This window comes from Paenibacillus mobilis, from assembly GCF_058267595.1.
Genome location: NZ_JBZCMS010000001.1, coordinates 1 through 57,025 on the forward strand (window position 1 = coordinate 1; position 57,025 = coordinate 57,025).

Sequence of the window (57,025 nt, forward strand, 5' to 3'; positions counted from 1 at the left end):
AATAAAAGCGGACATGGTAGCCTCCGATCCTGACAACCGCCTAGGATTTAATAATTATCTTTTTAAAGCGCCTGAATAATCGGAGCGCTATTTTTATGCGTATTTGGATGAAACTGCGCAACAACAGCAGCGCCAAATAAGGCGTTTTTATTTTGCCCTCGGATCCGATCCGGGGGCTTTCATTTTAAAGTAAACGGGGGAGCAAATGAACCAGATTAGAGAATTTGTTTACCATATCGCTGCTGCATCGGTTGGAAACAGCGGAAAGGACGTTGCGTTTCGCAGCTTGGTTGCAACCAGTGGGATTATTGCTTCAGATTGGCTTGGCGGGTGGGACGGGGCGCTGAAATTCCTTTTAATCGCGATGGTAATTGATTACGTAACGGGTTTGCTGGGTGCTATCAAGTCCAAAAACTTAGATTCAGATATTATGTTTTGGGGAGGCGTCAGAAAGGCGACCGTCCTTTTTGTGATTGGCTTATGCGATATGTTGGACGATTGGCTACAGCCTGGAGCGCCTATCTTCCGGACAGCAGCGGTTTACTTTTACGCCGGTCGTGAAGGTCTCTCGGTAGCTGAGAATTTGGGCAAGCTGAATGTTCCTTTGCCCGAGAAGCTCAAAAGCTTCCTGAAGCAGCTTAACGAAAAAGGGAATGGAAATGAAAGGGGAGAATAAGCTTGGACGTATCAAATGATATTTTGACGCTGGCAGCCTTAGTTGCAGCATATGTCGGGGTAACAAGGGGATTTGGATTAAAAGATAAATGGATTAACGTTGCAGCCGTACTCATCGCGGCTGCTTTTGTTTTGGTTCCAGATTGGATTCAGACGAAGCTAATTTTAATATCGGTGATTGGGCTGTCAGCTACTGGGGCTTACCAGTTCGCCAAAAAGAAGGAGGAATAATCATTGAGCCGTAAACTTTCTCAAGCTGGAATTGATCTTATCAAGTCTTTTGAAGGATGCAGTCTTACGGCGTACAAGCCCGTGAAAACCGAAAAATATTACACGATTGGCTATGGGCATTACGGGCCAGACGTTAAAGCAGGCATGAAGATTACGCAGAAGCAGGCGGAGACCATACTTGCCGAAGACATGGGGAAATATGAGAGTTACGTAAACAACCCTGTTTATGTGCCTGTCACTGAACAACTGACGCAAAATCAGTTTGACGCCCTGGTGAGCTTTTGCTATAACTGCGGACCTGGGAATCTCCAGAGCCTATGTAAAGGTCGGACAATCGGACAAATTGCGGAACACATCACAGCCTATAATAAGTCCAGTGGAACGGTGTTGGCTGGGCTTGTAAGGCGTCGTAAAGCCGAATTTGATCTTTTCAACAAAAAGGAGGACGAAGCTATGACAGCAACCGAAAAGGCAGCATTCGATAAACTGCTTAACCGTGTGGAAAAATTAGAAAAGGCAGCCGAAAAGGTCCCTGCCCCTAAGTGGTTCGTTTTGGAATTTGGATCAGCAGACCTGGGTGGTAAAATCAGTGATCCAACATTTACTTTAGAGGGCTGGCGTACTCTTGCGATTGGTTTACGTGTCAGAAAATAGAGGCATTCATTTTTCCAAGCGCTTGTTAAAATCGAAAAGCCTGCTTGACCTTAATTGGTCAGCAGGCTTCTTTATCTTATTCTAAATGATCAATTGCGTACTGAGCTTCTTCCTTGGTGAATTTCTCTCCATATTCAGAAGTCAACTGATCGTAAATAGCCGAATCTGACATATTCATGGTTTCGGCATATAATTGTGCCTGTTTTAATGCATTTTCCTTCCAATCAAACTTAATGTTATCTATGGCATATTTAGCAGCTTCTTTAGGGAAATTCTCTCCATATTCAGAAGTCAGCTGATCGTAAATGCCTGCCTTTGACATGTGCATAGTTTCTGCATATTGTTCCGCTGTTTCTAAAGCGGCTTTATATTCCCTAGGGATACTTGCCTCTTTTGCTTTTGCCTCGGCTTCGGCTTTTGCTTTTGCATCAGCCTCAGCTTTAGCCTTTGCCGCAGCGTCAGCTTCGGCCTTAGCCTTTGCTTGTTTTTCGGCCTCATCCTTCGCAATTTCTTCAGGCGATTTTGTAGGGGCAACGGATGGGGCGATTGATTCTGCCGGTTCAGTTGATGCCTGGGTGTCAGAGACCGATTCAGAGACGGATGCGGAAACTGAAGTATTATCCGTCGTACTGGAACCACCACTAGCTCCTGCGATTCCAATAATGAGAGCGATAGCTGACCACGCAATACCTAACCCCTTTAAGACCCCGTTAAGCTTTTTCCATTGGACGAAAATCATGACGTACGGAACAAATATCCAACCCAAAATTTTTAATGCTTTCAAACCATTTCCCCCTAAACTGATAATTTATAACAAAAATAGTCTATCAGAAGCAGGAAAAATTTACTACATAAATTGTATTAATTACCTATGAAGAAAGAACATGTGTTTGTGGTATAATTTGTCCATATTTGCCTGCACATGCGTCATTCTTTGCCGTATAATTGATTTATAACAGGTGAAGGGTTGAGGATTAATGGTTAGTGCTGGCATCTTTATAGGCCTTGGAGTAATTGATTCTTTAGCAGCAGTCTCGCTGATTCTGAAATTGTACATGCTGCCTATGTGGGAGTATAGATACAGAATTGGACTGCTCACCATTTTTATAGCTTTATTTTCATATTTGATGAGAATGGTATTTAACGTACCGGAATTCGATTTGCCGTTTCAATATATTTTTTACATTTTGTTTTTTAGATACGCTTTGCGGATCAGGAGTCATTTGGCAGCCTTTATTAGCGGAGCTGGCTTGGAATTTTACTTCGCAATCCAACTCATCATCTATTATTTATATACTTGGATGGATATGGCCAATTCCAGTGTCATAACCAAAAACAGCGGCCTGGAACTATACATATTACAAATTTCTTTCGTTGTAATAGCTTTGGTAATTGCTGCGGCATTAAAGTTTTTAAACTTGGGCTTCACGTTTATCGTTGTGCCTCCCCATGATTTTTTAAGCAAAGAAGATTACAAAGAAAACAAAAATCGTGTCGTCCTTCTCAGTGTTATCGTCTCTTCAATCACAATTATCTTAAATTTAATTTTCTTGTTTGAACAGATACCTTTTGGGCTGCTATTGGCTGCCTTATTATCATTTGGAATTTCAATTTATTTTTCATCATGGAGGGACAAAGATGATATTAGAAAGGCTGTCGCGGCATATCGCAATCGAAATAAAGAAAGCTGATCCGGACGGCCCAGGGAGCGTTGAAACGCTGGAATATGGAATAGGGTTAAAGTTAAATTGGTATGCCGGTGTATTGTGTACTTTTATATTTGGTCTTATTTTACATACCTTATTAGATGCTTTTGTTTGCCTGTTTTACTTTATGTTGATTAGGAAATATTCGGGTGGACGGCATTTGCCAATAACATTATGTTCCATTGTAAGCGGTATTGGTGCTGCTCTAATTCCTCTTATAACCCTTAACGATATTATGGGATATATTTTTAATAGTTTTACTTTATTAATTATGCTGCTACTATCCCCTGTTTTTTATGATGAGGTAAATTTCCATCGTGACCGTAAAACATTTAAAACAATATCCTTGCTACTTGCCATTGCAGCCACGCTGTTTAATATTGACGTCATTACCTTGGCTTTCTTAGCCCAAGCTTTATTAATTATTCCATTGAAGGGAGGTGGGCGTATTGAATAAAAAAACAGCTAGATTCATTTCGAAGAAGATCGAAAAGGAAAACACAAAGAAGGTAGCCAAAACTCTGATTGGTTCCCTGCCATTGCCAAAAGAATTAAAAAAGAAGTGATCAATTTGAATGAAATAATCGGAATTGAAGTTGAAGAAAAGGAGTATCCACGACGGTACTCCTTTTTTCAAAGGGACATTCTGAGTATCAGTGTTTGGAAGCCTAAGAGTAATTACAAAGTTCCACTCTATAACACATTGAATGGGTCTTTCACAGTAATAACCACTCTCGAAGAGTGCATTTCCTCTCTGGCAACCTTCAGGATTTTGGACAATTATAATTTGGTTAATGTTAAGCAGATAGATGGTATAGAGATTGGTCAGTATGGAGGAAGAGCATATTTTAAAGGCAGTACAGAATTTACGGGGATGAATTTCAAAGGAATATCTAAATGGGAAAATTTCGTCTCAGAACTGAACGATGTAGAAGAAGACAAGAGATTGGTTCTGGTGCAGAAAATTCATTCCGGCGGGGGCGAGCTAGGTCGAGGGGAACTAATAAATATTGCCGACGTACTAAGAATTGAGATGTGGGAACCAAAGAAGAATTATTATGTACCTAGAATAATTACAAATGAAAATCAGTACACAATAGGGCTAACTATTCAGGCTTGTATAGAAGCAATGCCTGCACTTTATCCGGCACACAACGGAGTGCTTGTCAACGTGTCTCAAGTCCAAGGGATAAAAGAAAGTTTTTACGGTGCGACAGTTTTCTTTAAGAATTCCGAACATGTTGCAGATATCGCCAAATCAAAAGTGAAGACTCTTAGAACATTGTTGGGCGATATGTAGCATTGAAGTATTATAATGTCAAGAAAAATCGAGACTAGGAAGACAGCTGTCGAATGGCGACAATAAACGACAATACACTACATTAGTCCTATGATATGATAAATATGGAAAAAATAATAAAGATTAGATGATTTAAAGCATTTGGTGATTATGTATAGAAAGGAGAATAGGCGAAGAGGAAGAATTCAAGTACCGAGACAATAATTATGTATAGCATATACTATACGACGCCCAAGGAGAGCCGACAGGCTCAGGTATATATTATCTCGTAAAGATCATCCAATCGACAATCTAAAATAGAGGCGATGTTCAAACCGATATCCCAGGGGATCGGCTCCCTATCATTTACCCAGTTGGAAACTTGGGCTCTTGAGCAACCCAATCGCCTGGCTAATTCAGCTTGAGACATATTTTTCCGAGACAGTAAGTACCTTAGTCGGCATCTCCCACGGGCGAGTTTAACCATTAGTTAAGACTCCTTTTAGGCATGGGGTGATGCTGATGGTCATTATACCACGCATAAAATTGAATGGGTAATATTGTAGTTAATAATTGGGGGAAGGTTCATGACATTCAACTTAGACAGTATGGATGAAGCGATCGAAGAAATACTATTTAAATACGAAACCGAAAATAAGGAATTCAATATTCTGTTTAGGGAGATATTAAAAGCTTTAAATGAAAGATGTACTGAAAATATTAGAGGCATGCTTTTTAGGCTAGAAGAAATCCATAATAAAGAGAAGGCTAGTTTAATTGCTGAGACACTAAAATTGATGGCCAATTAAATAGTTAAAAAGCAGCTTCGTTCAGAGCTGCTTTTTTTATTACAGTGTTATACAAATTTGAGTTATAGAAGCGATGAATTATGTTTTTGCCACCTTTTTTGCCACCCGAAATAAAAAAAGGACAAAAACCCTCGTATAAAACCTTGATACAAGGGCTTTTGTCCGGGTGCCCATTCTCAGGACACCCATCATGGGAGAGGAGAAACCGGATGAAGATCTTATGGGGAAACGTAAGTCTTCTCCGCGGTTGTCTACGACATTTGGTGATGTCGATATCTTCATTATGTCCGGCGGATGCCGGAATATACATGGCCCGCCAAAAAAAGGCTGTGGCGGGGCGGATGTATTTTTCAAGCGGCCGTGGTTTGTGGTAAGATATCGACATAAATTGAGGACACGGCATGGCATGTGGCGACAGACAAGGAGAGAATAATGTGCGTGTAATTTCGGGAAGCGCCCGCGGCAGGGCGCTAAAAGCCGTTCCCGGCATGGGGACGAGGCCTACGACCGACAAGGTCAAGGAAGCGATTTTCAGTATGGTCGGGCCTTATTTCGACGGAGGAAACGTGCTGGATTTGTTTGCCGGAACCGGAGGGCTTGGCATCGAGGCGCTCAGCCGGGGAATGGACAAGGGTGTTTTTATCGATATGGATTTCAAGGCGGTAGAAACGGTGAAAGCCAACCTGAAGCAGGCGGGTTTTGAGGGACAGGCCGAGGTTTATAAAAATGACGCCGAACGGGCGCTGAAGGCTCTGGCCAAACGGGAATTGCGTTTTAACCTGATTTTCCTGGACCCGCCTTACCGGCTGAAACACGGGGCCGAGCTGATGCTCCGCATGGAGGAGCTTGGGCTTGCGGCTGATGATGCGGTTGTCATGCTGGAATATGAATCTGCCTTTGAATATCCCGATACGGTGGGCGGATTCCATTTGACTAGGAAAGCCGTCTACGGCGAAACAGCCGTTTCGATCTACAGGCGGGAAACCGGGGAAATGGAGCAAACCGGGGAATCGGACGGCAGCGTAAGGGAACTTTTATAGATAATAAAACTCCGTCCGGAACAAACGGGCGCTTGAGGGGAGATTTTATGAACACCGAGGCAAATAGCAGCGTATCCGGCTCAGAAAGACCTTTAAGGGTTGCCGTTTATCCCGGGAGCTTTGATCCCGTAACGATGGGGCATATCGACATTATCCAGCGGGCGGCAAGACAGTTTGATCTTTTAATCGTGGCGGTTTTGAATAACTTGAGCAAAAAACCTTTATTCACCGTCGAGGAACGCAAGGAGCTGCTGAGGCAGTCCACCCGGCATCTTTCCAATGTCGAAGTGGACAGCTTCCGGGACTTGCTGGTGAACTATATGCGCAATAAAAACGCAGGCGTGATCGTCAGAGGCATTCGCTCCGTAACGGACTTTGAATACGAGCTGCAGATGGCTTCGACGAACCACAAGCTGGCGAGCGAGGTCGAGACCATTTTTATGATGACCAACCCGAAATACTCTTACCTCAGCTCAAGTGTCGTAAAGGAAGTTGCGATGTTTGAGGGGGATGTATCCACGTTGGTTCCGCCTGAGGTAGAGGCAGCTTTAAAGGTAAAAATGGCTGAACGGCGCTGAAACTGATTTTCTGCTCGTTTTTTGATATCCGCAGAACTATTAACCTAGCCTTAAAGCTGCCGGGTTTTACGTCTCCAAATGAAAGCAAATAAGATAAGACCGCCAAGCATCAGGGCAAACAAGGCGGATTGCCAGAACAGCATTTCGGCGGTTTGCGGCCAGCCGGGCAACGAGAGGCCGTTTTGGGTTGCGAAAGTTACATCGTTATCCCGGTAGGCGGGCACCGTATGGGGGAACAGGGAAGTCACGGGGTTCCAGACCAGCAAGGTAAACAGGTAAGCGTAGGCGCCATGCAGCAGTCTGGCGAGAAGGAATCCTCTGCTGTGGATTCCCGCGGGTTTAAGAACCGCCCTGACCTGAAAATAGCTGCATAATCCTCCCCAGCCCAGTCCGGCTCCAATCAAAGCCGCCTGAAGCGCGGGGGAAGATAGCCCCGATTCGGCCAGCCTGAAGCTGCCGAGATGAACCTCCAGCAGCGCCGGGATTACATAATCCGGGAACCCTTTTGGCAATATTCGCGAAACCACCTGGATGACCAAAGCAAAAATCAGCATGTAACCGCCCACGCTAAGCAGGGTTTGGACTGAGGTGGAGACGGTGTCGCCAAGGAGCCGGCCGAAACTTCGCCCGTCAAGCCGGTGTGCGTTTTCGATGCTGCGGACCGTCTGCCTGAGCAGGGATGCTTGAGGTCCGGCAGGGGCCCTGGAAACGCCCTGAGGAGGAATCTTGCCCGAAGGGCGGCTCAACCAGCCGGACGTCAGTCCGGCTGCCAGTCCAGCCGCAATATGGATAACGGCCAAGAGCACGCCAAGCGCAGGAGTATGCATAAACCCCGTGCCGATCACCACGACTATCAGCATAGGGTTGCAGAAATGAGCCGCAGCTGAAAGCCTTGAGGCCTCGTTTGCCGTCAATTTGCCCTGGCCATGCAGCCTGGCTGCCGAATCGGCAGCCGCAGGGAACCCGGCTATAAGACCAAGCGGAAGCAAAAAACCGCTTTCCCCCGGAACGCGGAACAGCCGTCTGGTCAAAGGATTAAACAAAACGCCTAATCCGTGTACCAGTCCGTAGGCCGTCATCATTTCCGCCAGCACAAGAAATGGGAGCAGGGCGGGAAAAACGATATGCCACCAGACGGTAAGTCCCTGAAGGGTGGCGTCAAACGCTTTTCCGGGATCATAAATGACGCAGGCCACAAGGATAACGGCGCATAACCCGAGCCAGAAGGTCGTCCATAACGAACCTTTGCCGCCGGGAGATGTTTCGGAAAAGTTGTTCATGGGTTCAGCACCTCTTGAATAAGAATGGTCTTTGACAACGGTTGGGGAAAAAAGGGACAGTGGAACACCCGCAGGTCAGCGGCGTCCTAAATTATGGTTATGCGGTTTGTCCAATGAACAGACCAAGCAGACAACAGGAGGAGTGAGAAGCGGCATGAACGGAAAAAGCTGGAGAATTCTGCGCCCCGCCTTGGCCGGGGTTGTTTTTATCTTATTATTGTATGTGCTGGTATTTATGCCGCTGCCCTACATCATTTATCAGCCGGGGACGGCTGAACAGGTGAAGCCGATGGTGTCGATCACGGAGGGAGATCAGGAGGAGAAAGGCACGTTTATGCTGACCACCGTCTCTTCCAGGTATGCCAATGTGATTTATTATTTAGCGGCCAAGCTTGACAAAAACGCGGAGGTAGACCCGAAGCCGAAACGGAACGAAGCCGAATACAGCGCGCTGCAGGTTTCCTATATGACGGGCTCTCAGTCCAGCGCGATCGAAGCGGCTTATAAAAAAGCCGGCGTCAAATACGCCAATGAACCGCAGTACGTATCCGTGCTTGGACATGCGGAGGGCGTCACCTCCAAAGGAGATTTCCAGGCGAATGACATCATTTCCAGCGTGGACGGGAAACCGATCAAAGCGTTCGAAACCTTGTCGGCCATTTTGTCGGCAAAGAAACCCGGCGATCACGTCCAGGTAAAAGTGATGAGAAACGGCAAGGAAATCAGCCAGGATGTAGAGCTCGTGGAGCTGAAAGATTCCACCACCGGCGAAATTCGCGCAGGACTTGGATTGTCGATCGGTCAGAGGGTGGATATTGTCAGCAGCGATGCCGGGAAAAAGGTGAACTTTGCCAAAACGGATATCGGCGGTCCTTCCGCCGGGCTGATGTTTACGCTGGAGATTTATAACCAGCTTACGCCGGGTGACCTGAGCAAAGGCCACCGGATTGCCGGGACCGGGACGATCGACGCAAACGGCAATGTCGGGGAAATCGGCGGCGTCCAGTTCAAGATCGTGGCGGCCAACCGTGAGAAAGCGGAGGTTTTCTTTGTGCCGGAAGGAAACTACGCGGATGCCAAGAAAAAAGCCCAAAGCATCGGCACTTCGATGAAAATTATCCCGGTCAAAACGCTTGACGATGCTCTGAATTACCTAAAGCAAATGAAGGCTGTCGGCGAATAAACGAAGCAGACCGGATCGGAAGTAGATGAATCCATCGTTAAAAAAAATCAAGCCGCCGCTTGGGAGCTTAAGTTACTCGCTCCTGAGCGGCGGCTGTTTGTAATCCCGGAACCAATCGGAGGTTCCGGCTCCGGCCGCGGAAAGGGCGTTTTCATAGAGCGCGGCAGCCTGGATGTCCAGTCGCAGTCCCGGATAGGGCTGACCTGGCGTCCGGGTGATGACGGGCAGCTTAGCCGTCTTTTTCATAACGGCCAGCAGCTGCCGGCCGGTCCGGCTGAAGCCGAGTACCCGGAGGTAATCCGGACCTTGCCCAAGCGCAGACGGGGACAGCATTTCCTTGGTATGTCCCAGCAGCAGGTGGGCCAGCATGCGCTGAAGTTTCGTGCGCGTGTACCGGCGTGTTTTGAGCGCTTCCAGCAGGGATTCTACAGAGGGGAACTCCAGGGTTTGGAGCGCTCTCTGCAGGCGGTACTCCAGCCCCTCAGTCACCTCTTGATGCCGTGCCAGCTCCTGCGGGCCCTGGAGCAGGAGCTGATGGAACAGGGGAGCGCGGAAATGCTCCCACGTGACCGGGCCGCGCCCGGCCGCAAATTCGCGGCCGAGCAGCTCCGCGGTCCAGGCGGGGAGGTAAGGCCGGGCGGCGTCCAGCCCGCCCGGGCCGGCAAGCAGCCGGCGGACAGCGGTCGCGCTTGCGATCGCGCCTTCGCCGGGCTGTTCGTCGTGATACCCGGCGCCCGTGCGCGGGATCGACGACGGCCTGATCGCGCTGCCGAGCCGGCGCAGCGCGATCAGGTAATGCAGCCCCAAGCTGTTGTTGGGCTGCATCAGGGTTTCGCGCGCCGCCGCCTGGCCCGGCGCGCCAAACTCGCGCGCGGCGAGCCGTGCCGCCGCAGCCGCGAAAGCGGCGGGGTAGCTGGCCCCGCCGGCCAGCTCCACGGCGAGCGCGGCTTTCAGCTCGCCGCTTTCGCCCGCCAGCAGCTCCGCCAGCGGCAGGAGCTGGGCCAAATCGCCCGCCTCGGTACCGAAGCACAGGTCGGTGACGACGCCGGTGCCGTCCAGCAGCTTGACGGCGCCGTAGGCGAACCACTCGGCGGGCTGTACCGCATAAGACACGGGCAGCTCCAGCACCAGGTCTACGCCCATGCGGAGCGCCATTTCCGCCCGTGTCCATTTGTCCACGGCGGCGGGTTCTCCCCGCTGCAGGAAGCAGCCGCTCATTACGGCCACCGACGCCTCGGCGCCGGTGAGGCGTTTCGCTTCCCGGAAATGGTGGACGTGCCCGTTATGCAGCGGGTTATATTCAACGATTAAACCGACGGTTCTCAAGGTCAAAATCTCCTTTTTCATAAAGCCGATTGCGATTTGCCGCCGTTTGCCGGCAGTTTGTCTTGCCCTGACGAAGTATTTGTACTATAACATGATTAACCGGCGGTTTTAAATACGTCTAAAACAGCCGGCTTTGCGGTATGCTAGCCCAAGAACATATCAAGAGAAATTCTTGACAAATCTTTGATATGATCGGTATAATTATTTTTGTTTGTTTGGAGTGATGATCATGCACTTTCAATTTCGCAAAGCAGCATCCGCCGAAGGGCCGACAAAGTTTCACGAGTCTTTGGATGTATCGGAACTGATCAGAAACCGTAAGGATGTTTCCTCGATTTCTCCGCTCGTATCCGACCTGCAGCTTTATTCTGCCGGCGAAGATATGGTGGAGGTGAGAGGGACGCTGAAGACAGAGCTTCATGTAGCCTGCTCCAGATGCCTTACGCCAGTCGACCGCGTTATTGATATCGACTTTAAGGAACGGTTTATACATGGACAAGAGCCTGAGGAGGAAGCGGACATGGATGACGAAGCCATCTATGTTGCAGACGAGAGTGTGGATCTCGTCCCTTACTTGGAGGAAAGTTTAATGCTGAATCTTCCGTTTGCGGTGGTCTGCAGGGACGATTGCAAGGGACTTTGCCCGGCATGCGGAACCAATCTCAACGAGCACGAATGCGGCTGCGATACAACTGCCGTTGATCCGCGCCTTGCGGCACTCAAAGATTTTTTTAAATGATAATTGTTGAAACACGCCTATAGGGTTGACTTAAATAAGGAGGTGGGAATCATGGCAGTACCTCAACGGAGAACGTCCAAAACGCGCCGCGACAAACGCCGCACGCATTTCAAATTGGCTGTACCGGGTATGGTAAAATGTGAACAATGTGGAGAATTGAAACTTGCTCACCACGTTTGCAAAGTTTGCGGAACATACAAATCGAGAGAAGTTATCAAAGCGTAGTTTTCTTAAGCTGACGTTTCTGGTAAATCTGACTTGAACCTTCCGCCATAGGGATCGGCATCATGCAGATTCCGGTTTGGGAGGATAATGGGAATAGCACTTCACCTGACGGTGGGGTGCTATTTTTTTGTGCGGGAAGGGGTTGATCAGGATTTTGCCGGGTGTTCCCTTTCTTTTTGGAGAAGGATGTTTTATACTGGGTTTAGTACCTGGTTCTAACCAACCGGGCCTTTGAATCGGCAAGCCGATGAACAGGCGGCCATCGTCAGGGTGGCGGCCTGTCCGATTGGCGATACGGACTTTTTATCCGTTATACTAATAATTACGAGGCTTACAGCATGCCGGTGGAAAGGCGCTTACGCCTTTGCCAAGAAGGAGGCGGCACCCATAGAAAGATTGCCAAAGAAAGCACGGCAGCAGAAGCTCGCTTTGATTATAGAAGAAAACCCCTTTGTCACCGACCAGGAATTGACCCGCCAGCTCAAGGTCAGCATTCAGACGATCCGGCTTGACCGGCTTGAGCTTGGCATCCCGGAGCTTCGGGAGAGACTGAAACTGATGGCCGAACGTTCTTACGATACGGTTCGCTCGCTCCCGCTGGACGAGGTTATCGGGGAAGTAGTGGACCTGCAGCTCGACAAAAGCGGGATTTCGATTTTTGAAATCCGCGATGAGCATGTATTTTCCCGGACGGGCATTGCCCGCGGGCATCATGTTTTTGCCCAAGCCAATTCGCTGGCCGTCGCCGTAATCAATGACGAAATCGCGCTGACGTCCTCGGCGGATATCCGATTCGTGCGTTCGGTTCATTTGGGCGAAAAATGCATTGCGAAAGCTTATGTCCGGTCGAATCAGACGAACAAGGCGAAAGCCAAGGTAGAGGTTTTTACGTATGTAGGAGAAGAAATGGTGTTCCACGGGAACTTTATCATTTACCGTTCGGCTGCGACGGAACGAAATGAAAGGGGGGCCTTGCATGCGGATAGCCATTGATGCGATGGGCGGGGATTTTGCCCCCGCGAGCACGGTGGAAGGCGCGCTTGCCGCGGCCAATCAATGGAAAGACATCGAAATTATTCTTGTTGGCGACCAGGCCGTCATTGAGCCCATGCTCAAAGAGCGGCCTTCCAACCTGATTATCCACCATGCCGGCGAGGTTATTGAAAGCGAAGATGAGCCGGTTAAGGCTGTCCGCCGGAAGAAAGACGCCTCCATGGTTGTGGCCGGCCGCCTTGTTCGGGAGGGAGCCGCAGCGGCGATGATCTCCGCCGGGAATACCGGAGCGCTTATGACCACCGGATTGCTTGTGGTAGGCCGGATGGACGGGATAGAGCGGCCGGGTCTCGCGCCGATGCTTCCAACGATGGATGATACGGGCGTTCTGGCGCTGGATTTGGGAGCGAATATGGATGCCAAACCCGAACATCTGGTACAATACGCACTGATGGGCAGCATCTACCGTCAGAAAGTGCATGGTTTGCAATCGCCCCGGGTCGGGCTGTTGAATGTCGGCACGGAAGAGATGAAAGGCAATGAATTGACCAAAGCCGCTTTTCCGCTGCTCAAAGAGCTGCCGATCCGGTTTGTGGGCAATGTGGAATCGCGGGATGTGCTCACGGGAGCTTGTGACGTCCTGGTGTGCGACGGATTTGCGGGAAATATTTTATTAAAGGCGCTGGAGGGGACGGCGGGAGCGCTGTTTTCGGTCATGAAGCAGGAGTTCAGCAAAAACCTGAAGTCCAAGCTCGCCGCAGCGATGCTTATGCCTTCGCTTCGCGGCCTTAGAAACAAAATGGATTACCAGCAGCACGGCGGAGCGCCGCTGCTGGGATTAAGCGGGCTGGTCATTAAAGGACACGGCTCCTCGGATGCCAGCGCAATCACAAACGCGGTGCGCCAGGCGCGCACGGCCTTGCAAAGCCAACTGATTGAAAGTATAACTAAGGAAATCACCGGGAGAGTGACGCACGAATGAATTTACGGCCGGTAGGGATTATTGGAACAGGCATGTATGTGCCGGAGAAAGTATTGACAAATGCCGATCTGGAAAAGATGGTGGAAACCAACGACGAATGGATCGTTTCCCGTACTGGGATTCGCGAACGGCATATCGCCGCTCCCGAGCAAGCGACATCGGATTTGGCTTACGAAGCCGCACGCCGAGCCTTGGACAAGGCCGGACTGAAAGCTGAAGAACTTGATTTGATAATTGTGGCTACCATTACGCCGGATATGGCGTTTCCTTCCACAGCTTGCATTTTGCAGGAGAAGCTTGGCGCAAAGAAAGCCGCCGCTTTCGACCTGTCTGCAGCCTGCTCGGGTTTTGTCTACAGCTTGGCTACGGCCGTTAACTTCATCGGCAGCGGTATGTACGGCAATGCGCTGGTCATCGGTGCGGACACCTTGTCCCGTATTACGGATTATACGGACCGCAACACCTGCGTGCTGTTCGGCGACGGAGCGGGAGCTGTCGTGCTTGCGCCGGTTCCTGAAGGCCGCGGTTTCAAATCGTTTGATTTGGGTGCGGAAGGCACAGGGGGGCCGCTGCTCAATCTGGAAGCAGGGGGCTCAAGAAATCCTGCCTCGGAAGAAACCGTCAAAAACGGCAAACATTATATTTACATGAACGGCCGGGAAGTTTTCAAATTCGCGGTGCGCGTCATGGGGACGGCTACCGACGAAGTGCTCCGCAAAGCGGGCTTTGCCAAAGAAGACATCGATCTGTTTGTTCCGCATCAGGCCAACATCCGGATCATTCAATCCGCCATGCAGCGTCTTGACCTGCCGGAAGAAAAATGCGTCATTAACGTGGATAAATACGCCAACACCTCGGCGGCTTCGATTCCGCTTGCCCTTGTCGAAGCGGCTGAAGGCGGACGGATCAAGGAAGGCGACAAAGTGCTGCTGGTCGGTTTCGGCGGCGGTTTGACCTGGGGAGCGGCCACGCTCGTCTGGTAAGAGGTTTATTGGCAAAGGGACTCATTTGCTTAGGTCATTATAAGGAAGACGGTTCATCTCATTCCTGCTGTTAGGAAATTTCCGGCCCCGCAAAGTATCCGAGCAGGCCCGCACAAGGCCTCACTTTGTGGGGTATTTTGTCTGGAGAAATCTGCAGATCCCGGCGTTTTTCGGGCGTGTTTGCAGGAAGGAATCAGGCTTGAATTTGTCGAACGTTTTTTTTGAAAATACTTGGCGGGAGCATTTAAGGAGTGATTGACATGGGGAAAATCGCATTTGTTTTTCCGGGACAGGGTTCCCAAACGGTTGGAATGGGCAAAGATATGTATGAAGCTTCTTCCTCCTCGCGCGAGTGGTTTGAAAAAGCCGATGCCGTGCTGGGATTTGGCCTTTCCGGTTTAATTTTTGAAGGACCCGAGCAGGACCTGAAGAAAACGGCCAACACGCAGCCGGCACTCTTGACAACCAGCTATGTGTTGTTGCAAGCTTTATTGGCGGAAGGCGTAAAAGCGGATTATGCCGCAGGACACAGTCTTGGCGAATATACGGCGCTGACGGCAGCCGGCGTCTTCTCCTTTGAGGATGCGGTGGCGCTCGTGCGGGCAAGAGGCGAGTTCATGGAGCAGGCGGTTCCGGGCGGACAAGGCGCGATGGCCGCTGTTTTGGGAGCCGAACGCGAAGCTCTTGCCGGGCTGTGCAGCGAAATCAGCGGCAATGGAGCGCTGGTTGAACTGGCCAACGTGAACTGTCCGGGACAAATCGTCGTTTCCGGCAGCAAGGAAGGCGTGGCGGCGGTTGTGGAGCGCGTGAAAGAGATCGGCGCCAAACGTGCGATACCGCTTGAGGTAAGCGGTCCGTTCCACTCCTCTTTGATGAAAGAGGCGTCGGAGAAGTTGGCGGACAAGCTTTCCTCGGTATCTCTGCAGGAGGCGCAGCTTCCCGTTGTATTTAACGTAACGGCAGCACCGCTGGCTGAAGGGCAGAACATCGCTTCGCTTCTGGTAGAACAGGTATATTCACCGGTTTTATGGGAGGACAGCGTCCGTTATCTCATCGGCCAAGGTGTCGATACCTTTGTGGAAATCGGACCCGGAAGCGTGCTGGGCGGCCTGGTCAAAAAGATCGACAAATCGGTCCGCACCGTAAACGTCAACTCTCTGGAGACCGTGAAGCAGGCTGCTGAACTGCTGAAAGCCTGACTTTCAGTTGTACCTGAAAATATAAACAAGTATTCCTTGCGTAAGCCGTGAAGCATCCTGCCGGCGGGAGGGGCATTTAGCCCGCCGGGCTTCGGCTGCAGCGGCACCTTGGCCTTCCGCTTCAGGAGGCCGAAGGAGCAGGCCGCTTTCCTTTTTGGGCAGGGCGGTGCTAAAGGCGATTATATTTAAGTTCACGAAAGGAGACCCTATTGATGACGAAGTCTCTTGAAGGCAAGTCGGCGATTGTGACCGGGGCTTCCCGCGGCATCGGCCGCAGTATCGCTCTTGCGCTTGCGAATGCGGGTGCCAATGTCGTGGTCAACTATGCCGGCAATGAAGCGGCCGCTGCCAGCGTGGTCAGCGAAATTGAGGCCATGGGCGTCAAAGCTTTTGCGGTTCAGTGCCACGTCGGGGATGCCAAGCAGTTTGAAGACATGGTTAACCGGACGATTGAAACGTTTGGAAGCATTGACATCCTGGTTAACAACGCAGGCATTACCCGTGACAACCTGATCATGAGAATGAAGGAAGAAGATTTTGACCAGGTCATCGAAACGAATCTGAAAGGCGTGTTTAACGGGATCAAAGCCGTTACCCGTCAGATGATGAAGCAGCGCCATGGACGGATCCTCAATATTTCCTCCGTTTCCGGCGTAGCAGGCAACCCTGGACAGGCCAACTACGCGGCTGCCAAAGCAGCGGTTATCGGACTGACCAAAACGGCGGCTCAGGAACTGGCTTCCCGGAGCATCACGGTGAACTGCGTGGCTCCCGGCTTTATCGATACAGATATGAGCGAGGAAGTTCCGGAGGAGATCAAGGCCAAAATGAGGGCTAAGATCCCGCTTTCGCGGTTTGGAAAACCTGAGGAAGTGGCCAAGGCGGTCCTTTTCCTAGTTTCTGATGATGCTAGCTATATCACGGGACAAACGCTACTTGTTGACGGCGGAATGTACATGTAATTTCGCTTCGTCACATGAGTTTCACAGACTATGGCATTTTAACTTCAATTCTCGTATAATACCATGGAGGAGGTGAACCGGATGTCCGATGTATTTGAACGCGTAAAACGCATCGTTGTGGACCGTTTGGGTGCCGACGAGGCTGAAGTTACGCTTGAAGCGTCTTTTAAAGACGATTTGGGTGCTGATTCTCTCGACGTAGTTGAATTGGTTATGGAACTCGAAGACGAATTCGATCTGGAAATTTCAGATGAAGATGCAGAGAAGATTACGACCGTAGGTGAAGTTGTAAATTACATACAATCTCATACCTAAGTCATCTAAAAGTCCCGTACCTCCTTTTTAGCAGGCGGGACTTCTCCTCATTTTTATCAACTTTTATCAAAAGAAATTAAGCAATAACACTAATAATGACGACAATATTGCACATGACGTCTATACGAGGTGAGTGTGTTTGAAACATAGAGTAGTAGTAACCGGTATGGGGGTTGTAACCTCCCTGGGGGAGACCCTCGATACATTTTGGGACAGCCTGATGGCGGGCAAATCCGGCGTTAGCCAGATTGAAGCCTTTGACGTCAGCGAATACCCGACGCGTATTGCGGCTTCGGCCAAAGCGTTTAACCCTGAAAATTATATGGACCGCAAGGAAGCCCGCAAGATGGACCGTTTCGTTCAGTTTGCGGTTTCAGCCGGCTCCATGGCCCTTAAGGACAGTGGTCTGGATATTGGCAATAATGTCGAGGCGGAACGGATCGGGGTTTCGATCGGCTCCGGGATCGGCGGTCTGGGCACCTGGGAAGACCAGCATAATATTTTGCTTGAAAAAGGCCCTAAACGGGTCAGCCCGTTCTTTATTCCGATGATGATCGCCAACATGGCTTCCGGCCAAATGTCGATCATGTTCGGAGCTAAAGGACCGAACACCACGCAGGTGACCGCATGTGCAACCGGCAGCCACGCTATCGGCGATTCGATGCGGCTGATTCAGCGCGGGGACGCAGATGTGATGATCTGCGGCGGCGCAGAAGCCACGATCCGCCCGACGGGCCTGGCCGGCTTCTGCTCCATGCGCGCCATGTCGACTCGCAACGATGAGCCGGAGAAGGCAAGCCGTCCGTTTGACGTGGATCGCGATGGTTTTGTTATGGGAGAAGGATCAGGCGTTCTGGTTCTGGAATCGCTTGAGCATGCCCAGGCGCGCGGCGCCAAAATTTATGCCGAATTGATCGGCTACGGCCTGAGCGGCGATGCGCATCATATGACAGAACCGGATCCGGACGGCGCAGCGCGCTGCATGAAGATGGCGATCCGGGATGCCGGCATCGACCCGAGCGAAATTGATTACATTAATGCCCATGGCACTTCGACGCCTGTAGGCGACCGTTCCGAAACCAAAGCCGTTAAAATGGCGCTGGGCGATCATGCTTATAAAGTGGCTGTCAGCTCGACGAAATCGATGACCGGCCATTTGCTCGGCGCAGCCGGCGGCGTTGAGGCCGTCATTTGCGGCCTTGCTTTAAATCATGGCGTAATTCCGCCAACGATCAACCTGGACAACCAGGATCCGGAATGTGATCTGGATTATGTTCCTAACACCCCAAGACAGGCTGATCTAAACGTGGTTATGTCAAACTCCTTCGGATTTGGGGGCCACAACGCCACTATTATTCTGAAGAAATATGAAGCATAAGGGAGTTTAGTCTGTTGAATGGAGATCTGAAGCAGTTACAGCATAAACTTCATATTCAATTCCATGACCGGCAGCTGCTGAAACAGGCTTTTACCCATGCATCCTACGTTAATGAGCATCGTTTCGCCCAGCATGCCGATAATGAACGGCTTGAATTTCTGGGAGATGCTGTGCTTGAGCTGACCGTTTCGGAATATTTGTACCGTCTCTTTCCGGACCGTCCCGAAGGGGAGCTTACCAAACTGCGGGCTGCGATCGTCTGCGAGCCGTCACTGGTGAAGCTGGCGGAAAACCTGGAGTTCGGGCAATATGTGCTGCTTGGCAAAGGCGAAGAGCTGACGGGCGGGCGGACAAGACCTGCGCTGCTGGCGGACGTTTTCGAATCCTTTGTCGGCGCCCTCTATCTGGATCAGGGGCTGGACAAGGTCAAAGGGTTTCTGGACCAGCATGTATTTCCGAAACTGGATCTCGGCGGGGGCAAAATGCAGATCACGGACTATAAAACGGAATTGCAGGAGCTTACCCAGCATCATAACCTGGGCGCTCTTGAATACCGGATAGTCGAGGAGCGCGGACCGGCTCATGAACGGGAATTCGTATCTGAAGTGTATATGGAAGGGCGGAGCCTCGGCCGGGGAACCGGACGCTCCAAGAAGGAAGCGGAGCAGCAGGCTGCCGCAGTCGCGCTGAAAGAGCTAAGCTCGATCGAACAATAATGGAAGGCGCCTTCTCTCAGGAGAAGGCGCCTTTTATCGTTTTAAAGAGGCAGGATGTCCGAAGGCGTGGCGGATAGTTCCGGATTCTCGGCCTTATCCGGCGAAGATCGGAGGCCTTCTGCGATTTTATTGCAGCGGATGTCCAAAAGTGGTGGAAACCTGTGGTACAATAGGCTTTAGAGGTGATCTGGAACGTATGTTTTTGAAAAGGATTGAATTGGCCGGTTTTAAATCGTTCGCCGATAAAACGGAAATGGAATTTGTACGCGGCATAACGGCCGTAGTCGGACCTAACGGAAGCGGGAAAAGCAACATCTCCGACGGCATCCGCTGGGTGCTCGGCGAGCAAAGCGCGAAGTCGCTGCGCGGGGGCAAGATGGAGGATATTATTTTTGCCGGCAGCGATGCCCGCAAGGCGGTCAATTACGGGGAGGTCTCCCTGACGCTGGATAACAGCGACCAGGCGCTGCCGCTCGATTTTAACGAGGTGACGGTAACCCGCCGTGTACACCGCAGCGGTGATAGCGAATATTTGATCAACAAACAGCCGTGCCGTCTGAAGGACATTACGGAGCTGTTCATGGATACCGGGATCGGCAAAGAAGCTTATTCGATTATCGGACAAGGCCGGATCGAAGAAATTTTAAGCACCCGCTCGGAGGACCGGCGCGGCATCTTCGAAGAGGCTTCCGGGATCGTCAAATACAAGTCCCGCAAGCGGGAAGCGCGCAAGAAGCTGGATGACACCGAGCAGAACCTGCTGCGGATCCACGACCTGGTCAGCGAGCTGGAGGATCAGATCGGCCCGCTTAAGGAGCAGTCGGAGAAAGCGCTGCATTACAAAGAGCTGCGCAGCCAGCTTAAGGATAAGGAAATTTCGCTTTATATCTACCAGATCGAGCAAATCCACAAATCTTGGAGTGAAGCGAACGGCAAACTGGAGACGCTGCGCGAGGAGCAAGCCGGGTTGGCCGCCATCGTTTCGGCTCATGACGCCAAGCTGGAGACGGAGCGTTCCGCCCTGCGCAAGGTCGAGGAGGAGCTTGAAGAGCTGCAGCGCAATTTGCTGCAATACAGCGAAAGTTTCGAGAAAAGCGAAGGTTACCGTGAAGTTCTTAAAGAACGCCACAAAAACCTGACGCAAAACCGCCAGCAGCTTTCCGAAACGATCGGCGCAAGCGAAGAAATCTTTAAACGCAGACAAGAAGAGTTTGAATACGTAAAGCAGAAATATGAAGCCGCCAAAGCCAATCTGGATGAAGTCCGGGCCGTGCTTGCGGCTGAAGAGGCCAAGCTGGTCGGCGTAACCGGAGGGATCAGCAGCGCCCAGGAGGAAGAGCTGAAGGGAGAGCTCCTGCGGATCATGAACGATATGGCCCAGGCCCGCAACGACATCCGCACCGGGGAGCAGCAGAAGGAAGCCGTACAGCGCCGCATGTCGCGGGCCCAGGAAGACGGCACGAAGTGGCGGGAGGAGCAGTCAAGGCTGACAGCAGCCAAGCAGGAACTGGAGAAAGTGCTGCAGCGTCATGCCAAGGAAATTTCCGATCTTCGGAGCGGCTACATAGCGGGGAGCGAAAAGGTGCATTCCCTGCAGAAGCTTATGGAGGAGAGCCGGGAGAATCTCCGGCGATGGGAGCAGAAGCGGGAAGCGCTTGTGTCCCGCCGGGATACGATGAAGGAAATGCAGGACGATTACGACGGATTTGCCCATGGGGTTAAAGAGGTGCTGAAGGCCGCGCGAAAATCCGTTCTTCACGGCGTGCACGGCGCGGTGGCGGAGCTGATGAACGTGCCCGAGAAAATCGAAATCGCGGTAGAGACGGCTCTCGGAGCTGCCATGCAGCATATCGTCATGGAAAATGAGCAGGTATCCCGCCAGGCCATTACGTTCCTGAAGCAGCGTCAGCTTGGCCGGGCCACGTTCCTGCCTTTGGATGTTATCAGACCCCGCCATATTTCCGAAAGCGATAAACGCAGCGTGGAGCAGATGGAAGGGTTTGTGGGCGTAGGCGCCGATCTGGTAGGGTTTGAGCCGAAATATGCGTCCATTATCGGAAGTTTGCTGGGCAGCGTCGTGATTGCCGAAACGCTGGAGAACGCCAACAAAATGGCGGCCCGTCTTCAGTACCGGTTCCGCGTCGTTACTCTGGAAGGCGACGTCGTTAACGCCGGCGGTTCGATGACCGGGGGCAGCCAGCACCGTAAAAACAGCAATCTACTCGGCAGAAACCGCCAGCTTGAGCAGCTGGATGCCGATATCAAGCAGGGTGAATCGATGATCGCCCAGCTCCGGCAAAGCTTAACCGATTTGCGGAGCCAGATTCAGGACGCCGAAACCGAGCTGGAACGGCTCCGCGAAGCCGGGGACCGCAAACGCGGCGAGGAACAGGCAGCAGCGAGCGATTTGAAGCAGCTTGATCACGAATTTCGTCATGTGACCGAACAGTTTGAGCTGTATGGCCGGGAGCAGGGCGACTACGTGAAAGAGGCGGAGGAGCTGGATGCGGCTGTCAAAGCTGCGGCTGAGCGACTTACTCAGCTTGAAGCGGAAGAGCGCAAGGTGCAGCAGTCGATCGAAGCCGCGGAGTTTGCCCGCAAGGCGAGCGAATCGGCGAAAGAGGAGCTGCAAACCCAACTGACGGATCTGAAGATCCGGGAAGGCAAGCTGGAGCAGGAGACTCTGGCGCTGCAGGACCGGTTTACGCGGCTGGAAGAGGAAGTGACCTCCCGGAAACGCGAGCTGGAGCAGAACCGCCGCATTTTGAAATCCATCGAGCAGGATCTGAAGCATAACGAAGAGGAAAGTGTGCGTCAGACCGAGCAGTTAAACGTAAATAAGCTGAAAAAGCAGAGCACCGGCGAAGAGCTGGAGCTGAAGCGCGCCTCGCGCGCCGCTTTGTCCCGCAAGCTGGAGGAAGGCGAAAGCGAAACGAAGGAGCAGCGGGCCGCGCTCAAAAGCGTCGACGAAAAGCTGCTGCAAACCGAAATTCAGGCCAACCGTCTCGACGTGGAGCTGGATAACATCCTCAAGAAACTGCTGGATGATTATGAGCTGACTTATGAACGAGCTAAACAGCTCTACGCCGTTCCTGAAGATGCGGATCAGACCCAGGCCGCCGTCAGAGACCTTAAACGGGCTATCGCAGCTTTGGGAGAGGTCAATCTCGGCGCGATTGAGGAATATGAACGCGTATCCGAGCGATATGAATTCCTGAATGTGCAGAAAAACGACCTCGTTGAAGCAAAATCTTCTTTATATCTTGTCATCAAGGAAATGGACGAAGAGATGGCTAAACGGTTCAAAACGACCTTTGACGCGATCCGCAAGGAATTTGTGATCGTTTTTGCGAAGCTGTTCGGCGGCGGCCGGGCCGATCTGGTGTTGATGGATCCGGACAACCTGCTGGAAACCGGAATCGACATCGTGGCCCAGCCTCCGGGGAAAAAGCTGCAGAACCTGCAGCTCCTGTCCGGCGGCGAACGCGCCTTGACGGCGATGGCGCTTCTGTTTGCCATTTTGCAGGTCAAGCCGGTGCCGTTCTGCGTGCTGGATGAGGTTGAAGCCGCTCTTGACGAGGCCAACGTCGTCCGTTTTGCCGAATATTTGCGCGAGTTCTCGGAGCAAACGCAGTTCATTGTGGTCACCCACCGCAAAGGAACGATGGAGGAAGCCGATGTCCTTTACGGCGTAACGATGGAGGAAGGCGGCGTTTCGAAGCTGGTATCCGTCAAGCTGGAGGACGAAGAAGCCGAAATTGCTTAAGGACGGGCGGAATGTCATAATATAGGCAGGAACCTATTTCCGGCCGGATGGATAAAATAATAAGGGACTCCGTTCACAGCCGTTATAACCGGAGGGAACGGAGATGTAGGGGGATATAAATGAGTTTCTTCAAGAAACTGAAAGAAAGCATTTCATCCAAGACGGAATCCGTAACCCGGCAATTTAAAGAAGGCCTGGAGAAAAGCCGGAAGGGATTTGTCGAGAAAGTGGCGGAGCTGGTCACCCGCCGCAAGAAGATTGACGAGGAATTTTTCGAAGAGCTGGAGGAAATCCTGATCGGCGCCGACGTTGGCGTGAACACGGTTATGGAGTTGATCGACGACCTGCGCAAGGAAGTCAAGCAGAGCAAAATTGAAGACGCTGCGGAGCTGCAGCCGGTATTGTCGGAGAAAATCCGCGAGCTGCTGCGCGGGGATGAAGATAACTCCATCCGCCTGAACCCGGACGGCATCACCGTTATTTTGTTCGTCGGTGTCAACGGCGTCGGCAAAACAACGACGATCGGCAAGCTGGCCCACCGCTTTAAGCAGCAGGGCAAAAAAGTGCTGATGGCCGCGGGAGATACCTTCCGGGCAGGCGCGATCGAGCAGCTTGAGGTTTGGGGACAACGCGTAGGCGTTGACGTTATCAAGCAGCAGGCGGGCTCCGATCCGGCTGCCGTCATGTTTGACGCGGTTCAGGCTGCCAAGCAGCGCGGTGCGGATATTTTGCTGTGCGATACGGCAGGACGATTGCAGAACAAAACCAACCTGATGGAAGAGCTGAACAAAATCTACCGCGTCATTCAGCGGGAAATTCCCGGCGCTCCGCATGAGGTGCTGATGGTGCTTGATGCTACGACCGGTCAAAACGCGCTCAGTCAGGCGAAGCTGTTCGGCGAAAAAAGCGGCGTTACCGGCCTGGTGCTTACCAAGCTTGACGGAACGGCCAAAGGCGGCATCGTGGTTGCGATTCGCCAGGAGCTGAGCCTGCCGGTCAAATTTGTCGGTTTGGGCGAAAAGATGGACGATTTGCAGGAATTCGATTCGGAACAATTTGTACACGGCCTGTTTGCCGGCCTGATTGCCGAAGAGGAAGAGGATGAAAGCAAAGAAAACGCTGCGAATTCAAACGTATAAGCCAGTTTGACCGTTCCGGTAAGGAAATTCCGGTAATCCCCAGGATTTCCGGATCCGTTTAAGGTCCTGGCGAAGCGGTTGTCGCGGTTACCGGAAGGAAGCGGTCAAATATGGCGAATACGCACACATTTTCAAGGCGGGAAGAAATGGCCAATGCGGTTACGCACGGCTTCGGCGCTTTGCTCAGCGCAGCCGCGCTGGTTCTGCTCATTGTTTTTGCAAGCATAAAAGGAAACGCCTGGCATGTCGTCAGCTTTACGGTTTACGGCGTCAGCATGCTGCTGCTGTACTCCTGTTCGACGCTTGTTCATGGACTTAGGGAGGGCAAAGCCAAGGATTTATTCGAAATCTTTGACCATTCCTCGATTTATTTGTTTATCGCCGGAACTTACACGCCGTTTCTACTCGTGGCTACCCGTGGTCCGCTTAGCTGGTCCCTGTTCGGCATCGTGTGGGGCATCGCCGTTATTGGCGTGGTGTTCAAGGCCTTTTTCGTCAAAAGGTTCCTGTTCATGTCTACGCTGTTCTACCTCGGCATGGGCTGGCTGATCGTGCTCATTTGGCCGGAGCTCACTGCTGCGGTCCCGGCACCGGGCATCACGCTGCTTGCAGCGGGAGGCGTGCTTTATACGCTGGGGACGTTGTTTTACGTATGGAGAGGGTTCCCTTTCCACCACGCCGTCTGGCATTTGTTTGTACTCGGAGGCAGTGTGCTTCATTTCTTTGCGGTATTGCTTTATCTTCTGCCGTGGCATTAAGGCCGGCCCGCCTTTTGGGCACGCGTCTGTGACCGTGACGGTTTCAGTTCCGGTTTTGCTTTCGGTTTCAGTTCCCGTAAACTTCATATCTGCAACAAAAAGAAGATGTTAAGGTTTTTCGCTTGACATCTTCTTTGCCGTTTTGTATGATAAGAAACGTTGATTGCCTATGTAAAGTGATTTTCCTTGACGGAGGGAGTGCCCGAAGTGAGTCAGGAGAATAGGCTGGAGAAGACAAACAGAGTAAATCTGTTATTTGACTTCTATGAACTTTTGCTGACAGAGAAGCAGCAGACGTTCCTTAAATATTATTTCCATGACGATTTCTCGCTGGGAGAAATCGCCGCTGAATTCGAGATTAGCCGCCAGGCGGTATATGAACATATCAAGCGGGCCGAACAGATGCTGGAAGCCTACGAGCAGAAGCTGGGACTGTTGGCGAAGCAGCAGAAAGCGGATGAGGACCTCATCCGGCTTGAGAAACTGCTTCAAGGCAGCACGTTATCGTCCGCCGATCAAGAACAGGCGCTTGCCATCGTCAAAGAGCTGAAGTCGCTTTAGCCATATCGATTACCGAATAACGGTTAACGGCGAAAATTGGCCTGTATTCAACCATTAAGTTACAATAAGATCATCAAGAGCGAACAAATAGCATGAGGAAAGTGAGGTGACCGGATAATGGCATTTGAAGGCTTAACAACCCGTCTGCAGAACGTATTCAGCAAGCTGAGAGGCAAAGGCAAGGTTTCGGAGGAAGACGTCAACGAAGCGATGCGCGAGGTGCGCTTGGCGCTGCTGGAAGCGGACGTTAACTTTAAAGTCGTTAAGGAATTCATATCCAAGGTTAAAGAGAAAGCTGTCGGCAGCGAAGTGATGGGCAGTTTTACTCCAGGCATGGTCATCATCGATATCGTCAACAAGGAATTGACGGAGCTGATGGGCGGCACGCAAGCGAAACTGGCCCGCAGCAACAAACCGCCGACCGTCATTATGATGGCGGGTTTGCAGGGGGCCGGTAAGACGACGACCTCCGCGAAGCTGGCCAAAATGCTGCTGAAAGGCAATCACCGTCCTTTGCTGGTGGCGGGCGATATTTATCGTCCGGCGGCAATCAAACAGCTTCAGGTGCTCGGCGAGCAGGTTAAAGTTCCCGTGTTTACCTTGGGCGACGGAGTCAGCCCGGTTGAAATCGCAAGACAAGCTTTGCAGCATGCCAAAGATAACGGCAATGATTATCTGATCATCGATACCGCCGGCCGTCTGCACGTGGACGAAGAGCTGATGGAAGAGCTCAAACAGATCCATGCGACGGTAACGCCGGACGAAGTGCTGCTGGTCGTTGATGCGATGACCGGTCAGGATGCGGTGAACGTGGCGGAAAGCTTCCATGCGCAGCTTGAACTGACAGGCGTCGTGCTGACCAAGCTGGACGGCGATACCCGCGGCGGTGCGGCGTTGTCCGTCAAAGCCGTTACGGGGTGTCCGATCAAGTTTGCGTCGCTTGGCGAAAAGATTGACGCGCTTGAGCCTTTCCATCCGGAGCGGATGGCTTCCCGTATTCTGGGCATGGGCGATATGCTTTCCCTGATTGAGAAAGCCCAGTCGAGCATTGATGCCGATAAAGCCAAGGAAATGGAACGCAAAATGCGCAACGCCGAATTTACGTTCGATGATTTCCTGGAGCAGATGGATCAGGTGAAGAAGCTGGGGCCGATTGACCAGATCATGGACATGATTCCGGGCATGGGCAAAGTGAAGCAAATGAAAGACGTCAAGGTTGACGAGAAACAAATGGGACGTGTCGAAGCCATCGTCCATTCGATGACGAAGGAAGAGAAGCAGAACCCGGATCTGATCAACCACAGCCGCCGCAAGCGGATTGCGGCAGGCAGCGGCTCCAATCTGGCCGACGTCAACCGCCTGATCAAGCAGTTTGACGAGATGCGCCGCATGATGAAGCAGCTCTCGGACATGATGGGCGGGCCTAAATCCGGCAAAGCAGCGAAGATGCTGCGCGGGATGCAGGGCAAAGCAGGCAAGGGCATGAGATTCCCTTTCCGTTAATCGGCAAAGGGATGAATGAGATACAGGTCAGAGGATAATGCTGACAGGTTGATTCTTGTAAGGAGGTGAATTTTCAATGGCAGTTCGTATTCGTTTGAAACGTATGGGTGCTCACAAAGCTCCTTTCTACCGCGTGGTGGTTTCGAATTCCCGTTCCCCGCGTGACGGTCGCTTTATCGAAGAAATCGGTTATTACAACCCGACTACAGTTCCGGCTGTAGTTAACATCGATGAAGAGAAAGCTCTGAAATGGTTGCAGGATGGCGCACAAGCTTCCGATACTGTTCGCAACTTGCTTAGCAAAGCGGGCGTTATGAAGAAGTTCCATGAGTCCAAATTGCAAAAATAATGGCTGATTTGGAGGGTCCTTTGTGGAGCAATTAGTCGGCGTTATTGCGAAGGCTTTAGTTGATCATCCGGAGGATGTCCGTGTAAGCGTCGTGGAGAAGGAGAATCTGGTTGTTTATGAACTGACCGTACATCCTGACGATGTGGGGAAAGTAATTGGCAAGCAGGGGCGAATCGCCAAGGCGCTTCGCACGGTTGTGACTTCAGCAGCTGTAAAGATGGACAAACGGGTTACCGTGGACATCATATCTTAAGATATACGAAAGAGGGTTAGGATGTATGTCCTAACCCTTTTTCGTACAAATATAAGAATGTGAGGTTGCTTATATTTGCCGCGAACACCGGCTTTTTGCGAAGGTTGGCTGGGGTGCTCCGGATTTTTGGATGATGGCAAAGTTTTTTGGAAACGTATTATTAGGAGGGCATTATGTCGGAATCGTTATTATCAGTAGGGAAAATTGTGAATACACACGGCATTCGCGGAGAGCTTAAAATATTGTCCAGCACGGATTTTCCGGACGTACGTTTTGCGGAGGGAAACAAGCTGCTGTTGGTTAATCCCGAAAACGGGCAGCAGGTGCAGGTAACCGTGCAGATGTCGCGGCCCAATAAAGGCACTTATATTCTTAGGCTCAAGGAATTCGGCAACATTAATGAAGTCGAGAAATATAAAGGCTGGGATCTTAAAGTAACCAAGGACCAAACCATAGAGCTCGAGCCTGACGAATATTATTTCCATGAAATCATTGGCTGCCAAGTCGTGACCGAAGAAGGAGAAGAGCTTGGGAGCATTACGGAGATTCTGCGGCCGGGCGCCAACGACGTCTGGGTGGTCAAAATGAAAAACGGCAAGCAGCTGCTGCTGCCGGTTATTGACGATGTGGTGCTCGACGTGGACGTACAAGCCAAACAGGTGAAAATCCATCTGATGGAAGGGTTGCTGTAAACGATGCGGGTAGATGTACTGACGCTTTTTCCGGAAATGTTCACCGGCGTATTTGGCTCGAGCATTTTGGGCAAAGCGCAGGAGAAAGGAATCGTGTCCTTAAATGCCGTCAACTTCAGGGCTTATTCCGAAAGCAAACATGGCACGGTAGACGATACGCCTTACGGTGGCGGCGGCGGTATGGTCTTGAAGCCGGATCCGATTTTTCGGGCGGTAGAAGCCTTGCTGGACGATGAGGCTGGAGGAGAAGGGATTCAAGGCGGGAAGAGCCCGAGCAGCCATGAAGGGGCAGAGAGCCGGGCTGAGTCGCACGGCCGGAAACCAAGAATTATTTTGCTTTGTCCGCAAGGGGAACCTTTTACGCAGGCTAAAGCGGAGGAGCTGTCGCGGGAAGACCATCTGATCATGATTTGCGGCCATTACGAAGGTTATGACGAGCGTATTCGCGAGCATCTGGTGACGGACGAAATCTCAGTAGGCGATTATGTATTGACCGGAGGCGAGCTGCCGGCGATGGTGATTACGGACAGCGTGGTTCGTCTGCTCCCGGGCGTACTGGGCAATGAAACCAGCGCGGTGACGGACTCGTTCAGCACGGGATTGCTGGAGTATCCGCATTATACCCGTCCTGTTGAATTCCGCGGCTGGAAGGTGCCTGATATTTTGCTCAGCGGACATCACAGCAATATCGAGGCCTGGAGGCGTAAAGAGGCCCTGAAACGCACCTGGGAGCGTCGTCCAGAGCTGCTGGACAGATTGGAACTGTCCAAGCAGGACAAGCTGTGGCTGGAGGAAATCAAAGCTGCTGAAGAACGGAAGCCCGAAGCTTAAGGGGCAAGCCGTCGGGCGGCAGACTTAGTGAGGCACGGCTTTCGTTTATCGTTTACGTCGGGGTGGTAAGGATGAACAGGAGGGATGTTGTATGAAGTCGTTTGATCTTAACAAAGCGGCCTATGACCCGAAGCAGGAGGAGACAGTACGGAAGAGCTTTTTTCGAAAATTGAGATCCGCCGCGGGTAAAATTCCGTTTGCTAAAGATGCGGTTGCTCTTTATTACTGCGCTCTTGATCCTAAAACCCCGCTTTATGCCAAAGGAGTGGCTTTAGCAGCCCTGGTGTACTTCATTTCGCCGATCGATGCCGTACCTGACGTTTTGGTCGGAGTAGGGTTTACCGACGATGCCGGGGCTATTCTGACGGCAATCAAGGTGCTGGGAAACCAGATTACGGACGAACACAGGGAGAAAGCGGCGTTATTTTTCAAAGGGAAAAACGATACGGCGTCTCCGGATCCCAACGAACCTCCCGACTAAACGTCTCCGCCTGTAAGCCGGAGCAGGTTTATCCTTGCTGCTTTAAGGGTAATAAGAACAGGGCCCGCTAAAAGGACCGGATCAATTCCCGACAGCTAGAGCAAGGAAGGATGAAATCGCAATGGCAGCACAACAGACGAATCATTTTAAGGCAGTACAGGATTCTTACCAGGCAAATAAACATTCCGGAGATGCCGGATTTTTCCGGACGGTGGATGACGTGTTGGCATATTATACGAAGGAGCAGCCTGAGCGCTCCGAAACGAACGAAGAGACTTCCCGCTAGGATTCTAATCCGGATTCAAAGAATAGCCTGATAGCCCGAGCAAAAAGAAATAGAACCCCGTTGTTCCTTAAAGGAGCAGCGGGGTTCCGTAATTATTAAATCGAAAATGAGGGTCACACCGTTTGGAACATCGTCGTTTCTCTGGCATAATAAGATTTCCGGCCGGTTTCTACATTGCGGATCCGTACGTAAGTTTCCGTATATTTCTCGACAACCCCGCGTCCAACTTCGCAATAAACGCCCGCAGGATCCTCCTGCCAAGCCGAAATGATTTTTTGAGAGATCGCAGCGGCAAAAAACTCTATATTGGCAATAATTGTATTGGGCATGTGAAACTCCTTTTACCATGTAGATGGATAAACGATAAAATCAATAACAGACAACATACGATCAAGCCGTTGTTTATTGTAACATTAAATCTTTATTCGGAAAACAGAAAAAATAGACCGGATTTATAGTTTTTCTTTAGCCATGATTCATTTACAATAAAGATAAAAGGATAAGGAGATCGCTAAGATGTGGAAGGAATTCAAGGCATTTGCATTTAAAGGAAACGTGCTGGATCTGGCTATCGGGGTAGTTATCGGAGCGGCCTTCGGCAAAATCGTCACTTCGATCGTCAACGACCTGATTACGCCGATTATCGGCATTATTATCGGGGGGCTGAATTTCTCGGGCTTGTCCCTTAAAGTGGGCGACTCCCCAATTACATACGGCAATTTCATTCAAACCGTAATTGATTTTCTGCTGACCGCTTTTTCCATCTTTCTTTTTATTAAGCTGCTTAGCAGATTCAAAAGAAAAGCCGAGGAAAAACCGGCCGAACCTCCCGTACCCAGCCGGGAAGAAATGCTGCTGACGGAAATCAGGGACTTGCTGAAGCAGCAGCGGCAGGAGTCTTAGAAATTTCGGGTAAACAAGTTTTATATCCGAATATCGAAAATCGGTTTGAGAAACGGGTCTTCAGCTTCTGAGGATCCGTTTTTCTTTTTCATCTTGATTTATTGCTGGCAATTTTGGGACAGGCCGCAATCAACCTGAACCAACCACATTATCTAATGCTGATGCTATCCAACATAGTAAGAAGTAATCTGCTCGTGAATTGCGTAATAAGCTTGCTATAAATTCTTCGAATGCTCGTAAGGGATTGGTTGATATATCCGATGAGGCAAGTTTTAATTTCGAGAAATTAATCAAAGATTCCAAAACTTCGTTTCCTGCCTTTTTGAATGAATTAACATCATATTATCAATTTGCGGTAGATAAGTTTAAAACCCTAGTTCAAGACTTAGAAGATCAGCTAAACATTAAAATCACCTATCCTGCTTCTAGTGAAGAAACCCTCATTCATGCGCTGCAAATCTCCAGTACAGAGCAGTTAGGTATTTACGATGCCTTTCATATCCCAGTTTCGCGTTTAAATAATTTTGATTATTTTGCAACCCTTGATGGTGATTTTGTAAGTGATTTTATAAGTGTGACAGATCAAACATAAATCATTAAAGTTGCATGATATTAAAACATGATATTAAATTTACTGCTGCTCCAACGGAGTAGCTTTTTTAATTGTCCATTTTCTCTCAAAAGGTAATCTGATATGCTCATTTCGATAAACTCCAAGAATAGATGGGTATTAGAATCAATTTTATATTGCTTTTACCTCTCCAGATGTGATAAAATTCTTTTGTTGTGAATTCGGTGGTCCTCTGCGGATAATGAGGGAGACATGGGAGTCTCCGGAAGAGGCAAGAACACCTGAGTGGAAGGAGGGAGTCCTAGATGAATATCGTTCAAGCGATTACGCAAGAACAACTTCGCAAGGATATTCCGAGCTTTCGTCCTGGTGACACTTTAAAAGTGCACGTTAAGGTTATCGAGGGATCTCGTGAACGTATCCAGTTGTTTGAAGGTGTTGTTATTAAGCGTCGCGGTGGTGGAATCAGCGAAACTTTTACAGTTCGTAAAATTTCCAATGGTGTAGGTGTGGAAAGAACTTTCCCGCTTCATTCCCCAAAACTCGATAAAATCGAAGTGGCTCGCCGTGGTAAAGTGCGTCGTGCGAAGCTGTACTATCTTCGTGAACTTCGCGGTAAAGCAGCGAGAATTAAAGAAGTGCGTCGTTAATTTATTGTTTACGACCAACAGGGGGCTTGTTCAACAAGCCCCCTTGCTTTATCTAAAAATAAGCTAATTATTGGCCGGATTCGGTCAATTTGTATTTTAATGGATAAAAGGGGGCGTGATTTTCATGGAGCAGTCATACCAAGAGCAGAAGCAATCTCACCAGGTTCCGGACCAAAAGAGAAACGAAGCTTCGGAATGGGCAAAAGCAATATTGATTGCCGTTGTGCTGGTTCTTCTGATCCGCTGGATTCTGTTTACGCCCTTTATCGTAGACGGTCCTTCCATGCAGCCAAACTTTCATACCGGTGAACGAATTATCGTCAATAAATTCATTTATGACGTGAAGAAACCAAAACAGGGTGAGGTCATCGTTTTTCACGTCCCGTCTGAAGGGCGCGATTTCATTAAACGGGTGATTGCCGTTCCGGGCGATACGGTAAAAGTGGATGGTGATACGGTAACGGTCAACGGCAAGGTAGTAAATGAACCTTATCTTAAAGATGCGATTGAAGCCGCGCATAAAGAGAATACCCTGTATAACGACGATACGCAGGACCAGCGCCGGCATTTTCCGAATGAGCAGTTCACAGACGGAACCGTACCGGCCGGACATTTATTTGTCATGGGCGATAATCGTTCCGACAGTGAAGACAGCAGGATGATTGGTTACATACCCTACAAGGATATCGTAGGGCGCGCTGATCTGATCTTCTGGCCGTTCAAGGAAATACATTTAATAAGACTTTAAGGGAAAAGTAAAAGGGAACTTGAGGTGATATTCATGGCAATCCAGTGGTTCCCCGGGCATATGACCAAAGCGCGGCGGCAGATTCAGGAGAAGCTGGGCTTGATCGATGTGGTCATCGAACTCGTCGACGCCCGTTTGCCGCTGTCCAGCCGCAACCCGATGATCGATGAAATATTAAGCGGCAAGCCAAGAATGATTGTGATGAACAAATCGGATTTGGCTGATCCGGAGATGACGAAGGAATGGCTTCAGTATTTTACGGCGGAAGGACATACCGCGCTGGAAGTTAACGCTTCAACCGGCCAGGGAACAAAAGAAATTCCGCAAAAAGCGCGCGAGCTGTTTAAAGAGAAAATCGAACGGCAAATTGCCAAAGGGATTAACCCTCGGCCCGTAAGGGCGTTGATCGTGGGTATTCCTAACGTAGGCAAATCCACCCTGATCAACAGGCTTGCCGGCAAAAATATTGCTATTACCGGCGATCGGCCTGGCGTGACCAAAGGCCAGCAGTGGATTAAGGTCGGCACGGAAATGGAACTGCTCGATACGCCGGGCATTTTGTGGCCGAAATTCGAAGATCAAAATGTGGGATACCGCTTGGCAGTGACCGGAGCGATTAAAGAGGAAATCCTTAATGTAGAGGATATCGCTTTTTTTGCGGTCAAATATTTGGCCCGTTATTACTGGCCGAAGCTTAAAGAACGTTATGATCTTGAGCAGCAGCCGCAGGATTTTGAAAATCCGGATGAGATTGTAGCGATCATGGAAGCGATCGGCCGGAAAAGAGGCTGCATCGTCAGCGGCGGCCGGGTCGATTTGGCGAAGGCTTCAGGAATTATTCTACGCGAGCTGCGCGCGGGTAAAACCGGACGTTATACGTTGGAGGAGTCGCCATTTTAAGGCGGCCTCCATCCATTTTGCACTTGTAAAAGAGCCGTCGGCTGTGCCGCCGGTTTTTTGGCATTTTTTAATAAGGGAACGGGGGTATCTTTACATAAAAGCTGTATGAACCCAAGGGAGATGCCGATATATTACTGAAGGCCAAAGGAGAACTGCGGAAAGGGCTTGGCCGGGGCTAGGCCCGGTCGCTTCCATGTGTTAATCTAGTAGGCAAGAGGGCCACTTTCTAATACGGGGGATTGGGAATCATCATGATCAGGAAGTCCGGGATTATTTCCGCTGTCATCATTTTGTTTGTTTTTTCGATTTTAGGCGGAGTTGCGGTCAGACAAAAAACCGTTTTAAAAAGCGAGGTTCGAAATTGGCTCACAAGAGCAAAAGTTATACCCGTTACTGGACAGAGCCAGGTGCTGCCGATCAAAAGAAAACCTTCTGCGGTTCCGTCGCCGAATGCGGTGTATTATCGGGACGGGGTTATTGTGCTGATGTATCATGAAGTAACGGATACGCAGATTGACCCTGAAACGCTGGTTTTAAGCAAGTTCAAAGAGCAGCTGAAGCTGATGAATGCGAACGGATTTCACTGGATTACGATGAAGCAGTATACGAATTTTGTTATACACCATGGAAAAATACCGGATAACGCGGTGCTGATGACTTTTGACGACGGTTATGAGTCTTTTTATCAGGATGCCTATCCGTTATTAAAGCAAAACCACATTCCGGCAACGAACTTTGTAATTGTGGGTACGGTCGACAATCCGAAACATCCCGGAATTGCTAAACTGACCTGGAAGCAGATTCGGGAAATGCATCGAAACGGCATTGATTTTTTTAATCATACTTACGATTCGCACAGCTATGCTTACGCGGACGCCAAACACCGGTATACCCGGGCGGTTCTGGCCGGCCCTATTGATTTTGGGAAAAAGGGCAAAGAAACGACGGCGCAGTTCAAAAGCCGCATTTATAAAGATTTGCTGAAAGCACAAATCAAGCTGCATGAGGAAGTAGGGAATACGGATGACGTATTGGCTTTTCCTTATGGGGCATTTTCGGAGGACACGATCAAGGTTTGCCGAAGTTTAGGCATAGAGGTTACGTTTACGGTCAAGCGGGGCATGGATCATGCCGGACAGCTGAACGGCTACCGGGTAAATGCCGGCGGCGCGGACGACAATCCTTCCGTTCTTGTGGAATACATGAAGGAAGGCGCTCCTGAGCCGAAGCAGACGCAAACCTTAAACCGGCCTTATGATCTGCTTCAACCGGATGAGCAACCTAAGTATGTTTCGGCCCGGCCGCCTAAAACGTTTGAAAACCGTTTGAAAGCAGCCGGATAACCGCAGTCTATGATTTGTTTTAAGAGGAGCTAACGATGGAAGATTTGCTTGTTTACGAGAGAGAATATTGGGGAAAAGCTTACCGGCATATCGCCGGAATAGATGAAGTGGGAAGAGGCTGCCTTTTTGGGGATGTGGTGGCGGCGGCCGTTATTTTGCCTGAAGGTTTGGTGCTGGAAGGCGTTAACGATTCCAAAAAGCTGAGCTCAAAAAAACGGGATCAGCTGTATGACGAAATTATGCAGGAGGCTTTGGCCGTAGGAGTCGGCTTTGTGGATGCCGCCACCATTGATAAAATCAACATCAAGCAGGCAGCCCGGCTAGCGATGAAGCAGGCGGTTGAACATATGGGGTTAACCCCTGATTTCCTGCTGGTAGACGCGGAAAGGGTAGATCTTCCGCTGCCGCAGATGGCCATCATTAAGGGGGATGCGAACAGCCAGTCGATCGCGGCGGCCTCCATTATCGCCAAAGTGACCCGGGACCGGCTTTGCCAAGGGGAATGGGAGGCCAAATACCCGGAATACGGCATTGCAGTACATAAAGGTTACGCGACGAAGCTGCACAGGGAGCAGCTTTTGCTGCTTGGGCCTACGCCGATGCATCGGAGAAGTTTTTTGACGAATTTGTTTGCTGAACAGCAGGAGCTGTTCTAGCCGCTGCATTTATATTTACAGGGTTAAGAAATATTGAAAGGGAGGGATTTGCATGAACATCGGTCCTATTCTTAGAGGAACGCTTGGCAGAAGCCAACCCTCCGAAGCGAAAACCTTGGAGCTTAGAACGGGACAGGTCGTCAAAGGAACCGTCCTCAGCGTATCCGATGATGGAACCGAAGCGGTGGTCGAAGTCCAGGGCGTCAAATTAAAGGCCGCTCTAGAGACTCCGCTCCAGCAGGGACAATCCATGATGATGCAGGTCCAGCCTCCCGGTCATGACGGTTTAACCGTTTTTAAACCTCTGCCGACAGGAACGTCGGCAGGAGGGACGAACATCAATTTCGAACAGCTTTTGAAAAGCGCCGGACTGGACGATACCGCGGATAATCGGGAGCTCGTGCGTCTGATGCAGCAGGCCGGCATGCCGGTTACCCGCGAACAAGCGGACGCCTTGATCAAAACCTTGGCGACGAAACCTGCGGCAGTGTCTTTGCCGGAATGGGTGAATGCGGCAGCCGTTGCTGTCCAGCGTGGTCTTCCGTTAAGCGGAGAGGTCGTCACAGGGCTGCAGCAGGCCATTTATGGTCCTCCTGTGCACCAGCTGCTGGCTTCGCTTGAGGAGCAGGTGGCCGCGCTGCTGGCTGGGGAGCCGCCTGCAACTGTTCCGCAACCTTCCGCAGCCGGAAACCAAACCGGAACGGCCGCTGGAGGGTTGGCTCCGTCTTCGGGAGTCGGAACGGCGGACGCGGCGGGGACGGGTGACGCCGCTGCTCCCGCCGAAGGCAGGGCGCCAGCAGGGGAGACGGCTGCTGGCGGCGCGGTAAAAGCGCCCGCGCCGGGCATGGACGCTCTGCTGCAGAGACTGCAGAGCGTATTGGGCGAGCTGCGAAGCGAGCTCGCTGCAGGCGGCGGGATCTCCCGCCAGCTCGCTGCGGGAGATCCCGGAGCAGCAGCCGGTGCAAGCACGGCTGCTGAGGGCGGCGCCGCGGCTGAGGCAGCGGCGCGCACGGAAGTGCAGCCCGCGCCGGGCGGGGCTGCGGCGCCGCCCGGGCCCACCCACGGCACGGAGTCGTGGGTGGCCCGGGTGCTGAAGCTGCTCGGTGCGGAGCACGAGCAGCAGGCGGGCCGGGCGCTGCTGCTGCAGGCAGCGCCAAAAGCGGCGGCGGCATCCGCGCCGCCGGGCGTTTCGCCGTCCTCGCCTAGCGCGGACGGCGGACAGGCAGCAGGAGGCGAAGCCGCGCCTGCTGCGCAAGCGGCGCCGCCAGCCGCTGGCGGCGGCGCACAGCCCCCCGGGGCGGCTTCGCCGGCCCCGGGCACGCCTATTCCTGCCCCGGCAACGGCCGGGCAGGGCTCTACCGCTCCTGCCCCAGCTCAAGCCGGGCAGGAGCCGCCCGCCGATCCGCAAACTGCTGCGGATCCTGCGGGCGATGACCGCCGCGGAGGCGAAAACACCCGCGGCGGAACACCCGCTCCGGGGGCGCTGCCTCCCTCCGCGGAGCAGGCTTCCGCATCCCGAATTCCGCAAGGCGCAGCGCATTTGGCGCACTTGGCGGACGAGGTTCATGCGGGGGCGCCTCAAACGGCCGCTGCCGGCGCTCAGCCCGCCGGCAGCCATCCGGCTGCGGGAGACACGGCGGATGATCCGGTCCTGGCGCTCAAAGACAATTTGAAAAGCGTTTTGCTTCAAATCCTGGATACGCCGGATGCGCCGCCGCAGCTGCAGGAGGCTGCCAAACAAATGGTGCAGCAGCTTACCGGTCAGCAGCTGCTGCTCAATACCGACCGGACGGCCCCGTTTGCCCAGGTTACGATGTTTTTGCCCTTTGAGGGACCGGACGGCGGGGAAACCGCGACGATCCAAATTCAGTCCCGCCGAGGAAAAAAAGGCGAATTGGATCCGGACAACTGCCGGTTATGGTTTGATCTTAATATGTCGGTGCTTGGCAAGCTGGTAGTAGACGTACAGGTTGCCGACAAGAAGGTGATCCTGCAGATCCACAGCGAAGGCGAAGCGGCGGGAGCTTTTTTGGAAGGGCGCCAGGAAGAAATCAGCACGGCCATTCGGGAGGCCGGTTACAGGCTTGTGGCAATGAGAACGGATTCCTATTTTGCAGAGGGGGAGAAGCAGGGGCAGCGTATCTCCCAGTCGGGAGCAACTTCCTATGTTCCCCCTGTCTACAGAGGAGTGGATTACCGGATATGAGCAGTCAGGACGCAAAGCAGGAGGAGCCTCTTTTTCGAAAAAAAGCGGTAGCCCTTAAATATGATCCAAGCGCCGGGGATGCGCCTGTAGTAGCCGCCAAAGGCCAGGGCTACATGGCCCAGAGGATCCTTGAAAAAGCGGAAGAGCACGGCATTGCGGTTCAAGAGGATGCGGCTTTGGTGGAGGTGTTGTCCAAACTTGATTTGGACCAGCAAATTCCACCGGAGCTTTATACGCTCGTCGCTGAAATCCTTAGTTTTGTCTACCGCTCCAATCGTGCGGCAAAAGAGGATTCCGGCTATGGCTTATAACGATGACCTTTCCCGTAAACCGGCAGCTTCCTTATCCCCAAAAAACCGCAAATCCACGGGCGCGGCAGGCGAACAGGCAGCAGCGGAGCTGCTGCTGTCGAAAGGCTACCGGATTCTGGAACGGAACTGGCGCTGCCGAAGCGGAGAGCTGGACATTATTGCATTTCATGATGAAACTGTAGTTATCGTCGAGGTCAGAAGCCGAAGTGCGGGAGCCATGAGGTTCGGCAGTCCGGCGGAGTCCGTCAATTCCCGCAAGATCCGGCAGGTCAGAGAAACCGCGGTCGTCTACCTTCATCAAACCGGACAATCGGGAGCCGCAGTGCGGTTTGATGTCGTTGCCGTCATTTTGGATAAAGAAGGAAAGCTGCTCCGTGCTGAACATTTAGCGGGAGTCTTTTAATCGGCTTGACTTTATCGCCGGCCGGTTATACAATTTATTTAAATTGAACTGATGCGGAAGAATAAGGAAGCACCTTTTCTTGCAGCCATGTGTGTAAACATGATGCGGAAGGGGTGTTTTTTGTTATGTATGGAAAACTTCACAGCGCTTGTCTGTACGGCATAGACGGCGTTTTGATCGAGGTGGAGACCGATTTGAGCAGCGGCCTTCCCATGGTGTCGATTATCGGCCTGCCCGACACGGCCGTTCGGGAAGCCGTCGAGCGGGTCAGGTCAGCGGTTAAAAACTGCGGTTATACGTTCCCGCTGCAGCGGATAACGATTAATTTGGCTCCCGCGGATCTGCGAAAGGAGGGTTCTGCGTTTGATTTGGCCATTGCGCTGGGGCTGCTTCAGGCAAGCGGGCAGATCGACCTTCCTAATCCCGGGAAACTTATGATTATTGGCGAATTGTCGCTGGATGGAGGGTTGCGCCCCGTTACCGGTGTCTTGCCCATGGTGGATTTGGCCAGGCGAAAGGGATTTGAATCGGTTCTTCTGCCGGCTGAAAATGCAGGCGAAGCTTTGCTGCTGGAAGGGATTCGCATTTACGGCATTCATCATCTGAGAGAGTTGGATTTTTTACAGGCGGTCAAAGGGGGACTCCCCCTCTCTTTTAGACCTCCGGTTCTATCCGAGTCTTCTATTCAACCCGTCCCAGCCGAATCGCCACAACTTTCATCCTCTTGGTCTAAGTGGGAATATACCCGGGAAAGTGCTGTTGTTATGGCCGGGGGCAGGGAAGAAAGCCAAGTATCAGCAGTTGAAAACTTCAGTGATGTACTGGGGCAGAGACAGGTGAAGCGGGCGCTTGTCATCGCTGCGGCAGGCATGCATAACCTGATATTAATTGGCCCGCCGGGCACGGGAAAAACGATGCTGATCCGTAGACTTCCCGGTATTTTGCCCGACTTGTCCGAAGAGGAGGCCTTGGAGGTAACGAAAATATACAGCGCAGCGGGAAAATTCAAGGAATTTTCTCACGGTCTGCTGCGCAGAAGAGCTTTCCGTGCTCCGCATCATACCATTTCGGCCGGGGGATTGATTGGGGGAGGAGGCATTCCCAAACCGGGAGAGGTCAGCCTCGCCCATAAAGGGGTATTGTTTCTGGATGAACTGCCCGAGTTTTCCCGCAATGTGCTTGAGGTGCTTCGCCAGCCCTTGGAAGAACGAACTGTGACGATCAGCCGTTCCAAAGCGGCGTTTACGTACCCGGCTCATTTTCTGCTTGCGGCTTCGATGAACCCGTGCCACTGCGGTTATTTTTCGAGCGAACCGCCACTTCCGGCCTGTACCTGCACGCCTTGGCGAATCCAGCAATACCGCTCGCGGATTTCGGGACCCCTGCTTGATCGGATCGACCTTCAGCTGGAGGTGCCGAGACCCAAGGGATGGCAGCCCGATGAACGTCCGATTTCCTCGGAGAGGATGAAGGATCAGGTGCTGTTCGCCCAGGAACGGCAAAATCACAGGCTGCGCGACACGGGAATGACCTGGAACAGCGAGTTGTCCGGAGCAAGGCTCAGACAGTCAGCCAATCTTCACAGGGATGCCGATCTGCTGATGAAGTCTTCGTTTGAACAGCTTGGACTAAGCATGCGGGCCTTTGACCGGATTATCAAGCTGGGCCGGACGATCGCGGATTTGGAGGACCGGGAGTGGGTGCTGGCGGAACATATTGCCGAAGCGATTCAATACCGGCAGCTGGACAAAAAGCTGGATTTTCTAGGCCGTGAATGAAGCGAGAATTTTGCAGGAAAATGACGAAACTCATGTCAGCAATATATGGCTTTATAAAAGAGATGTAATCGTTCTCAAAACGGAATGGGTTTCATATCAAAAAGATGTGTATAAATCATGAATTTTTTGAGGAAAGCGTTTTAAAAACGTGCTAAAATAAATTGGGTTTATATCGATTACCCTCATAACCGTCCGTTGATAGGAGGATTCAAACCAGATGAATATCCATGAATATCAAGGAAAACAAGTATTGAAACAGTACGGTGTAGCCGTTCCGGAAGGCCATGTGGCTTTTTCGGTCGAAGAAGCCGTCCAGGCGGCCGAAAAGCTGGGCACCCCGGTAGTGGTGGTTAAAGCCCAGATCCATGCAGGCGGCCGCGGCAAAGCGGGCGGAGTTAAAGTAGCCAAAGGGATCGACGAGGTAAGAAGTTTCGCGCAGGAGCTGCTGGGCAAAGTGCTTGTTACCCATCAGACGGGCCCCGAAGGCAAAGAAGTGAAGAGACTGCTGATCGAGCAGGGCTGCGACATCAAGAAAGAATATTATATCGGCGTAGTGGTTGACCGTTCTACAGGACGTGTGGTCATGATGGGTTCCGAAGAAGGCGGCACGGAGATCGAAGAGGTTGCCGCGCATAGTCCGGAGAAAATTTTTAAAGAAGTGATCGACCCGGCAATAGGTCTGCAGGGCTTCCAGGCCCGCCGTCTGGCTTATGCCATTAACATTCCGAAAGAGCTGGTTAACAAAGCGGTGAAATTCATGCAGGCCCTTTACCAGGCTTTCGTGGATAAGGATTGTTCCATTGCCGAAATCAATCCGCTGGTCGTTACCGGCGACGGAGAAGTGTTGGCACTGGATGCCAAGCTGAACTTCGATTCCAACGCGCTGTTCCGCCATAAAGATATTTTGGCCTTGCGGGACCTGGAGGAAGAAGACGAGAAGGAAATCGAGGCTTCCAAATTCGATTTGAGTTACATCGCGCTTGACGGCAACATCGGCTGTATGGTTAACGGCGCAGGTCTGGCCATGGCGACGATGGATATTATTAAATATTACGGCGGCGAACCGGCCAACTTCCTTGACGTTGGGGGCGGCGCTACCGCCGAGAAGGTAACCGAAGCTTTCAAAATCATCTTGTCCGACCAGCAGGTGAAAGGCATTTTCGTCAATATTTTTGGCGGGATCATGCGCTGCGACGTTATTGCCTCCGGCATCGTGGAAGCTGCGAAGCAGGTAGGGCTGAGCCGTCCGCTGGTGGTTCGTCTTGAAGGCACAAACGTGGCGCTCGGCAAAAATATTTTGGCAGGCTCGGGGCTCGACATTGTATCCGCAGATTCCATGGCTGATGGGGCGCGGAAAATTGTCGAACTGGTCTCGTAGGTTCTGTAAGTCATAACCTGCCTGATTCGTGAAGTTTCCTGGTTTAACTATGTTGAATTTGAAGGAGGCCTTGATATGAGCATTTTGATTGACAAACATACGAAAGTCATCACCCAGGGGATTACGGGAGCTACAGGCTTGTTTCATACAAGAGGCGCTTTGGAGTACGGCACGCAAATGGTCGGCGGCGTAACGCCGGGCAAAGGCGGAACTAATCTGGACATCGAGCTGGAGGATGGAAAAGTTGTAACTCTTCCTATTTTTAACTCGGTCATAGAAGCCAAAGAAGTAACGGGAGCTACGGCCAGCGTCATCTACGTACCGCCTGCATTTGCCGCCGATTCCATCATTGAAGCGGTCGATGCCGGAATGGATCTTGTTATCTGTATTACGGAAGGAATTCCGGTGCTGGACATGGTTAAAGTGAAACGGTTTATGGAAGGCAAATCCTCCGTTTTGATCGGACCTAACTGTCCTGGCGTTATTACGCCTGGTGAATGTAAAATCGGCATCATGCCGGGGTATATTCATAAACCTGGGCACGTAGGGGTAGTTTCCCGAAGCGGAACCTTGACTTATGAAGCGGTTCACCAGCTATCTACCCGCGGACTGGGCCAATCCACGGCCGTTGGCATTGGCGGCGACCCTGTTAAAGGCTCGGAATTTATTGATATTTTGTCCCGTTTCAACGAGGATCCGGATACCCACGCCGTGATCATGATCGGGGAAATCGGCGGTACGGCAGAGGAAGAAGCCGCGGAATGGATCCGCGACAACATGACGAAACCTGTCGTTGGATTTATCGGCGGCGTTACAGCTCCTCCGGGGAAAAGAATGGGCCATGCCGGCGCCATCATTTCCGGGGGCAAGGGAACGGCGAAAGAAAAAATCGAAAAGCTGGAAGCCTGCGGCATCAAAGTTGCTCCAACGCCGTCAGAAATGGGCTCCACGCTGATCGAAGTGCTTGAGGCTAAAGGATTGCTGCAGGGCTGCACAACTCATTAAGACTTCAGCAGCTTGTTCGTCTAATAAGGAATAAACAGGTAAAGGTAAGCAACCTTCCAACCGTTTATGGTGGAGGGTTGCTTATTTGTGTCTGTCTGCTGACAAGAGCTTGAAAAATAAATCGTGGATCATGGGAATAGGGAGCTGACGAAGTGAATTTAAGAGAACTGCTGATAGTGCTCCATGGCACAAAAGGAATCGGTTGGAAAACGATTTCCAAAATCATGCAGCACGGTGATATGGCCGAGGCCGAATATTTCGATGAACAGGAGTGGGTGCTTCGAGGGACGGCCCCGGCTGCTGTCCGTTATCTTAAAGAGTCGCTTGATGACGAAAGACGTCTGGAGCGGCAGCATAAAATGGAGGAAAAAGGAATTATTCCGGTTACGATATTGGACGAAAACTACCCTCTATTATTGAAGGAAATTTCCAATCCTCCATGGGTCCTCTATACGAGAGGACAAATAAAATTACTGTCTTCGTTCTCCATTGCCATGGTCGGTACCCGTGTTCCAACGGCTTACGGCCGTAAATTGGGTGAACAGCTGGCAGGTTCGCTTGGCGAGCAGGGAGTGAATGTCGTTAGCGGCATGGCGCGCGGCATTGACGGAATTTGTCACCAGGCTGCGCTGAGAGCACTGGGGCCTACAACGGCTGTGCTTGGGACGGCCATCGATCAGCCGTATCCGCCGGAGAACCGCTTGTTATATAAGCAAATTGCGGAACAAGGTCTGATTGTTTCCGAATATCCTATCGGGACTCCGCCGCATCCGGGATTGTTCCCGCAGCGAAACCGGATCATCGCCGGCTTGGCCCGTGGAACGGTTGTGGTGGAGGCGGATGAACGAAGCGGCTCCCTCATTACGGCGGACGCGGCGCTGGAAGCGAACCGGGATGTTTTTGCCGTGCCGGGGCCAGTCACTTCCCCTAAAAGCAGGGGAGCGTTAAATCTGATCAAACAAGGGGCCAAACTGATTACAAGCGCATCCGATATTCTGGAGGAATACGGTTTTGAGCCTGCAGAAAATTTGACTGAGAATGGAAACAAGTTGACAGATGAGGAACAGCGCATATACCATATGTTGGAGCAGGGAAACAGAAGTTTTGATGAGCTGTTAACCCTCAGCGGCTGGGAGTTTGGACTTTTGCATTCAGTTCTGTTATCTTTAATCATAAAAAAGCAGGCAGTACAACTGCCGGGCTCTATTTATAAATTAATTTAAACTGAGAAATGCCAAACGATCGGAATATCAAGTATTTTGCAAGGAAGAGAGGAGGGTTCTCCCATGGCGGATTCATTAGTGATTGTAGAATCACCAGCGAAAGCAAAAACGATAGGTAAATATCTGGGCAGCAAGTTTATCGTAAAAGCTTCGATGGGCCATGTCCGAGATTTGCCTAAAAGCCAAATCGGGGTCGAGGTTGAAAACGACTTTAATCCCAAATATATAACCATTCGCGGTAAAGGTTCCGTGCTGAAAGAATTAAAGGATGCCAGCAAAAAAGTGAAGAAAATTTATCTGGCGGCTGACCCGGATCGCGAAGGGGAAGCTATTGCCTGGCATTTGGCGCACGTGCTCGATCTGGAGGAAGGCGAGAGCTGCCGCGTCGTTTTTAACGAAATTACAAAGCAGGCGGTTAAAGATGCCTTCAAAACACCGCGGAAAATCAATATGGATCTTGTCAACGCGCAGCAAGCGCGCCGGATCCTTGACCGTTTGGTGGGTTACAAGATCAGTCCTCTTTTATGGAAGAAAGTAAAAAAGGGGTTGTCTGCCGGACGCGTTCAATCCGTTGCCGTCAAAATCATTTTGGATCGCGAAAATGAAATTTCGGAATTTGTACCTGAAGAGTACTGGAGCATCACAGCCGCTCTGAAGACAGGGAACACCGCTTTTGAAGCGAAGTTCCACAAACTATCCGGCGAAAAGAAAGAGCTGCACAGCGAAGCGGATGTACAGGAAGTGCTTAAGGCGATCGAAAAAGCCGATTATACGGTGAGCGCCGTTAAGGAAAAAGAACGCCAAAGACACCCGGCTCCGCCGTTTACTACAAGCTCTTTGCAGCAGGAAGCAGCCCGCAAGCTGAATTTCCGCGCTGCCAAAACGATGTCCGTTGCCCAACAGCTTTATGAAGGCGTAGATCTTGGCAAGGAAGGCACAGTTGGTCTTATTACGTACATGCGTACAGACTCCACTCGGATCGCCGAATCGGCGCAAGGGGAAGCCAAAGATTATATTATTAATAAATACGGGAACGAATTTGCTCCTGAAACTCCGCGTCAGTATTCCAAAAAAGCCGCAAACGCTCAAGATGCGCACGAAGCGATTCGCCCGACTTCGATCGACCGGGATCCGGATTCCCTCAAGGCATTTATGAGCAAAGATCAATATAAGCTTTATAAACTGGTTTGGGAGCGTTTTATGGCCAGTCAGATGTCTTCTGCCATTTTGGATACGCTGTCTGTGGATATTGCGGCAGGAGACGTTATATTCCGTGCGGTGGGCTCCAAGATCCGCTTCCAGGGCTTCATGAAGGTTTATGTGGAGGGAAGCGACGACGGTACGGCATCAGATGATGATAAGTATCTTCCTCCTCTGCAGGAAGGCGATAAACTTGTCATGGAAAGCATCGAACCGAAGCAGCATTTTACGCAGCCGCCGCCGAGATATACGGAAGCCCGGCTTGTCAAAACATTGGAAGAATTGGGCATCGGACGGCCGAGTACGTACGCGCCTACGCTGGAGACGATCCAGAAGCGTGGCTACGTAGCGATCGAAGAGAAAAAATTTGTACCGACAGAGCTTGGCGAGTTGGTTATTGAGCAGATGGAGCAGTTTTTCCCGGAAATTCTGGATGTAGAGTTTACCGCAAACATGGAAGAGGATCTTGACCATGTGGAGGAAGGCTCCGAGGATTGGGTTCGCGTATTGGGCGAATTTTACGAATCCTTCGAGAAACGTCTTGAGGTTGCGGAAGAAGAAATGAAGGAAATCGAAATCGAAGATGAGGTTTCCGACGAAATTTGTGAAAAATGCGGCCGCCCAATGGTTTATAAACTGGGCCGGTTCGGTAAGTTTTTGGCCTGCTCCGGATTTCCGGACTGCCGGAATACGAAACCGATCGTGAAGGAAATCGGGGTTACCTGCCCAAAATGCAAGGAGGGACAGGTCGTTGAGCGCCGGAGCAAGAAAGGCCGCGTTTTCTACGGCTGTAACCGCTATCCGGAGTGCGACTATGTTTCCTGGGATAAGCCGTCCGCTAAACCTTGTCCGGTATGCGGATCGCTGATGACCGAGAAACGAAACAAGCAGGGAGTTAAGCTTCAATGCACGTCTTGCGACCACACGGAAATGGTGGAAGAGGATAACGAGGAAGCGGCTGAGCTTTAACATAATGGAGGTTGTAAGCAGTGACAGAGCAAAATAGGGTCACCGTCATCGGCGCGGGTTTGGCAGGCAGCGAGGCTGCCTGGCAGATCGCCAGCCGCGGTGTACCCGTGACTTTATATGAGATGCGTCCGGTAGTAAAAACGCCGGCGCATCATACCCATCAATTTGCCGAGCTGGTGTGCAGCAATTCGCTTCGCGCGAACGGCCTTACAAACGCGGTAGGCGTATTGAAAGAAGAAATGCGGATGCTGAATTCGCTGGTCCTTGGCTCGGCTGACCGCAACGCGGTTCCGGCCGGCGGAGCGCTGGCGGTGGACCGGGACGGTTTTTCCGGAGAAATTACAAAAACGCTTCATGAGCATCCGCTGGTCACGGTCATCAATGAGGAAATTCAAGAGATCCCACAAGAGGGCGTCGTTGTAATCGCGACGGGACCGCTGACTTCTCCGGCACTGTCCGAGAAGATCAAAAATCTGATGGGCGAGGAATATTTTTATTTCTACGATGCGGCTGCACCGATCATCGAAAAAGAATCCATCGACATGAACAAAGTGTATCTGGCTTCCCGTTATGACAAAGGCGAGGCGGCGTACCTGAACTGTCCGATGAATGAAGAGGAGTTTAACGCTTTTTATGATGCGTTGATTTCCGCCGAGGTTGCCCAGCTTAAGGAATTCGAGAAAGAGGTTTATTTCGAGGGCTGCATGCCGATTGAAGTCATGATGAAACGCGGGAAACAAACGGCCTTGTTCGGACCGATGAAGCCGGTAGGTCTGGTCAATCCGCACACGGGAACACTGCCTTACGCGGTTGTGCAGCTTCGCCAGGATAATGCGGCCGGCACGCTTTACAACATGGTTGGTTTCCAGACCCATCTGAAATGGGGCGAGCAGAAGCGGGTATTCTCCTTGATTCCGGGACTGGAAAATGCCGAGTTTGTCCGTTACGGCGTCATGCACCGCAATACGTTTATTAATTCTCCTAAGCTGATGGAGCCGACTTATCAATTTAAAAATCGGCCAACGCTGTTTTTTGCCGGACAAATGACCGGGGTTGAAGGTTATGTCGAATCCGCGGCTTCCGGGCTGATTGCCGGTATTAATGCGGCACGTGTCGCTTCCGGTCAGGAAGGGATCGTTTTTCCGGAAGAAACAACGCTGGGCAGCATGGCCCGTTATATTACGACGGCCGATTTTAAGCATTTCCAGCCAATGAACGCAAATTTCGGATTGTTCCCGAAACTGGAGACGCGGATCAAGCAGAAGAAAGAGAAATATGAAGCCTTGGCGCACCGTGCGTTGAATGCTCTGCAAACCTTTATTACGGCTTCCGGACTTAAATAACCTTAATAAGGATGGTGCTTACGGATGGATTTGTCTTTTCATGCCACAACGATTTGTGCGGTGAGACATAACGGACAATGCGCGATTGCCGGAGACGGACAGGTTACGTTCGGAGAAAACGTAATTATGAAGCATACGGCCAAAAAGGTCCGCCGTTTATACCGAGGCCAGGTGCTGGCAGGTTTTGCGGGTTCGGTTGCCGATGCGATTACGCTTTTTGAGAAATTTGAAGGCAAGCTGGAAGAACATCACGGCAACCTGCAGCGTGCTGCGGTCGAACTGGCGAAAGAATGGCGGCAGGACCGCGTTCTCCGCAAGCTTGAGGCGCTGCTGATCGTAATGGATAAAAGCGGCATGCTGCTCATTTCCGGCGGCGGCGAAATTATCGAACCGGATGACGATGTGCTGGCGATCGGCTCCGGCGGCAATTACGCTTTGTCTGCGGCACGGGCGCTGAAGCGTCATGCTCAAGGCATGGGGGCCAAAGAAATGGCTTATGAATCCCTTAAAGTAGCGGCCGATATTTGCGTTTACACAAATCATAACATTATTGTAGAAGAACTCTAATAAAATGGAAGATAGGGCAGTCTGCAAAGGCTGCCACACTTTTCGGCCGGCTTTTTTCTGATGGATATTACTTCCCTAGAGAGAAGCCGGCCTCATTTTTCAGGAGGCAAGAGAGATGAAAAATCAAGCGCTAACGCCAAGAGAAATCGTTTCGGAGCTGGATAAATATATCGTCGGGCAGAAACAGGCCAAAAAATCCGTTGCCGTTGCCCTGCGCAACCGCTATCGCCGGAGCCTGCTGCACGAAGACGTTCGGGATGAAATCGTCCCTAAAAATATTCTGATGATCGGGCCGACGGGGGTAGGCAAGACGGAAATCGCCAGACGGTTGGCAAAACTGGTCGGAGCTCCGTTTGTCAAAGTCGAGGCTACCAAATTTACAGAGGTAGGTTATGTGGGGCGAGACGTCGAATCCATGATTCGGGACCTCATCGAAACCTCCATCCGGATGGTGAGGGCGGAACGGACCGAAAAGGTTCAGGATAAAGCGGAGGAACTGGCCAATGAACGGTTGATTCAGCTTCTGGCGCCTTCGACCAACAAAAATAAACAACAGCGTAATCCATTTGAAATGCTGTTCGGAAATGGCGGGGCCGCTCAAACCGAGCAGGATTCGGCTTCAGTGCAGGCTGAAGAAGAAAAGGACAGCCAGTTGGCGGAGAAACGTCGTCAGGTTCGTTTTAAGCTGTTGTCGGGCAGCCTGGAAGAGGACGTCGTCGAAATCGACGTGGAAGACACCAGCCCGACTATGCTGGATATGCTGTCTGGACAGGGCGGAGATCAGATGGGCATGAATATGCAGGAAATGCTGGGCAGCTTTATGCCGAAACGGACCAAAAAAAGAAAGCTGACCGTGAAAGAAGCGCGGAAGGTACTTACGCAGGAAGAGGCCAATAAGCTGATTGATCACGATGATCTTGTACAGGAAGCCGTAAGCCGTGCGGAACAGTCGGGCATCATTTTTATTGACGAGATCGATAAGGTGGCGAGCAAAGGACAAGGATCAGGACCTGATGTATCCAGAGAAGGGGTGCAACGGGATATTCTTCCTATTGTTGAGGGCTCGACGGTGATGACGAAATACGGTCCCATTAAAACGGATTTTATTTTGTTTATGGCTGCCGGAGCTTTCCATGTGGCCAAACCTTCCGATTTGATTCCGGAGTTACAGGGGCGTTTCCCGATCCGGGTCGAGCTGAGCAGTTTAAGCTTGGAGGATTTTGTATCCATTTTGACCGAACCCCAAAACGCGCTGACAAAGCAATACGCGGACCTGCTGGCTACGGAAAATATTAAGATCGAATTTTCACCTGAAGCGATACGTGAAATTGCAGCCATTGCGGCTACGGTTAACGCCAATAATGAGAACATCGGGGCCCGCCGGCTTCACACTATCCTGGAGAAGCTGCTTGAGGACCTATCCTTTGAAGCGCCGGAGCTTACGCTTGAGCAGTTTGTCATAACTCCTCAATATGTAAAAGGAAAACTGGGAGATATTGCGGAGGACCGTGACCTCAGTCAATACATTTTGTAAGCAATTGAGCAATTAAGGTCAACAAATAGCAAGTTGAAGAGATACTGACCGTGTCTAATTTTGTCTAGGACAATGGTCGGTATCTTTCTTTTTTGTCAGAATTTTGTCCTTGTTATGTCGGTTTATAGCACAATTTATGCGAAAAATTTGATAAAAAATACAAAATTATGCCAGAGTTTCAGAAAAGATAGTCCTTTTTTCTTATTGTATTATGTTACAAACAATAAGAAACTTAGGATAGAGGTTGTCGAACAATAATTTTCCATAATAGGACATAAGAAATATAACAATTTTGTTCTATTTGTCGAGAAAAAGAGGAATTTAGCGAAAAATGTTGAAATATCTAATGGTTCCATTGAAATAGGGATATAGGAGGAGAGAGAAAAGATGCAGTTATTGAGCGGGACCAGTTTTGACCGTTTACAAAATGCAATACAGGCCTCTGATTTGAGACAAAATGTGATTGCGAACAATATTGCCAACGTGGATACTCCCAAGTTTAAACGATCGGATGTTTCTTTCGAATCTTTGCTTCAGAATGAGATGGGCGGCGGAGCGAAGGAAATTTCGGGACTGCGGACGGATCCCAGACATTTTGTTATAGGAGCATCATCCAATGTACCAGTAGCTAAAGTAACAACAGATAACTCGACAACGATGAACAATAACCTGAATAACGTAGATATAGATCGTGAGATGTCCTCATTAGCGGAAAACCAGCTGCGGTACAATTCTTACATAGAGCAGCTTAATTATCAGATTAGAATGATGCGCACTGCGGTAGGAGGAAACGTTTAATTATGAATATCAGCAACAGCTTCAGTATTAGTTCCTCTGCCCTGACCGCTCAACGTTTGCGGATGGACGTCATCTCCTCGAATATTGCCAACGCGGATACCACTCGCGCATCCGTAGTAAATGGCAAAGCGGTACCTTACCGCCGAAAAGTAGTCGAGCTTTCTTCAGAATCCGGCAGCTTCAACAATGTCCTGAATCAGGCGATGGGAGGGCAGGCTTCTGCCGGCCAAGGCGTTAAGGTTACGGCCATCCAGGAAGATCAGTCTCCGTTCAAGCCTGTGTACGATCCTACACATCCCGATGCTGACAGCGAAGGTTATGTTTACATGCCAAACGTGGATACCGTCAAAGAAATGGTCGATATGATTTCGGCTTCCCGTTCTTATGAAGCAAACGTAACAGCTTTAAACGCGTCAAAAAGCATGATTTCCAAAGCTTTGCAGATCGGGAAATAATACTAGCATTTAATATAGGAGGACCCATAGATGATTTCGAATATCAGCATGCCAGCAGTACAGAAGCTTGGACTCATTCAGCCTCAAACCGCTGCAGAAACCGCAACTCCTTCGGAAAGTCTTGAAAGTTTCGGATCTTATTTGAAAAGCGCGATCGACAGTGTGGCATCCCAGGAGCAGAACGTTCAAACACTCAATAACCAGTTCATGGTCGGAAAAGCGAACGTGGATCAGGTCATGGTCGGATCGGAGCAGGCTTTGCTGAGCTTACAGCTTACTACTCAAGTTCGTAACAAAGTAATTGAAGCCTATCAGGAAATTATGCGAACCCAAATGTAAGCCGGATAGTAAAGCCAAGTTTCAGATGAGGTGACAATGTGAATGAGCGAATCGCCCAGTATAGGGACAGGATCGTCCGGTACTGGAACAATTTTAGCAAGAGGCAGAAAACGTTATTCCTATCTACGGCAGGAATTATCCTGTTGGCTATCATTCTTTTGACCATGCAATTCTCGAAGACTGAATATGAAGTAGCTTTTACAGGGCTTGATTCCACCGATGCGGCAGGAATTATGTCCTATTTGGATACAAACGGCACGCCGTACAAACTGAGCTCTGACGGAAAAAGCATTTCCGTCCCCAGCGCAGACGCGGCCCGGCTTAAAGTAGATATCGGATCTCAAGGGATTATACAGAATGGTTCAATCGGTTTCGATAAAACGTTTGGAGCAAGTTCCAGTGTCATCGGCATGACTGACGAGGAATTTAACGTGAAGTACAAAAGCGCCTTGAACGGTGAGGTTGAACAGCTGCTGGAAAGAACGGGCGGCGTTCAAAATGCGAAGGTTCTGATCAACCTCCCGGCTCAAAACGTCTTTGCAAGTGCGGACGAACAAGAGAAAGCATCTGCGTCTGTGGTCCTGGATTTTAAGCCAGGCTTTCGTCCTACACAAGATAATATCGACGGATACTTCAATTTAGTTAAGACCGCAGTACCAAATCTTCCGATAGAAAATATTACGATCAGCGGAGGGGACACCGAATTGCTTCCTTCAGGCAAGGGCGGATCGGCGTCCGGAAGCCTTACGGGAGCCGTTCAGGAAAACCTGAACCTGCAGAAGAAATTCGAAAGTGATGTCAAGCAAAGTGTCCAACAGTTTTTAGGCAGACTTACGGGGCCTGACAAAATCGAGGTGTTGGTTGCCTCCAAGCTGAACTTTGACCAAGTTAGTTCTAAAGAACAGCTGGTAACTCCTGTTGACGAAGATAATATGAAGGGCATTGCGATCAGTGCTCAAACGGTTCAAAACAGTTATTCCGGTTCGGGAAGTGCGGACGGCGGAGTAGCCGGAACGGGTGAAGGCGATGTGCCGGGTTATCCTTCTTCGACAACGGGGAATAATTCAACATCCGAGGAAAATTCCTCCACGATCAATTATGAGGTCAACCATATTACCAAGGATATCGTGGCAAGTCCCTATGTTGTTAAAGATTTAACCATTAATGTCCTTGTTGAACCACCTAATGGACAAAATTCTTTGGATCAGACCACTCAGGATGCCATCAATAAAATACTGAAAAACATTGTAGCCTCTTATTTGGCAGATTCCGGAGTTACTTACACTGACGAACAGCTAAGCCAAAAGGTTTCGGTTTACGCTCAGCCATTTGAAGGAAATACCCCTGCGGTAACCAACACCGGGCTTTCGAGCATGTGGATTTGGGGCCTCGGCGCGGTTGCGCTGCTGGCGGTTGCTACAGCAGGTTTCCTGTTCTTCCGGAACCGGCGACGGTCCAGGGAAGAAGAAGAGGAAGACGTACCGCTTCCGGTGGCAACGGAGTTCCCTTCCATCAACTTGGAAAGTGTAACGAACGAAAACCAGGTCAGAAAACAACTGGAAACTTTGGCCAAGAAAAAACCGGACGAATTCGTCAATCTGCTCCGCACTTGGCTTTCTGAAGAATAGAGGTGATTTTCATTGTCTAAGTTGAGCACTCAAGGATTAACGGGGAAACAGAAGGCGGCGATTTTGTTGATTACGCTGGGACCGGAAGTTTCGGCTCAAATCTTTAAACACTTGCGGGACGAAGAAATCGAACAGCTGACCTTGGAAATCGCGAATGTGCGGAAGGTAGATTCGGTTGAAAAAGACGCGGTTATGGCAGAGTTTCATCAAATTTGTCTCGCACAGGAATATATTTCGCAGGGCGGTATCAATTACGCCAAGGATATATTGGAGAAGGCGCTTGGACAGCAAAAAGCGATGGAGGTCATTAACCGCCTGACGGCTACGCTGCAGGTCAGACCTTTTGATTTTGCAAGAAAAGCAGACCCGAACCAGATTTTGAACTTCATCCAAAACGAAAATGCCCAGACGATTGCGCTTGTCTTATCCTATTTGCAATTTGAACAGGCTGCGTCGATTCTTTCTTCTCTTCCCCAGGAAAAGCAGGCGGAGGTCGCAAGAAGAATCGCGGTTATGGACAGCACCTCTCCAGAGGTCATTGCCCAGGTGGAACGTGTGCTTGAACAAAAGCTTTCTTCGACCGTAACCCAGGACTATACGACGGCAGGCGGCATCGAATCGATCGTTCAAATCTTAAACGGCGTCGACCGGGGAACGGAAAGAACGATTTTGGATTCCCTGGAAATTCAGGATCCGGAGCTGGCCGAAGAAATCAAAAAACGGATGTTCGTGTTCGAAGACATCGTCAATGTGGACAATCGTTCCATTCAGCGGATTATCCGCGATATCGAAAATGCGGACCTGCAGCTCGCCCTCAAGGTGGCAAGCGAGGAAGTCCGGGAAGCGGTTTTCCGCAACATGTCGAAGCGCATGTCCGAAACTTTCAAGGAAGAAATGGAATATATGGGGCCGGTGCGGCTTCGTGACGTTGAAGAGGCTCAGACCCGCATCGTAGCTACTATCCGAAGACTGGAAGAATCCGGAGAAATCATCATAGCCCGCGGTGGAGGAGATGACATCATTGTCTAATTTGATTAAAGCTACCCAATACGTTCCGCTGGATAACTTGAAGCAATTGGACCTCTCCAAACGATACGATCTGGCCGCATCCGAGCTGGCGGCTGATACCGAAAGATTTGAACAGGAAACCGTTCATCGAAAACGAGTCGAAGAAGCGGAGCAGACCCGCAAGGAAATTTTGCAGGATGCCAAAGAGTTTGCGGAACGACAGGTGCGCGAGGCTTCGGAAGAAGCCCAGCGGATGCTGGATGAAGCCAGGCAGCAAATCGAGGCCTGGTGGCAGGAAAGAAGGCTGCAGGACGAACAGCTGATTGAGGCGTCTAAAGCCGAAGGGTTCCATCAAGGTTATGAGGAAGGCCGGCAGCAGGTCGAAATAGAAATGAAGCAGCAGATGGACCGGATGATGAACGAAGCGCAAACGGTCCTTTCCGAAGCCCAAAGGAACAAAGAGCAGATCATTCAGGAAGCGGAACCTTTTGTGGTTTCGTTAAGCTGCGAAATTGCCCGGAAAATCATTGACCGCCAGCTGACGCTTGAACCGGAGTTCGCCAAAGATTTAATAGAACGAAGTCTTGCGCGCAAAAAAGAGCAGGGAACGCTGACGCTTTGCGTGTCTCCTTCCCATTATTCGTTTGTGAATGCGGCGAAGGAAGAGCTTTCGCTCGTGATCGACTCGCAGGCTGAGCTGTTGATTATCCCTGATTCCAGCGTCAAGGATTATGGCTGTGTCATCCGTTCTTCCTTCGGGAGCGTGGATGCCAGAATCGATACCCAATTGACGGAAATCAAAAAAGAACTGCTGCGTCTTTCCCAGCATGCCGAAGATCAAAGAACGGATGATGACCATGTTTAATCTAGAGACCTATCTGGAGCATTTAAGGGACATCGATCCGGTCCGGATCAACGGGAAAGTAACGCAGGTCATCGGTCTGATGGTAGAGTCGGAAGGCCCGGACGCAAGCATCGGCGATGTTTGTGAAATCTATCCGAGCAAATCGTCAGTACCGCTTAAGGCTGAGGTGGTAGGATTCCGTGATAACAAGGTGCTGCTCATGCCGCTTGGCGAGCTGCATGCCATTGGTCCCGGATGCGATGTTGTAGGTACGGGCAAACCGCTTACGGTGCAGGTCGGGTCGGAGCTGCTCGGCAAGGTGCTTGACGGCTTAGGGCAGCCGCTCGACGGTTCGCTGCTTCCGTCCCGCATGGGTCATTTTTCGACCTTGAACAAACCGGTGAATCCACTGGCCAAACCACGGGTCAAAGATCCGATCAGTATCGGAGTCCGGGCGATCGATGGACTGCTGACGATCGGAAAAGGGCAGCGGGTGGGCATTTTTGCTGGCTCGGGGGTCGGGAAAAGCACCTTGATGGGGATGATTGCCCGGAATACCTCAGCGGATGTGAACGTCATTGCGCTGATCGGCGAACGGGGCCGCGAGGTGCTCGACTTTATCGAACGGGATCTGGGGCCGGAGGGGTTGGCGAGATCGGTTGTTATCGTCGCTACTTCGGATCAACCCGCTTTGATCCGGATGAAAGGCGCGCTTATCGCTACGACGATCGCTGAATTTTTCCGGGACAGAGGCATGAATGTAATGCTCATGATGGATTCCGTCACAAGGTATGCCATGGCGTTGCGCGAAGTAGGCCTTGCGGTCGGCGAACCTCCGGCTATGCGCGGTTATACTCCGTCCGTATTTGCGGCTCTTCCCAAGCTGCTGGAGCGTGCCGGTACAGGGAAAACGGGTTCGATTACGGCCTTTTATACGGTCCTGGTAGACGGCGACGATATGAATGAACCCATCGCGGATGCGGTGCGGGGGATTTTAGACGGTCATATCGTTTTGAACCGGAACATCGCCAATAAGGGCCACTTCCCGGCGATTGACATTTTGGCCAGCATCAGCCGGGTAATGAAGGACATTATCTCGGAAGAACAAATGGACGCGGCCAACAACCTGAAACGGATTATGTCGGTTTACAAGGATTCGGAAGACCTGATTAATATCGGAGCCTATCAAAAGGGATCCAATTCCCAGATAGATGAAGCCATAGATTCGATCGAACGGGTGTGGAATTACACCAAACAGAAGGTTAATGAGAAGGTTACGCTGGATGAAGCGACGGAACGTTTAATTGCCGAATTCGCAGGAGGTTGATTGAAAAGTGAAGTTTAATTACGCCTTTCAGAAAGTAGTCGATTTGAAATCCAACGAAAAAACACAGGCGGAATGGATGCTTTCTGCGGCAATAGGCGTTCTTCAAAACGAAATGAGCAGTCTTGAACAGCTGATGGAGGATAAGCGGAAGCTGGCTTCGGCCATGCAGGAAGAGGCGGAAAAAACGTCTTCCCTTCTCAGGCTTCAAGCTATGCAGCAGTATTCCGATCATCTTGAACGTTGTATCGCAAGCAAGTCAAAAGATGTGGATTACGCAGAGCAAAATGTAGAAAAAAATAAAGCGCATTTAAGCAGCAGAATGCTGGATGAAAAGGTGTGGCTTAAGTCACGGGATAAGGCGCTTGACGCTTTTCGCCAGCAAATGCTTCTCCGGGAACAAAACGAGCTTGACGAAATGGCGACGGTCCGCTTTGCCATGAGAGCCAGGTAAGCGAAAATCCCGAGCTTTTTGGAGAAGGAGGATTCAGATTTGGCGCAGGCAGAATTGGAAGAGAAAGAATCAGGCGGCGGTTTTGGACGGTTTTTGTTTTTCGTGACTCCTATTTTGTTTACGGTAGTGCTTTTGGGTGTTCTGCTGACGCTGTTGAATAAAGACATTCAGAACAAGGCGCTTACCGCGCTAAACAAAGTTCCGGTCGTCAATAAGTGGGTGCCTGATCCGGTGAAATCGGAAGCCGGGGCGAAAAACGAGGGAGCGGCTCAGGAGAAAAGCTCCGAAGCTACGATTAAAGAATTAAAAAGTCAGCTGGATCAGCAAAAGCAGGAGACTCAAAAAGCCAACGCCCAAACGGCCCAGGAAGCCGAGAAGGCCAAGCAGCTTCAGTCCAAACTGGACGAGGCAACGCAAAAAAATAACGAGCAGGCCCAGCAATCCGCTAATGAAGCTGCTGAGAATTACCAGAAGCAAGTCAAAAGCCTGGCTCAGCTGTATAGTGAAATGAATGCCACCAAGGCGGCTAGCATCATGAGCAACTTAACGCCAGAAGAAAACGTGCTTCTATTTAAGGCAATGAGTAACGAAAGCAAATCAGCGATTCTTGAGAAA

The 57,025-nt window shown here is 50.8% G+C and carries 63 protein-coding genes (1 of these 63 cut by a window edge); 58 read left to right on the top strand and 5 right to left on the bottom strand.

Features of this window, described 5'->3' with window-relative positions:
- Positions 1-205 precede the first annotated feature (205 nt).
- From AC3ZPD_RS00005 to AC3ZPD_RS00015, 3 genes are read left to right on the top strand one after another with little or no spacing between them, the layout of a single operon-like run.
- Positions 206-676: a phage holin family protein gene (locus tag AC3ZPD_RS00005; protein ID WP_490982216.1), complete on the top strand. Its 471-nt coding sequence runs from the start codon at positions 206-208 to the stop codon at positions 674-676.
- A gap of 2 nt (positions 677-678) precedes the next feature.
- Positions 679-906 carry a hypothetical protein gene (locus AC3ZPD_RS00010; protein WP_490982217.1) on the top strand — a complete coding sequence of 76 codons (228 nt, stop codon included), beginning with the start codon at positions 679-681 and terminating at the stop codon, positions 904-906.
- 3 nt (positions 907-909) lie between these two features.
- Positions 910-1,560 (top strand): lysozyme, encoded by a 651-nt coding sequence (locus AC3ZPD_RS00015; protein ID WP_490982218.1) that lies wholly within the window; start codon positions 910-912, stop codon positions 1,558-1,560.
- Between the two features lie 76 nt (positions 1,561-1,636).
- On the opposite strand, the gene AC3ZPD_RS00020 is transcribed toward AC3ZPD_RS00015, so the two are convergent.
- Positions 1,637-2,344: an Ltp family lipoprotein gene (locus AC3ZPD_RS00020; RefSeq protein WP_490982219.1), complete on the bottom strand. Its 708-nt coding sequence runs from the start codon at positions 2,342-2,344 to the stop codon at positions 1,637-1,639.
- A gap of 193 nt (positions 2,345-2,537) precedes the next feature.
- Between AC3ZPD_RS00020 and AC3ZPD_RS00025 the strand changes: the two genes are divergently transcribed.
- The 3 genes from AC3ZPD_RS00025 (at position 2,538) to AC3ZPD_RS00035 (ending at position 4,566) form a co-directional block, all read left to right on the top strand.
- Positions 2,538-3,251, top strand: coding sequence for a hypothetical protein (locus AC3ZPD_RS00025; RefSeq protein WP_490982220.1), 714 nt, complete (start codon positions 2,538-2,540; stop codon positions 3,249-3,251).
- Positions 3,199-3,723 (top strand): accessory gene regulator B family protein, encoded by a 525-nt coding sequence (locus tag AC3ZPD_RS00030; protein ID WP_490982221.1) that lies wholly within the window; start codon positions 3,199-3,201, stop codon positions 3,721-3,723. The genes AC3ZPD_RS00025 and AC3ZPD_RS00030 overlap by 53 nt, the downstream gene beginning before the upstream one ends.
- A gap of 114 nt (positions 3,724-3,837) precedes the next feature.
- Entirely contained in the window at positions 3,838-4,566 is a 729-nt protein-coding gene (locus AC3ZPD_RS00035) for a LytTR family transcriptional regulator DNA-binding domain-containing protein (protein ID WP_490982222.1), read from the top strand.
- Positions 4,567-4,816: 250 nt separating this feature from the next.
- Here the strand turns inward: AC3ZPD_RS00035 and AC3ZPD_RS00040 are convergent, their stop codons facing one another.
- Entirely contained in the window at positions 4,817-5,032 is a 216-nt protein-coding gene (locus AC3ZPD_RS00040) for a helix-turn-helix domain-containing protein (protein ID WP_490982223.1), read from the bottom strand.
- Between the two features lie 100 nt (positions 5,033-5,132).
- On the opposite strand from AC3ZPD_RS00040, the gene AC3ZPD_RS00045 reads away from it, so the two are divergent.
- The 3 genes from AC3ZPD_RS00045 to coaD all read left to right on the top strand — a co-directional run bounded on the left by AC3ZPD_RS00045 (position 5,133) and on the right by coaD (position 6,972).
- The gene (locus AC3ZPD_RS00045; protein ID WP_490982224.1) at positions 5,133-5,354 is read left to right on the top strand and encodes a hypothetical protein; all 222 of its coding nucleotides are present in this window, start codon (positions 5,133-5,135) and stop codon (positions 5,352-5,354) included.
- A 434-nt stretch (positions 5,355-5,788) separates the two neighbouring features.
- Positions 5,789-6,394 (top strand): 16S rRNA (guanine(966)-N(2))-methyltransferase RsmD, encoded by a 606-nt coding sequence (gene rsmD, locus AC3ZPD_RS00050; RefSeq protein ID WP_490982225.1) that lies wholly within the window; start codon positions 5,789-5,791, stop codon positions 6,392-6,394.
- 47 nt (positions 6,395-6,441) lie between these two features.
- The gene (gene coaD, locus AC3ZPD_RS00055) at positions 6,442-6,972 is read left to right on the top strand and encodes a pantetheine-phosphate adenylyltransferase (protein ID WP_490982226.1); all 531 of its coding nucleotides are present in this window, start codon (positions 6,442-6,444) and stop codon (positions 6,970-6,972) included.
- A gap of 50 nt (positions 6,973-7,022) precedes the next feature.
- Here coaD and AC3ZPD_RS00060 read toward each other — a convergent pair whose 3' ends face one another.
- On the bottom strand, positions 7,023-8,252 hold the full coding sequence (locus AC3ZPD_RS00060) for a nucleoside recognition domain-containing protein (protein ID WP_490982227.1): 1,230 nt from the start codon (positions 8,250-8,252) through the stop codon (positions 7,023-7,025).
- A gap of 154 nt (positions 8,253-8,406) precedes the next feature.
- Here AC3ZPD_RS00060 and AC3ZPD_RS00065 point away from each other — a divergent pair, with 154 nt between their 5' ends.
- The gene (locus tag AC3ZPD_RS00065) at positions 8,407-9,435 is read left to right on the top strand and encodes a SepM family pheromone-processing serine protease (RefSeq protein WP_490982228.1); all 1,029 of its coding nucleotides are present in this window, start codon (positions 8,407-8,409) and stop codon (positions 9,433-9,435) included.
- A 72-nt stretch (positions 9,436-9,507) separates the two neighbouring features.
- On the opposite strand, the gene AC3ZPD_RS00070 is transcribed toward AC3ZPD_RS00065, so the two are convergent.
- Complete coding sequence (locus AC3ZPD_RS00070) at positions 9,508-10,761, bottom strand: nucleotidyltransferase (protein WP_490982229.1); 1,254 nt, start codon at positions 10,759-10,761, stop codon at positions 9,508-9,510.
- Positions 10,762-10,990: 229 nt separating this feature from the next.
- Here AC3ZPD_RS00070 and AC3ZPD_RS00075 point away from each other — a divergent pair, with 229 nt between their 5' ends.
- From AC3ZPD_RS00075 to AC3ZPD_RS00175, 21 genes are all read left to right on the top strand, one after another.
- Entirely contained in the window at positions 10,991-11,500 is a 510-nt protein-coding gene (locus AC3ZPD_RS00075; RefSeq protein WP_490982230.1) for a YceD family protein, read from the top strand.
- A gap of 51 nt (positions 11,501-11,551) precedes the next feature.
- Complete coding sequence (gene rpmF, locus AC3ZPD_RS00080; protein WP_094092478.1) at positions 11,552-11,725, top strand: 50S ribosomal protein L32; 174 nt, start codon at positions 11,552-11,554, stop codon at positions 11,723-11,725.
- 396 nt (positions 11,726-12,121) lie between these two features.
- Positions 12,122-12,718: a transcription factor FapR gene (fapR, locus tag AC3ZPD_RS00085; RefSeq protein WP_490982231.1), complete on the top strand. Its 597-nt coding sequence runs from the start codon at positions 12,122-12,124 to the stop codon at positions 12,716-12,718.
- On the top strand, positions 12,702-13,700 hold the full coding sequence (gene plsX / locus AC3ZPD_RS00090; protein ID WP_490982232.1) for a phosphate acyltransferase PlsX: 999 nt from the start codon (positions 12,702-12,704) through the stop codon (positions 13,698-13,700). The genes fapR and plsX overlap by 17 nt, the downstream gene beginning before the upstream one ends.
- Positions 13,697-14,683 carry a beta-ketoacyl-ACP synthase III gene (locus AC3ZPD_RS00095; RefSeq protein ID WP_490982233.1) on the top strand — a complete coding sequence of 329 codons (987 nt, stop codon included), beginning with the start codon at positions 13,697-13,699 and terminating at the stop codon, positions 14,681-14,683. Before plsX ends, AC3ZPD_RS00095 begins: the two co-directional genes overlap by 4 nt.
- A gap of 260 nt (positions 14,684-14,943) precedes the next feature.
- Complete coding sequence (gene fabD / locus AC3ZPD_RS00100; RefSeq protein ID WP_490982234.1) at positions 14,944-15,882, top strand: ACP S-malonyltransferase; 939 nt, start codon at positions 14,944-14,946, stop codon at positions 15,880-15,882.
- 212 nt (positions 15,883-16,094) lie between these two features.
- Complete coding sequence (gene fabG / locus AC3ZPD_RS00105; protein ID WP_490982235.1) at positions 16,095-16,844, top strand: 3-oxoacyl-[acyl-carrier-protein] reductase; 750 nt, start codon at positions 16,095-16,097, stop codon at positions 16,842-16,844.
- A gap of 81 nt (positions 16,845-16,925) precedes the next feature.
- Positions 16,926-17,159 (top strand): acyl carrier protein, encoded by a 234-nt coding sequence (acpP, locus tag AC3ZPD_RS00110; RefSeq protein WP_068694558.1) that lies wholly within the window; start codon positions 16,926-16,928, stop codon positions 17,157-17,159.
- Between the two features lie 139 nt (positions 17,160-17,298).
- Positions 17,299-18,537, top strand: a complete 1,239-nt coding sequence (fabF, locus tag AC3ZPD_RS00115) for a beta-ketoacyl-ACP synthase II (RefSeq protein ID WP_490982236.1) — start codon at positions 17,299-17,301, stop codon at positions 18,535-18,537.
- A gap of 14 nt (positions 18,538-18,551) precedes the next feature.
- Positions 18,552-19,253 (top strand): ribonuclease III, encoded by a 702-nt coding sequence (rnc, locus tag AC3ZPD_RS00120; protein WP_490982237.1) that lies wholly within the window; start codon positions 18,552-18,554, stop codon positions 19,251-19,253.
- A gap of 196 nt (positions 19,254-19,449) precedes the next feature.
- Positions 19,450-23,019, top strand: a complete 3,570-nt coding sequence (smc, locus tag AC3ZPD_RS00125) for a chromosome segregation protein SMC (protein WP_490982238.1) — start codon at positions 19,450-19,452, stop codon at positions 23,017-23,019.
- Positions 23,020-23,138: 119 nt separating this feature from the next.
- A complete protein-coding gene (ftsY, locus tag AC3ZPD_RS00130; protein ID WP_490982239.1) occupies positions 23,139-24,158 on the top strand; it encodes a signal recognition particle-docking protein FtsY in 1,020 nt (339 codons plus the stop codon).
- 110 nt (positions 24,159-24,268) lie between these two features.
- Positions 24,269-24,916, top strand: a complete 648-nt coding sequence (trhA, locus tag AC3ZPD_RS00135) for a PAQR family membrane homeostasis protein TrhA (RefSeq protein ID WP_490982240.1) — start codon at positions 24,269-24,271, stop codon at positions 24,914-24,916.
- A 207-nt stretch (positions 24,917-25,123) separates the two neighbouring features.
- The gene (gene ylxM / locus AC3ZPD_RS00140) at positions 25,124-25,477 is read left to right on the top strand and encodes a YlxM family DNA-binding protein (RefSeq protein WP_490982241.1); all 354 of its coding nucleotides are present in this window, start codon (positions 25,124-25,126) and stop codon (positions 25,475-25,477) included.
- A 117-nt stretch (positions 25,478-25,594) separates the two neighbouring features.
- The gene (gene ffh, locus AC3ZPD_RS00145; RefSeq protein ID WP_490982242.1) at positions 25,595-26,980 is read left to right on the top strand and encodes a signal recognition particle protein; all 1,386 of its coding nucleotides are present in this window, start codon (positions 25,595-25,597) and stop codon (positions 26,978-26,980) included.
- 76 nt (positions 26,981-27,056) lie between these two features.
- Positions 27,057-27,329 (top strand): 30S ribosomal protein S16, encoded by a 273-nt coding sequence (rpsP, locus tag AC3ZPD_RS00150; protein ID WP_068694566.1) that lies wholly within the window; start codon positions 27,057-27,059, stop codon positions 27,327-27,329.
- Between the two features lie 22 nt (positions 27,330-27,351).
- Complete coding sequence (locus AC3ZPD_RS00155; RefSeq protein ID WP_094092491.1) at positions 27,352-27,582, top strand: KH domain-containing protein; 231 nt, start codon at positions 27,352-27,354, stop codon at positions 27,580-27,582.
- A gap of 173 nt (positions 27,583-27,755) precedes the next feature.
- A complete protein-coding gene (gene rimM, locus AC3ZPD_RS00160; protein WP_490982243.1) occupies positions 27,756-28,274 on the top strand; it encodes a ribosome maturation factor RimM in 519 nt (172 codons plus the stop codon).
- 3 nt (positions 28,275-28,277) lie between these two features.
- Entirely contained in the window at positions 28,278-29,105 is an 828-nt protein-coding gene (trmD, locus tag AC3ZPD_RS00165) for a tRNA (guanosine(37)-N1)-methyltransferase TrmD (RefSeq protein WP_490982244.1), read from the top strand.
- A 91-nt stretch (positions 29,106-29,196) separates the two neighbouring features.
- Positions 29,197-29,586, top strand: a complete 390-nt coding sequence (locus tag AC3ZPD_RS00170) for a YkvA family protein (protein ID WP_490982245.1) — start codon at positions 29,197-29,199, stop codon at positions 29,584-29,586.
- A 121-nt stretch (positions 29,587-29,707) separates the two neighbouring features.
- The gene (locus AC3ZPD_RS00175; RefSeq protein ID WP_490982246.1) at positions 29,708-29,872 is read left to right on the top strand and encodes a hypothetical protein; all 165 of its coding nucleotides are present in this window, start codon (positions 29,708-29,710) and stop codon (positions 29,870-29,872) included.
- A gap of 113 nt (positions 29,873-29,985) precedes the next feature.
- Here the strand turns inward: AC3ZPD_RS00175 and AC3ZPD_RS00180 are convergent, their stop codons facing one another.
- Positions 29,986-30,201: a hypothetical protein gene (locus AC3ZPD_RS00180; protein WP_490982247.1), complete on the bottom strand. Its 216-nt coding sequence runs from the start codon at positions 30,199-30,201 to the stop codon at positions 29,986-29,988.
- Positions 30,202-30,388: 187 nt separating this feature from the next.
- Between AC3ZPD_RS00180 and mscL the strand changes: the two genes are divergently transcribed.
- The 27 genes from mscL to AC3ZPD_RS00315 all read left to right on the top strand — a co-directional run.
- The gene (gene mscL, locus AC3ZPD_RS00185) at positions 30,389-30,775 is read left to right on the top strand and encodes a large conductance mechanosensitive channel protein MscL (protein ID WP_490982248.1); all 387 of its coding nucleotides are present in this window, start codon (positions 30,389-30,391) and stop codon (positions 30,773-30,775) included.
- Positions 30,776-30,974: 199 nt separating this feature from the next.
- Positions 30,975-31,367: a PIN domain-containing protein gene (locus AC3ZPD_RS00190; protein ID WP_490982249.1), complete on the top strand. Its 393-nt coding sequence runs from the start codon at positions 30,975-30,977 to the stop codon at positions 31,365-31,367.
- Between the two features lie 284 nt (positions 31,368-31,651).
- A complete protein-coding gene (gene rplS, locus AC3ZPD_RS00195) occupies positions 31,652-31,996 on the top strand; it encodes a 50S ribosomal protein L19 (RefSeq protein WP_068619397.1) in 345 nt (114 codons plus the stop codon).
- A 124-nt stretch (positions 31,997-32,120) separates the two neighbouring features.
- Positions 32,121-32,744: a signal peptidase I gene (gene lepB, locus AC3ZPD_RS00200; protein ID WP_490982250.1), complete on the top strand. Its 624-nt coding sequence runs from the start codon at positions 32,121-32,123 to the stop codon at positions 32,742-32,744.
- 33 nt (positions 32,745-32,777) lie between these two features.
- Positions 32,778-33,644, top strand: coding sequence for a ribosome biogenesis GTPase YlqF (gene ylqF, locus AC3ZPD_RS00205; RefSeq protein ID WP_490982251.1), 867 nt, complete (start codon positions 32,778-32,780; stop codon positions 33,642-33,644).
- Between the two features lie 251 nt (positions 33,645-33,895).
- Complete coding sequence (locus tag AC3ZPD_RS00210; RefSeq protein WP_490982252.1) at positions 33,896-34,987, top strand: polysaccharide deacetylase family protein; 1,092 nt, start codon at positions 33,896-33,898, stop codon at positions 34,985-34,987.
- Positions 34,988-35,022: 35 nt separating this feature from the next.
- Positions 35,023-35,643 carry a ribonuclease HII gene (rnhB, locus tag AC3ZPD_RS00215; protein ID WP_490982253.1) on the top strand — a complete coding sequence of 207 codons (621 nt, stop codon included), beginning with the start codon at positions 35,023-35,025 and terminating at the stop codon, positions 35,641-35,643.
- Positions 35,644-35,695: 52 nt separating this feature from the next.
- Positions 35,696-37,849: a TP0910 N-terminal domain-containing protein gene (locus AC3ZPD_RS00220; protein WP_490982254.1), complete on the top strand. Its 2,154-nt coding sequence runs from the start codon at positions 35,696-35,698 to the stop codon at positions 37,847-37,849.
- The gene (locus AC3ZPD_RS00225) at positions 37,846-38,160 is read left to right on the top strand and encodes an EscU/YscU/HrcU family type III secretion system export apparatus switch protein (protein ID WP_490982255.1); all 315 of its coding nucleotides are present in this window, start codon (positions 37,846-37,848) and stop codon (positions 38,158-38,160) included. Before AC3ZPD_RS00220 ends, AC3ZPD_RS00225 begins: the two co-directional genes overlap by 4 nt.
- On the top strand, positions 38,150-38,563 hold the full coding sequence (locus AC3ZPD_RS00230; protein WP_490982256.1) for a YraN family protein: 414 nt from the start codon (positions 38,150-38,152) through the stop codon (positions 38,561-38,563). The genes AC3ZPD_RS00225 and AC3ZPD_RS00230 overlap by 11 nt, the downstream gene beginning before the upstream one ends.
- Before the next feature lie 125 nt (positions 38,564-38,688).
- The gene (locus tag AC3ZPD_RS00235; protein WP_490982257.1) at positions 38,689-40,341 is read left to right on the top strand and encodes a YifB family Mg chelatase-like AAA ATPase; all 1,653 of its coding nucleotides are present in this window, start codon (positions 38,689-38,691) and stop codon (positions 40,339-40,341) included.
- A gap of 217 nt (positions 40,342-40,558) precedes the next feature.
- Positions 40,559-41,719 (top strand): ADP-forming succinate--CoA ligase subunit beta, encoded by a 1,161-nt coding sequence (sucC, locus tag AC3ZPD_RS00240; protein WP_490982258.1) that lies wholly within the window; start codon positions 40,559-40,561, stop codon positions 41,717-41,719.
- A gap of 75 nt (positions 41,720-41,794) precedes the next feature.
- Complete coding sequence (gene sucD, locus AC3ZPD_RS00245; RefSeq protein WP_490982259.1) at positions 41,795-42,724, top strand: succinate--CoA ligase subunit alpha; 930 nt, start codon at positions 41,795-41,797, stop codon at positions 42,722-42,724.
- Between the two features lie 152 nt (positions 42,725-42,876).
- The gene (gene dprA / locus AC3ZPD_RS00250; RefSeq protein WP_490982260.1) at positions 42,877-43,947 is read left to right on the top strand and encodes a DNA-processing protein DprA; all 1,071 of its coding nucleotides are present in this window, start codon (positions 42,877-42,879) and stop codon (positions 43,945-43,947) included.
- Positions 43,948-44,010: 63 nt separating this feature from the next.
- Positions 44,011-46,116: a type I DNA topoisomerase gene (topA, locus tag AC3ZPD_RS00255; RefSeq protein WP_490982261.1), complete on the top strand. Its 2,106-nt coding sequence runs from the start codon at positions 44,011-44,013 to the stop codon at positions 46,114-46,116.
- A 20-nt stretch (positions 46,117-46,136) separates the two neighbouring features.
- On the top strand, positions 46,137-47,459 hold the full coding sequence (trmFO, locus tag AC3ZPD_RS00260) for an FADH(2)-oxidizing methylenetetrahydrofolate--tRNA-(uracil(54)-C(5))-methyltransferase TrmFO (protein WP_490982262.1): 1,323 nt from the start codon (positions 46,137-46,139) through the stop codon (positions 47,457-47,459).
- A gap of 24 nt (positions 47,460-47,483) precedes the next feature.
- Positions 47,484-48,026, top strand: coding sequence for an ATP-dependent protease subunit HslV (gene hslV, locus AC3ZPD_RS00265; RefSeq protein WP_490982263.1), 543 nt, complete (start codon positions 47,484-47,486; stop codon positions 48,024-48,026).
- A 115-nt stretch (positions 48,027-48,141) separates the two neighbouring features.
- Positions 48,142-49,560 (top strand): ATP-dependent protease ATPase subunit HslU, encoded by a 1,419-nt coding sequence (hslU, locus tag AC3ZPD_RS00270; RefSeq protein ID WP_490982264.1) that lies wholly within the window; start codon positions 48,142-48,144, stop codon positions 49,558-49,560.
- Positions 49,561-49,947: 387 nt separating this feature from the next.
- Complete coding sequence (flgB, locus tag AC3ZPD_RS00275) at positions 49,948-50,358, top strand: flagellar basal body rod protein FlgB (protein WP_490982265.1); 411 nt, start codon at positions 49,948-49,950, stop codon at positions 50,356-50,358.
- 2 nt (positions 50,359-50,360) lie between these two features.
- Entirely contained in the window at positions 50,361-50,813 is a 453-nt protein-coding gene (gene flgC / locus AC3ZPD_RS00280; protein ID WP_490982266.1) for a flagellar basal body rod protein FlgC, read from the top strand.
- Positions 50,814-50,843: 30 nt separating this feature from the next.
- Positions 50,844-51,152, top strand: a complete 309-nt coding sequence (gene fliE / locus AC3ZPD_RS00285; protein WP_490982267.1) for a flagellar hook-basal body complex protein FliE — start codon at positions 50,844-50,846, stop codon at positions 51,150-51,152.
- Positions 51,153-51,190: 38 nt separating this feature from the next.
- A complete protein-coding gene (gene fliF, locus AC3ZPD_RS00290; protein WP_490982268.1) occupies positions 51,191-52,780 on the top strand; it encodes a flagellar basal-body MS-ring/collar protein FliF in 1,590 nt (529 codons plus the stop codon).
- 12 nt (positions 52,781-52,792) lie between these two features.
- Positions 52,793-53,809 (top strand): flagellar motor switch protein FliG, encoded by a 1,017-nt coding sequence (gene fliG, locus AC3ZPD_RS00295; RefSeq protein WP_490982269.1) that lies wholly within the window; start codon positions 52,793-52,795, stop codon positions 53,807-53,809.
- Positions 53,802-54,653: a FliH/SctL family protein gene (locus tag AC3ZPD_RS00300; protein WP_490982270.1), complete on the top strand. Its 852-nt coding sequence runs from the start codon at positions 53,802-53,804 to the stop codon at positions 54,651-54,653. Before fliG ends, AC3ZPD_RS00300 begins: the two co-directional genes overlap by 8 nt.
- On the top strand, positions 54,646-55,959 hold the full coding sequence (gene fliI / locus AC3ZPD_RS00305) for a flagellar protein export ATPase FliI (protein WP_490982271.1): 1,314 nt from the start codon (positions 54,646-54,648) through the stop codon (positions 55,957-55,959). The genes AC3ZPD_RS00300 and fliI overlap by 8 nt, the downstream gene beginning before the upstream one ends.
- Positions 55,960-55,966: 7 nt before the next feature.
- Positions 55,967-56,410, top strand: coding sequence for a flagellar export protein FliJ (gene fliJ, locus AC3ZPD_RS00310; RefSeq protein WP_490982272.1), 444 nt, complete (start codon positions 55,967-55,969; stop codon positions 56,408-56,410).
- Between the two features lie 39 nt (positions 56,411-56,449).
- On the top strand, positions 56,450-57,025 hold the 5' portion of the coding sequence (locus tag AC3ZPD_RS00315; protein ID WP_490982273.1) for a magnesium transporter MgtE N-terminal domain-containing protein. The gene runs 366 nt beyond the window's last position; only the first 576 of its 942 coding nucleotides appear in the window; its start codon is at positions 56,450-56,452; the stop codon falls past the right edge of the window.

Coding starts and splice junctions, on each gene's coding strand:
- AC3ZPD_RS00225 (WP_490982255.1), top strand. CDS start 37,846: ATGAGCAGTCAGGACGCAAAGCAGGAGGAGCCTCTTTTTCGAAAAAAA.
- rplS (WP_068619397.1), top strand. CDS start 31,652: ATGAATATCGTTCAAGCGATTACGCAAGAACAACTTCGCAAGGATATT.
- rnhB (WP_490982253.1), top strand. CDS start 35,023: ATGGAAGATTTGCTTGTTTACGAGAGAGAATATTGGGGAAAAGCTTAC.
- trmD (WP_490982244.1), top strand. CDS start 28,278: ATGCGGGTAGATGTACTGACGCTTTTTCCGGAAATGTTCACCGGCGTA.
- sucC (WP_490982258.1), top strand. CDS start 40,559: ATGAATATCCATGAATATCAAGGAAAACAAGTATTGAAACAGTACGGT.
- AC3ZPD_RS00170 (WP_490982245.1), top strand. CDS start 29,197: ATGAAGTCGTTTGATCTTAACAAAGCGGCCTATGACCCGAAGCAGGAG.
- rpsP (WP_068694566.1), top strand. CDS start 27,057: ATGGCAGTTCGTATTCGTTTGAAACGTATGGGTGCTCACAAAGCTCCT.
- trhA (WP_490982240.1), top strand. CDS start 24,269: ATGGCGAATACGCACACATTTTCAAGGCGGGAAGAAATGGCCAATGCG.
- flgC (WP_490982266.1), top strand. CDS start 50,361: ATGAATATCAGCAACAGCTTCAGTATTAGTTCCTCTGCCCTGACCGCT.
- AC3ZPD_RS00045 (WP_490982224.1), top strand. CDS start 5,133: ATGACATTCAACTTAGACAGTATGGATGAAGCGATCGAAGAAATACTA.
- plsX (WP_490982232.1), top strand. CDS start 12,702: ATGCGGATAGCCATTGATGCGATGGGCGGGGATTTTGCCCCCGCGAGC.
- smc (WP_490982238.1), top strand. CDS start 19,450: ATGTTTTTGAAAAGGATTGAATTGGCCGGTTTTAAATCGTTCGCCGAT.
- AC3ZPD_RS00175 (WP_490982246.1), top strand. CDS start 29,708: ATGGCAGCACAACAGACGAATCATTTTAAGGCAGTACAGGATTCTTAC.
- mscL (WP_490982248.1), top strand. CDS start 30,389: ATGTGGAAGGAATTCAAGGCATTTGCATTTAAAGGAAACGTGCTGGAT.
- AC3ZPD_RS00065 (WP_490982228.1), top strand. CDS start 8,407: ATGAACGGAAAAAGCTGGAGAATTCTGCGCCCCGCCTTGGCCGGGGTT.
- AC3ZPD_RS00075 (WP_490982230.1), top strand. CDS start 10,991: ATGCACTTTCAATTTCGCAAAGCAGCATCCGCCGAAGGGCCGACAAAG.
- sucD (WP_490982259.1), top strand. CDS start 41,795: ATGAGCATTTTGATTGACAAACATACGAAAGTCATCACCCAGGGGATT.
- rimM (WP_490982243.1), top strand. CDS start 27,756: ATGTCGGAATCGTTATTATCAGTAGGGAAAATTGTGAATACACACGGC.
- flgB (WP_490982265.1), top strand. CDS start 49,948: ATGCAGTTATTGAGCGGGACCAGTTTTGACCGTTTACAAAATGCAATA.
- fliE (WP_490982267.1), top strand. CDS start 50,844: ATGATTTCGAATATCAGCATGCCAGCAGTACAGAAGCTTGGACTCATT.
- topA (WP_490982261.1), top strand. CDS start 44,011: ATGGCGGATTCATTAGTGATTGTAGAATCACCAGCGAAAGCAAAAACG.
- ffh (WP_490982242.1), top strand. CDS start 25,595: ATGGCATTTGAAGGCTTAACAACCCGTCTGCAGAACGTATTCAGCAAG.
- AC3ZPD_RS00210 (WP_490982252.1), top strand. CDS start 33,896: ATGATCAGGAAGTCCGGGATTATTTCCGCTGTCATCATTTTGTTTGTT.
- AC3ZPD_RS00040 (WP_490982223.1), bottom strand. CDS start 5,032: ATGGTTAAACTCGCCCGTGGGAGATGCCGACTAAGGTACTTACTGTCT.
- AC3ZPD_RS00095 (WP_490982233.1), top strand. CDS start 13,697: ATGAATTTACGGCCGGTAGGGATTATTGGAACAGGCATGTATGTGCCG.
- AC3ZPD_RS00230 (WP_490982256.1), top strand. CDS start 38,150: ATGGCTTATAACGATGACCTTTCCCGTAAACCGGCAGCTTCCTTATCC.
- fabG (WP_490982235.1), top strand. CDS start 16,095: ATGACGAAGTCTCTTGAAGGCAAGTCGGCGATTGTGACCGGGGCTTCC.
- AC3ZPD_RS00030 (WP_490982221.1), top strand. CDS start 3,199: ATGATATTAGAAAGGCTGTCGCGGCATATCGCAATCGAAATAAAGAAA.
- fabD (WP_490982234.1), top strand. CDS start 14,944: ATGGGGAAAATCGCATTTGTTTTTCCGGGACAGGGTTCCCAAACGGTT.
- fliI (WP_490982271.1), top strand. CDS start 54,646: ATGTTTAATCTAGAGACCTATCTGGAGCATTTAAGGGACATCGATCCG.
- AC3ZPD_RS00220 (WP_490982254.1), top strand. CDS start 35,696: ATGAACATCGGTCCTATTCTTAGAGGAACGCTTGGCAGAAGCCAACCC.
- ylqF (WP_490982251.1), top strand. CDS start 32,778: ATGGCAATCCAGTGGTTCCCCGGGCATATGACCAAAGCGCGGCGGCAG.
- AC3ZPD_RS00025 (WP_490982220.1), top strand. CDS start 2,538: ATGGTTAGTGCTGGCATCTTTATAGGCCTTGGAGTAATTGATTCTTTA.
- AC3ZPD_RS00180 (WP_490982247.1), bottom strand. CDS start 30,201: ATGCCCAATACAATTATTGCCAATATAGAGTTTTTTGCCGCTGCGATC.
- hslV (WP_490982263.1), top strand. CDS start 47,484: ATGGATTTGTCTTTTCATGCCACAACGATTTGTGCGGTGAGACATAAC.
- AC3ZPD_RS00060 (WP_490982227.1), bottom strand. CDS start 8,252: ATGAACAACTTTTCCGAAACATCTCCCGGCGGCAAAGGTTCGTTATGG.
- AC3ZPD_RS00235 (WP_490982257.1), top strand. CDS start 38,689: ATGTATGGAAAACTTCACAGCGCTTGTCTGTACGGCATAGACGGCGTT.
- AC3ZPD_RS00005 (WP_490982216.1), top strand. CDS start 206: ATGAACCAGATTAGAGAATTTGTTTACCATATCGCTGCTGCATCGGTT.
- acpP (WP_068694558.1), top strand. CDS start 16,926: ATGTCCGATGTATTTGAACGCGTAAAACGCATCGTTGTGGACCGTTTG.
- coaD (WP_490982226.1), top strand. CDS start 6,442: ATGAACACCGAGGCAAATAGCAGCGTATCCGGCTCAGAAAGACCTTTA.
- ftsY (WP_490982239.1), top strand. CDS start 23,139: ATGAGTTTCTTCAAGAAACTGAAAGAAAGCATTTCATCCAAGACGGAA.
- rpmF (WP_094092478.1), top strand. CDS start 11,552: ATGGCAGTACCTCAACGGAGAACGTCCAAAACGCGCCGCGACAAACGC.
- lepB (WP_490982250.1), top strand. CDS start 32,121: ATGGAGCAGTCATACCAAGAGCAGAAGCAATCTCACCAGGTTCCGGAC.
- hslU (WP_490982264.1), top strand. CDS start 48,142: ATGAAAAATCAAGCGCTAACGCCAAGAGAAATCGTTTCGGAGCTGGAT.